The organism is Bradyrhizobium sp. WSM4872 (genome assembly GCF_055811715.1).
This window is the reverse complement of the sequence record NZ_JBVVPT010000004.1, coordinates 217326-274155: the sequence shown is the minus strand read 5'-3', so window position 1 is coordinate 274155 and position 56830 is coordinate 217326. Positions and strand designations below refer to the sequence as shown.

51 protein-coding genes (1 of these 51 running past the window's edge) are annotated in these 56830 nt (G+C 64.2%); 27 read left to right on the top strand and 24 right to left on the bottom strand.

Annotated features, from left to right (window positions below; translation table 11 throughout):
- Positions 1–61: 61 nt before the first annotated feature.
- Positions 62–862, bottom strand: coding sequence for a L,D-transpeptidase (locus AC0L3C_RS08780; protein WP_473265750.1), 801 nt, complete (start codon positions 860–862; stop codon positions 62–64).
- Between the two features lie 315 nt (positions 863–1177).
- Here AC0L3C_RS08780 and AC0L3C_RS08775 point away from each other — a divergent pair, with 315 nt between their 5' ends.
- Positions 1178–1957, top strand: coding sequence for a protein phosphatase CheZ (locus tag AC0L3C_RS08775; RefSeq protein WP_007614982.1), 780 nt, complete (start codon positions 1178–1180; stop codon positions 1955–1957).
- A gap of 83 nt (positions 1958–2040) precedes the next feature.
- Here the strand turns inward: AC0L3C_RS08775 and AC0L3C_RS08770 are convergent, their stop codons facing one another.
- Positions 2041–2562 carry a hypothetical protein gene (locus AC0L3C_RS08770; protein ID WP_007596953.1) on the bottom strand — a complete coding sequence of 174 codons (522 nt, stop codon included), beginning with the start codon at positions 2560–2562 and terminating at the stop codon, positions 2041–2043.
- Between the two features lie 313 nt (positions 2563–2875).
- Here AC0L3C_RS08770 and AC0L3C_RS08765 point away from each other — a divergent pair, with 313 nt between their 5' ends.
- The 3 genes from AC0L3C_RS08765 to AC0L3C_RS08755 all read left to right on the top strand — a co-directional run bounded on the left by AC0L3C_RS08765 (position 2876) and on the right by AC0L3C_RS08755 (position 6364).
- Positions 2876–3172, top strand: a complete 297-nt coding sequence (locus AC0L3C_RS08765; RefSeq protein ID WP_007596954.1) for a co-chaperone GroES — start codon at positions 2876–2878, stop codon at positions 3170–3172.
- Between the two features lie 146 nt (positions 3173–3318).
- A complete protein-coding gene (gene groL, locus AC0L3C_RS08760; protein ID WP_027520435.1) occupies positions 3319–4950 on the top strand; it encodes a chaperonin GroEL in 1632 nt (543 codons plus the stop codon).
- Positions 4951–5152: 202 nt separating this feature from the next.
- Positions 5153–6364, top strand: coding sequence for a hypothetical protein (locus AC0L3C_RS08755; protein WP_473278642.1), 1212 nt, complete (start codon positions 5153–5155; stop codon positions 6362–6364).
- A 153-nt stretch (positions 6365–6517) separates the two neighbouring features.
- On the opposite strand, the gene AC0L3C_RS08750 is transcribed toward AC0L3C_RS08755, so the two are convergent.
- Together AC0L3C_RS08750 and AC0L3C_RS08745 are read right to left on the bottom strand one after the other, a co-directional pair.
- Complete coding sequence (locus AC0L3C_RS08750) at positions 6518–6916, bottom strand: META domain-containing protein (protein ID WP_473407679.1); 399 nt, start codon at positions 6914–6916, stop codon at positions 6518–6520.
- A 138-nt stretch (positions 6917–7054) separates the two neighbouring features.
- Positions 7055–8719: an L-lactate permease gene (locus tag AC0L3C_RS08745; protein WP_473407678.1), complete on the bottom strand. Its 1665-nt coding sequence runs from the start codon at positions 8717–8719 to the stop codon at positions 7055–7057.
- Positions 8720–9032: 313 nt separating this feature from the next.
- On the opposite strand from AC0L3C_RS08745, the gene AC0L3C_RS08740 reads away from it, so the two are divergent.
- Positions 9033–10796 (top strand): ABC transporter ATP-binding protein/permease, encoded by a 1764-nt coding sequence (locus AC0L3C_RS08740; protein WP_473278644.1) that lies wholly within the window; start codon positions 9033–9035, stop codon positions 10794–10796.
- Between the two features lie 251 nt (positions 10797–11047).
- On the opposite strand, the gene AC0L3C_RS08735 is transcribed toward AC0L3C_RS08740, so the two are convergent.
- From AC0L3C_RS08735 to AC0L3C_RS08715, 5 genes are all read right to left on the bottom strand, one after another.
- Positions 11048–12061 carry a TorF family putative porin gene (locus AC0L3C_RS08735; protein ID WP_473407721.1) on the bottom strand — a complete coding sequence of 338 codons (1014 nt, stop codon included), beginning with the start codon at positions 12059–12061 and terminating at the stop codon, positions 11048–11050.
- 416 nt (positions 12062–12477) lie between these two features.
- Positions 12478–12837, bottom strand: a complete 360-nt coding sequence (locus tag AC0L3C_RS08730) for a histone (protein ID WP_473265745.1) — start codon at positions 12835–12837, stop codon at positions 12478–12480.
- A 99-nt stretch (positions 12838–12936) separates the two neighbouring features.
- Positions 12937–14259: a glycolate oxidase subunit GlcF gene (glcF, locus tag AC0L3C_RS08725; protein ID WP_473407677.1), complete on the bottom strand. Its 1323-nt coding sequence runs from the start codon at positions 14257–14259 to the stop codon at positions 12937–12939.
- Positions 14260–15495: an FAD-binding protein gene (locus tag AC0L3C_RS08720; protein ID WP_473407676.1), complete on the bottom strand. Its 1236-nt coding sequence runs from the start codon at positions 15493–15495 to the stop codon at positions 14260–14262.
- A gap of 62 nt (positions 15496–15557) precedes the next feature.
- Positions 15558–17051, bottom strand: coding sequence for an FAD-linked oxidase C-terminal domain-containing protein (locus tag AC0L3C_RS08715; protein WP_473407675.1), 1494 nt, complete (start codon positions 17049–17051; stop codon positions 15558–15560).
- A 273-nt stretch (positions 17052–17324) separates the two neighbouring features.
- On the opposite strand from AC0L3C_RS08715, the gene cycA reads away from it, so the two are divergent.
- Positions 17325–17720 carry a cytochrome c-550 CycA gene (gene cycA, locus AC0L3C_RS08710; protein WP_473407674.1) on the top strand — a complete coding sequence of 132 codons (396 nt, stop codon included), beginning with the start codon at positions 17325–17327 and terminating at the stop codon, positions 17718–17720.
- 116 nt (positions 17721–17836) lie between these two features.
- Here cycA and AC0L3C_RS08705 read toward each other — a convergent pair whose 3' ends face one another.
- Positions 17837–18793: an alpha/beta fold hydrolase gene (locus tag AC0L3C_RS08705; RefSeq protein ID WP_473265740.1), complete on the bottom strand. Its 957-nt coding sequence runs from the start codon at positions 18791–18793 to the stop codon at positions 17837–17839.
- A 325-nt stretch (positions 18794–19118) separates the two neighbouring features.
- Here AC0L3C_RS08705 and AC0L3C_RS08700 point away from each other — a divergent pair, with 325 nt between their 5' ends.
- The gene (locus AC0L3C_RS08700) at positions 19119–19301 is read left to right on the top strand and encodes a hypothetical protein (protein ID WP_007596968.1); all 183 of its coding nucleotides are present in this window, start codon (positions 19119–19121) and stop codon (positions 19299–19301) included.
- 12 nt (positions 19302–19313) lie between these two features.
- Here the strand turns inward: AC0L3C_RS08700 and AC0L3C_RS08695 are convergent, their stop codons facing one another.
- The 3 genes from AC0L3C_RS08695 to ykgO form a co-directional block, all read right to left on the bottom strand.
- Positions 19314–19574, bottom strand: coding sequence for a hypothetical protein (locus AC0L3C_RS08695; protein WP_007596971.1), 261 nt, complete (start codon positions 19572–19574; stop codon positions 19314–19316).
- Between the two features lie 124 nt (positions 19575–19698).
- Entirely contained in the window at positions 19699–20340 is a 642-nt protein-coding gene (locus AC0L3C_RS08690; RefSeq protein ID WP_473265738.1) for a tetratricopeptide repeat protein, read from the bottom strand.
- Positions 20341–20447: 107 nt separating this feature from the next.
- Positions 20448–20573 (bottom strand): type B 50S ribosomal protein L36, encoded by a 126-nt coding sequence (ykgO, locus tag AC0L3C_RS08685; RefSeq protein ID WP_006611362.1) that lies wholly within the window; start codon positions 20571–20573, stop codon positions 20448–20450.
- 323 nt (positions 20574–20896) lie between these two features.
- On the opposite strand from ykgO, the gene AC0L3C_RS08680 reads away from it, so the two are divergent.
- The gene (locus AC0L3C_RS08680) at positions 20897–21781 is read left to right on the top strand and encodes an amidohydrolase family protein (RefSeq protein ID WP_473265737.1); all 885 of its coding nucleotides are present in this window, start codon (positions 20897–20899) and stop codon (positions 21779–21781) included.
- Positions 21782–21895: 114 nt separating this feature from the next.
- On the opposite strand, the gene AC0L3C_RS08675 is transcribed toward AC0L3C_RS08680, so the two are convergent.
- On the bottom strand, positions 21896–22243 hold the full coding sequence (locus AC0L3C_RS08675) for a MerR family transcriptional regulator (protein WP_473265736.1): 348 nt from the start codon (positions 22241–22243) through the stop codon (positions 21896–21898).
- A gap of 84 nt (positions 22244–22327) precedes the next feature.
- On the opposite strand from AC0L3C_RS08675, the gene AC0L3C_RS08670 reads away from it, so the two are divergent.
- The 4 genes from AC0L3C_RS08670 to AC0L3C_RS08655 all read left to right on the top strand — a co-directional run bounded on the left by AC0L3C_RS08670 (position 22328) and on the right by AC0L3C_RS08655 (position 25567).
- Entirely contained in the window at positions 22328–23338 is a 1011-nt protein-coding gene (locus tag AC0L3C_RS08670) for a zinc-dependent alcohol dehydrogenase family protein (RefSeq protein ID WP_473278653.1), read from the top strand.
- Between the two features lie 93 nt (positions 23339–23431).
- Positions 23432–24163 (top strand): haloacid dehalogenase type II, encoded by a 732-nt coding sequence (locus AC0L3C_RS08665; protein ID WP_473407673.1) that lies wholly within the window; start codon positions 23432–23434, stop codon positions 24161–24163.
- A 41-nt stretch (positions 24164–24204) separates the two neighbouring features.
- Positions 24205–24672: a YbaK/EbsC family protein gene (locus tag AC0L3C_RS08660; RefSeq protein WP_473407672.1), complete on the top strand. Its 468-nt coding sequence runs from the start codon at positions 24205–24207 to the stop codon at positions 24670–24672.
- 55 nt (positions 24673–24727) lie between these two features.
- Positions 24728–25567 carry an adenylate/guanylate cyclase domain-containing protein gene (locus AC0L3C_RS08655; protein WP_473265732.1) on the top strand — a complete coding sequence of 280 codons (840 nt, stop codon included), beginning with the start codon at positions 24728–24730 and terminating at the stop codon, positions 25565–25567.
- 68 nt (positions 25568–25635) lie between these two features.
- Here the strand turns inward: AC0L3C_RS08655 and AC0L3C_RS08650 are convergent, their stop codons facing one another.
- Positions 25636–25992, bottom strand: coding sequence for a hypothetical protein (locus AC0L3C_RS08650; protein WP_473265731.1), 357 nt, complete (start codon positions 25990–25992; stop codon positions 25636–25638).
- A 95-nt stretch (positions 25993–26087) separates the two neighbouring features.
- Positions 26088–27071, bottom strand: a complete 984-nt coding sequence (locus AC0L3C_RS08645; RefSeq protein WP_473407671.1) for a tripartite tricarboxylate transporter substrate binding protein — start codon at positions 27069–27071, stop codon at positions 26088–26090.
- Positions 27072–27222: 151 nt separating this feature from the next.
- On the opposite strand from AC0L3C_RS08645, the gene AC0L3C_RS08640 reads away from it, so the two are divergent.
- On the top strand, positions 27223–27480 hold the full coding sequence (locus AC0L3C_RS08640; protein WP_473265729.1) for a hypothetical protein: 258 nt from the start codon (positions 27223–27225) through the stop codon (positions 27478–27480).
- Positions 27481–27553: 73 nt separating this feature from the next.
- Here the strand turns inward: AC0L3C_RS08640 and AC0L3C_RS08635 are convergent, their stop codons facing one another.
- Positions 27554–28489, bottom strand: a complete 936-nt coding sequence (locus tag AC0L3C_RS08635) for a LysR family transcriptional regulator (RefSeq protein ID WP_473278658.1) — start codon at positions 28487–28489, stop codon at positions 27554–27556.
- 117 nt (positions 28490–28606) lie between these two features.
- Here AC0L3C_RS08635 and AC0L3C_RS08630 point away from each other — a divergent pair, with 117 nt between their 5' ends.
- The 3 genes from AC0L3C_RS08630 (at position 28607) to wrbA (ending at position 30835) form a co-directional block, all read left to right on the top strand.
- Entirely contained in the window at positions 28607–29359 is a 753-nt protein-coding gene (locus AC0L3C_RS08630; RefSeq protein ID WP_473407670.1) for an SDR family NAD(P)-dependent oxidoreductase, read from the top strand.
- Positions 29360–29395: 36 nt separating this feature from the next.
- Positions 29396–30094 carry a pirin family protein gene (locus AC0L3C_RS08625; RefSeq protein WP_473278660.1) on the top strand — a complete coding sequence of 233 codons (699 nt, stop codon included), beginning with the start codon at positions 29396–29398 and terminating at the stop codon, positions 30092–30094.
- Between the two features lie 141 nt (positions 30095–30235).
- Positions 30236–30835: an NAD(P)H:quinone oxidoreductase gene (wrbA, locus tag AC0L3C_RS08620; RefSeq protein WP_473265725.1), complete on the top strand. Its 600-nt coding sequence runs from the start codon at positions 30236–30238 to the stop codon at positions 30833–30835.
- Between the two features lie 28 nt (positions 30836–30863).
- Here wrbA and AC0L3C_RS08615 read toward each other — a convergent pair whose 3' ends face one another.
- From AC0L3C_RS08615 to AC0L3C_RS08605, 3 genes are all read right to left on the bottom strand, one after another.
- Positions 30864–32009: a GNAT family N-acetyltransferase gene (locus AC0L3C_RS08615; protein ID WP_473407669.1), complete on the bottom strand. Its 1146-nt coding sequence runs from the start codon at positions 32007–32009 to the stop codon at positions 30864–30866.
- Between the two features lie 65 nt (positions 32010–32074).
- Entirely contained in the window at positions 32075–33481 is a 1407-nt protein-coding gene (locus AC0L3C_RS08610) for an O-antigen ligase family protein (RefSeq protein ID WP_473407668.1), read from the bottom strand.
- Positions 33482–33522: 41 nt separating this feature from the next.
- Positions 33523–34590 (bottom strand): glycosyltransferase, encoded by a 1068-nt coding sequence (locus tag AC0L3C_RS08605; protein ID WP_473407667.1) that lies wholly within the window; start codon positions 34588–34590, stop codon positions 33523–33525.
- 247 nt (positions 34591–34837) lie between these two features.
- Here AC0L3C_RS08605 and AC0L3C_RS08600 point away from each other — a divergent pair, with 247 nt between their 5' ends.
- Entirely contained in the window at positions 34838–35824 is a 987-nt protein-coding gene (locus tag AC0L3C_RS08600) for a glycosyltransferase (protein ID WP_473407666.1), read from the top strand.
- Between the two features lie 15 nt (positions 35825–35839).
- Here AC0L3C_RS08600 and AC0L3C_RS08595 read toward each other — a convergent pair whose 3' ends face one another.
- A complete protein-coding gene (locus tag AC0L3C_RS08595) occupies positions 35840–36868 on the bottom strand; it encodes a glycosyltransferase family 2 protein (RefSeq protein ID WP_473265720.1) in 1029 nt (342 codons plus the stop codon).
- Positions 36869–37266: 398 nt separating this feature from the next.
- Between AC0L3C_RS08595 and AC0L3C_RS08590 the strand changes: the two genes are divergently transcribed.
- The 4 genes from AC0L3C_RS08590 to AC0L3C_RS08575 all read left to right on the top strand — a co-directional run bounded on the left by AC0L3C_RS08590 (position 37267) and on the right by AC0L3C_RS08575 (position 42154).
- Complete coding sequence (locus AC0L3C_RS08590) at positions 37267–38067, top strand: class I SAM-dependent methyltransferase (protein WP_473278668.1); 801 nt, start codon at positions 37267–37269, stop codon at positions 38065–38067.
- 291 nt (positions 38068–38358) lie between these two features.
- Positions 38359–40728 (top strand): exopolysaccharide transport family protein, encoded by a 2370-nt coding sequence (locus tag AC0L3C_RS08585; RefSeq protein ID WP_473407665.1) that lies wholly within the window; start codon positions 38359–38361, stop codon positions 40726–40728.
- Complete coding sequence (locus AC0L3C_RS08580; RefSeq protein WP_473265717.1) at positions 40721–41527, top strand: WecB/TagA/CpsF family glycosyltransferase; 807 nt, start codon at positions 40721–40723, stop codon at positions 41525–41527. Before AC0L3C_RS08585 ends, AC0L3C_RS08580 begins: the two co-directional genes overlap by 8 nt.
- Positions 41528–41812: 285 nt before the next feature.
- Complete coding sequence (locus AC0L3C_RS08575; RefSeq protein ID WP_473407664.1) at positions 41813–42154, top strand: hypothetical protein; 342 nt, start codon at positions 41813–41815, stop codon at positions 42152–42154.
- Here AC0L3C_RS08575 and AC0L3C_RS08570 read toward each other — a convergent pair.
- Entirely contained in the window at positions 42128–46243 is a 4116-nt protein-coding gene (locus tag AC0L3C_RS08570; protein ID WP_473407663.1) for a GAF domain-containing protein, read from the bottom strand. The two genes, AC0L3C_RS08575 and AC0L3C_RS08570, sit on opposite strands and share 27 nt — an antisense overlap.
- 294 nt (positions 46244–46537) lie before the next feature.
- Between AC0L3C_RS08570 and AC0L3C_RS08565 the strand changes: the two genes are divergently transcribed.
- From AC0L3C_RS08565 to AC0L3C_RS08555, 3 genes are read left to right on the top strand one after another with little or no spacing between them, the layout of a single operon-like run.
- Complete coding sequence (locus tag AC0L3C_RS08565) at positions 46538–47590, top strand: Ldh family oxidoreductase (RefSeq protein WP_473407662.1); 1053 nt, start codon at positions 46538–46540, stop codon at positions 47588–47590.
- Between the two features lie 36 nt (positions 47591–47626).
- Positions 47627–48994: an LLM class flavin-dependent oxidoreductase gene (locus AC0L3C_RS08560; protein WP_473407661.1), complete on the top strand. Its 1368-nt coding sequence runs from the start codon at positions 47627–47629 to the stop codon at positions 48992–48994.
- Between the two features lie 15 nt (positions 48995–49009).
- A complete protein-coding gene (locus AC0L3C_RS08555) occupies positions 49010–49795 on the top strand; it encodes a fumarylacetoacetate hydrolase family protein (protein WP_473407660.1) in 786 nt (261 codons plus the stop codon).
- Between the two features lie 154 nt (positions 49796–49949).
- Here the strand turns inward: AC0L3C_RS08555 and AC0L3C_RS08550 are convergent, their stop codons facing one another.
- Positions 49950–50405 (bottom strand): Lrp/AsnC family transcriptional regulator, encoded by a 456-nt coding sequence (locus AC0L3C_RS08550; RefSeq protein ID WP_473407659.1) that lies wholly within the window; start codon positions 50403–50405, stop codon positions 49950–49952.
- Between the two features lie 153 nt (positions 50406–50558).
- On the opposite strand from AC0L3C_RS08550, the gene AC0L3C_RS08545 reads away from it, so the two are divergent.
- A complete protein-coding gene (locus tag AC0L3C_RS08545) occupies positions 50559–54008 on the top strand; it encodes an indolepyruvate ferredoxin oxidoreductase family protein (protein WP_473407658.1) in 3450 nt (1149 codons plus the stop codon).
- A gap of 74 nt (positions 54009–54082) precedes the next feature.
- A complete protein-coding gene (gene iaaH / locus AC0L3C_RS08540) occupies positions 54083–55507 on the top strand; it encodes an indoleacetamide hydrolase (protein WP_473407657.1) in 1425 nt (474 codons plus the stop codon).
- Here the strand turns inward: iaaH and AC0L3C_RS08535 are convergent.
- Complete coding sequence (locus tag AC0L3C_RS08535) at positions 55502–56413, bottom strand: LysR family transcriptional regulator (RefSeq protein ID WP_473265706.1); 912 nt, start codon at positions 56411–56413, stop codon at positions 55502–55504. The genes iaaH and AC0L3C_RS08535 overlap by 6 nt on opposite strands.
- Positions 56414–56689: 276 nt before the next feature.
- On the opposite strand from AC0L3C_RS08535, the gene AC0L3C_RS08530 reads away from it, so the two are divergent.
- Positions 56690–56830, top strand: partial view of an HlyD family secretion protein gene (locus tag AC0L3C_RS08530; RefSeq protein ID WP_473407656.1) — the 5' portion only. The gene runs 1041 nt beyond the window's last position; the window shows 141 of its 1182 coding nt (coding positions 1–141); the start codon lies at positions 56690–56692; its stop codon lies off the right edge, out of view.

The following is a 56830-nucleotide window of genomic DNA, read 5'->3' as shown; positions in this document are numbered from 1 at the left end:
TTGCTCCAAACGAGAACGGCCGCCGATGAGGCGGCCGTTTTTGGTTCCGAGCACTATGCGCCTACATCACGACGACCTTGGTGCCGACGTTGACGCGGCCATAGAGGTCGATGACGTCTTCGTTGCGCATGCGGATGCAGCCCGAGGAGACGTTGGTGCCGATGGTCCAGGGCTCGTTCGAGCCATGGATACGGTAGAGCGTCGAACCGAGATACATCGCGCGCGCGCCGAGCGGATTTTCCGGGCCGCCTTCCATGTGCCGGGGCAGGTCGGGGCGGCGCGCGATCATTTCCGCCGGCGGCGTCCAGGCCGGCCATTCGCGCTTGGCCGTGATCGACTTCACGCCGGACCAGGTGAAGCCGGGACGGCCGACGCCGATGCCGTAGCGCATTGCCCGACCGTTGCCCTCGACGAGATAGAGGAACTTGTTCGGCGTATCGACCACGATCGTGCCGGCGCTTTCATTGCCGCTATAGTCAACGAGTTGTTTCTCGAATCTCGGGTCGAACTGGCGCTGCCGCGGATCGACCGCCTCCTGCTGGAGACCTGCGCCCTGCATCTGCGGCTCGCCCATCGGCGGCAGGCGACGCTGGTCGTAGTAACCAGGCTGCTGCTGATACACCGGCTGCTGCGGAGCGTAGGCCGGACCGCGACCTGGCCCGTCGCCGAACATGAACTCGATGAAGCCGCCGCCCATGTTCGAATTGGAGGCGACGCGAACCGGCGCAGGCGGCACTTGCGGCTGATAGAGCACCGCGGGCGGATCGTTCGGCACGCTATTGTCGAAGGCGCTGGCGCCGTTGGCGCCGGCAATGAAGGTGCAAGCGCTACCAAGCAGCGCGACAGACATTTTCTTGAACATCGACGTACTCTGTACTGTTTCGTCTAGATCACATGCGTCGTGGCGAGGTGATGGCTGATCCGCACCCGCGACGTGGTCAATAAAGAGCAAAAGCCGTTTTGTTTGGTAAACGGAAACGCCATTTCGATTCACCACGTCGTCGGCGGCGGCGCAATTTGGCGATCAGCGTTTATTTTCGATGAACGCCGTGCACGCATGGTTAATCGCTCGTTTGCAGGCCGTCGCGCACAACCGCCACGACAGTTCCGGCTGTGAACTTCGTGTTAAATCGCTTCTGTCTACAAAGACGCGTGAGTGAGGTGGGGGGAGTTCTTGATGGCTATTCACCGCAAACGTTTTCGTGTCGAGGAGGCTATTGTCGGCGAGATGCCCAGCCCCGAAATGATTGAGGAGGCTGCGCCGATGCATAGCGAGATCATGGCCGAGTTGCGTGCGATCCGTGCACAGATGGCGAAGGGCACCGCGCCCTTGTCCGGCAGCGCCGCCATGGCCGCGATCGACGCCTCCACCGCCCACGAGCTCTCCGAAGCCCGTACCATGCTCGACACTTACCGGGCGCAGATCGAGCAGTGCGAGAAGCTGAAGGTCGAGCTCGACCTCATCCACGACGCCATCGACCGTACCAAGCGCGAGATCGCGACACTGCACGGCAAGAGCTTCGACGGCGGCGAAATGGCCAAGGTCAATGGCGAGCTCGGCGCGGTCGTCGGCGGCACCGAACAGGCGACCCAGCAGATCCTCGAAGCTGCCGAGTCGATCGACCAGGCGGCTAGCGCGATGGCCAAGGTGCAATCGGCCGATCAGCAGAAGCGGCTCGCCGACGATATCCAGGAACGCGTCATCTCGATCTTCGAAGCCTGCAACTTCCAGGACCTGACCGGCCAGCGCATCAGCAAGGTCATGAGCACGATGAAGTTCATCGAGCAGCACATCAATTCCATGATGGAGATCTGGGGCGGCGTCGACGCGATCAAGTCTCATGTCGTGCCGCAGGTCGACACCCGCAGCGATGACGACAAGCTTCTCAACGGCCCGAAGCTCGCCGGCGACGTCGGCCACGCCTCGCAGGACGACATCGACGCGCTGTTCGACTGAGCGGACGCGGCACCCTGAATAACAAAAACGCCGGCGCAAGCCGGCGTTTTCTGTTTTTGGACGTCTTTGGGAGAGCGGGCCGCCTACGCCCTCGGCGCGCAGCGGACGTAGACCATGTTGCCGTAGCGGGTGGCGGCGTCCTTATCGATGAAGCGGGTGATGAGGACGCGGCCGTCGAAGGAGACGATCTCGCGGTCCTGCTCGCCGGGCGTCGGACCCGCCGGCCCGATATAGTTCTTGCCGCTGGGCGAACCCTTCAGCCGCAGCTCCTGCGGTGTTGCCTGGTCCGCCAGATGCATGATCACGCCGCCGGAGGAGCCGGCGGTGATCACGTAAGGATTTTTGCATTGGGCCCGGGCGGCAGCCTCGGTACGGGCGCGGTCGGCCGGGTTCTGGAACGAGGCGAGGCCCCAGCGCCCGACGATCTCGTCGGCGCGGATCGACGCGGGCATTTCCGGACCGGTGCCGGGCTCGGCCTCGGGGGGCGGTGAGGACGAAGAAAAGGACGGCAGGCTCATGCCGCCCCCGCAGGCGCCAAGCAGCAGCGCCAGGCAAGAAGCCGCCGCCAGATTGGCGACCGTGCGCGCGTGAGCTGAACTGATCATGGCATTCCCCCGGACAAAACCATGGCCGCACCCCTTCCGCAGCCAAGCGCAAAACCGCTGCCGGAGCAATGACGTCCTTTAATACGCCGGCGCCCCGAACAAGTTTCCAATGTCACCATCCTATATCCGTCTCACCAATCGCTTAACCACCTTTGCTTGACAGGATCGCGGCCAAGCCATATTCCCGGACGCACCATTAGCACTCTGAAAGATGGATTGCTAACGCGCGCCGATCGATCCTCGGGAAGGGTGGACGGAAGCGCCGCCCGCCCACTTCCTCTCCTTCCGAAGCGAGCCTCCAAAGGGAAACGTCATGACTAAATCCAAATTTCGTCCGCTGCATGACCGTGTCGTGGTCAAACGTATCGACGCCGAGTCAAAGACCAAGGGCGGCATCATCATTCCGGACACAGCCAAGGAAAAGCCGTCCCAGGGCGAAGTGGTCGCCGTCGGCCCCGGTGGCCGCGACGAGGCCGGCAAGCTGATCCCGATCGACCTCAAGGTCGGCGACCGTGTGCTGTTTGGCAAGTGGTCGGGCACCGAGGTCAAGATCGACAACGATGAGCTCCTGATCATGAAGGAGTCGGACATCATGGGTGTGATGGCCTAAGGCCAGACGCCTGAACGGCCGCTGAATGCATGCCCGGGTCATTCGATCCGGGCATGCATCATTCCGCCGGGTTCGATCGCGGACCCCGGAATGAGGCAACCCAATAAGCAAGACACATCACGAAAAAAGAAGAGGAATTGCAGACCATGGCTGCCAAAGACGTCAAATTTTCCGGAGACGCGCGCGATCGCATGCTGCGCGGCGTCGATATTCTCGCCAACGCCGTCAAGGTGACGCTCGGCCCCAAGGGCCGCAACGTGCTCATCGAGAAGTCGTTCGGCGCGCCCCGCATCACCAAGGACGGCGTCACCGTCGCCAAGGAGATCGAGCTCGAGGACAAGTTCGAGAACATGGGCGCCCAGATGGTGCGTGAGGTCGCCTCCAAGACCAACGATCTCGCAGGCGACGGCACCACCACCGCGACCGTGCTGGCCCAGTCCATCGTACGCGAAGGCGCCAAGTCGGTTGCCGCCGGCATGAACCCGATGGACCTCAAGCGCGGCATCGACATCGCGGTCGCGGCCGTCGTCAAGGACATCGAGAAGCGCGCCAAGCCGGTCGCCGCCTCCTCCGAGGTCGCCCAGGTCGGCACCATCTCGGCCAACGGCGATGCCGCCATCGGAAAGATGATCGCGCAGGCGATGCAGAAGGTCGGCAACGAGGGCGTCATCACCGTCGAGGAGAACAAGTCGCTCGACACCGAGGTGGACATCGTCGAGGGCATGAAGTTCGACCGCGGCTATCTCAGCCCCTACTTCGTCACCAACCCCGAGAAGATGACCGCCGAGCTCGAGGACGCCTACATCCTCTTGCACGAGAAGAAGCTGTCCGGCCTGCAGGCCATGCTCCCGGTGCTTGAAGCCGTGGTGCAGTCGGGCAAGCCGCTCGTCATCATCGCCGAGGACGTCGAGGGCGAGGCACTGGCCACCCTGGTCGTCAACCGCCTCCGTGGCGGCCTGAAGGTCGCCGCCGTCAAGGCGCCGGGCTTCGGCGACCGCCGCAAGGCCATGCTCGAGGACCTCGCGATCCTCACCGGCGGCCAGCTGATCTCCGAAGACCTCGGCATGAAGCTCGAGAACGTCACGGTGAAGATGCTTGGACGCGCGGGCAAGGTGGTGATCGACAAGGAGAACACCACGATCGTCAAGGGCGCCGGCAAGAAGCCGGAGATCGAGGCCCGCGTCGGCCAGATCAAGGCCCAGATCGAGGAGACCACCTCGGATTACGACCGTGAGAAGCTCCAGGAGCGCCTCGCCAAGCTCGCAGGCGGCGTCGCGGTGATCCGCGTCGGCGGCGCCACCGAGATCGAGGTCAAGGAGAAGAAGGACCGCGTCGAGGACGCGCTCAACGCCACCCGCGCCGCGGTGCAGGAAGGCATCGTCCCCGGCGGCGGGGTCGCGCTGCTCCGCGCCAAGAAGGCGGTCGGCCGTCTCACCAACGCCAATGCCGACGTCCAGGCCGGCATCAACATCGTGCTGAAGGCGCTGGAAGCCCCGATTCGCCAGATCTCCGAGAACGCGGGCGTGGAAGGCTCGATCGTCGTCGGCAAGATCCTGGAGAACAAGTCCGAGACCTTCGGCTTCGACGCCCAGACCGAGGAGTATGTCGACATGGTCGAGAAGGGCATCATCGACCCCGCCAAGGTGGTGCGCACCGCGCTCCAGGACGCCGCCTCGATCGCCGGCCTGCTGGTGACCACCGAGGCCATGGTCGCCGAGTCGCCGAAGAAGGACGCCGCGCCCGGCATGCCGGCCGGTGGCGGCATGGGCGGCTTCTAAGGCCGATCCCTAGCCCACAGTGTTGCGAAGGCCGCCTCCGGGCGGCCTTCTTTTTTGGCGATCATGCCCCGTGCTTTCCAATTCAACCGGCGGCCAAAACCCACTACGGTGACGCCCGATTCGAATTGTTTGGGCCTGATCTCAACGGAAAACCGCTTCACACTTTTCCGGATCATGCCCCATTGCCTCAGGGATTTCCTAGATGCGCGCGCTTGTGTTTTGCTCCACGGCCGTTCTGGCGGCTCTGCTTGCAGTTTCGCCTGAGGTCGCATCCGCCCAGATGAAGCTGGCGCCGAAGGCCACGGCGCCCGGCGGCGTCGAGACGCGCTATTTCACCTCGATCGACGGGTTGATGGACGGTAATGCCGACGTGATCCTGAAGGAGACACGCCAGGGCAAGACCGTCACCGCAGCCGTGCTCGACGTCTGTTATCCCGTCGCGAAGAATTCCGACCGCAAGGACCGCTTCGTCGTCAATCTCCAGGTCGCGGGCCAGAACCTGACGGGTACGACGCAGAGCCTCGGCGCGAAGGCGCCGGTCACCGTCAAGCTGCTGCGCAAACAGGCCGGAGACACGTTCGAATTCCGCGGCCAGATCAGCATTGGCCAGGCCGTGACCGAGGTCACCTCGCCCGACAATTCCGATCTCAGCGAGAAGGAATTCCTCGACAACCAGACCTCCGACGACGGCATCACGCCGCAGCCGAAGGATTTCACCGACGTCTCGCCGGAAGCGATCGCGGTCAAGGTCAAGCTGGATGCCGCGACCGAGTTCCTGAAGAGCCTGAAGGGCCAGGACGTCGAGGTGACGCTGGCGAGCCTCACCGTCGGCTGCGACGCGCTGCGCGCGGGCGAGCAGACCATCAACATGTCGGTCGATCCGGAGCGCGCCGGCGCGCTGCTGGCAAAATTCAAGGCGATGCCCGGCGTCACCGCCGCGGGCTGGACCGCGGGCATGACGGAGATGGACCGCACCATCCGCATTCCCGCCGCCGACTGGCGCGACGGCGACAAGATCAACCGCGACAAGCTCGCGGCCGCGGTGGCTGGCGTGCTGAGCAGGACGCTGGCGGCAAAGCCGGTCTCGCAAAGCTTCAACCCGGCGACCGGCAAGCTCAAGCTGGTGTTCAAGCGGCCGAACCAGGACTTTCCCGCGCTCGAGCTCACCGACACGATCGAGGTCGCGGGCCTCGTCTCGCCCGACAAGCCCGGCACGACCGACAAGCTCATGCTCTGGGTCGGGAATCCCGTGACCACGACCACCGACGAGAGCAGCGGTGCCAAGCTCAATCTCTCGGACGAAGCGACCGCCGACGAGGAAGGCGATCAGCCCGACGACAACGGTTCGGTCGAGGCGCTCGCCAAGGAGCTGAAAGGCCAGCGCTGGGACGCCGACAAGTCGGTGTGGAAGTAGACCCTCGTGCCCCGGACGCAGCGCAGCACGTCATTGATGCGCTGCTGAGCCGGGGCCCAGAAGCCGCGCACGAAATCGACGACAGATACCGGGGTCCCGGCTCTGCGCAGCAGCGTTGCACGCTGCAGCACGTCCGGGACACGAGAGCGAGACCTAATTCCCGTTGACGCGGAAGCGCAGCGGCTTGGGGCCGACGAGCGTCAGCACGTCGCCCTGGCGCTTCCAGGTCTCGACGCTGCCCAGCGCTGCAACGAGATCGTCGTCGGCCTGGGCCCTTGCCGGCGGACAGGAGCGGTCCTGGATCTGGCCGGGGACGAAGATCACGGTGTTGCCGGCGACCGAGAACTGGCCCTTGCCGCCCTTGCACCAGAGCTCCAGCACCACCTCGCCATTGTCGCCGATCTCGATGTTCGGGATCCGTTTCGAGCCCGGCTGCGGCAGCGCCTCCAGCGTCATCTCGGTGCCGAACGGAAAACCGTCCTCCGCACGCGCGAGCGTGGACATCGCGAGCATTGCAACCGCCGCACACATCATCTGCCTGAACGAAACCATGAGACCTCTCGACCGACCTGACTTGCGGCACCTTCTATAAGACGGTGGCGCCGTTGAGAAGGTTCGCCCATGCGCCACGCAAAAATCCCCGCGAGGACCAACCTCGCGGGGATTTGGGTTGAAGCCGGGCGTGGCCTGCTACTTCAGCACCATCGCCGTGAACGGATAGACATAGGCCTGCAGCGTCACGAGCACACCGACGAGGCAGGCCAGCACGATCGAGTGCCAGAACACGAAGCGCAGGATCGTGCCCTCATGGCCGTACCAGTTGGTCGCGGTCGAGGCGACCACGATGGACTGCGCGTCGATCATCTTGCCCATCACGCCGCCGGACGAGTTGGCCGCACCCATCAGGATCGGCGACAGGCCGAGTTGCTCGGAGGTGATCTTCTGAAGATTTCCGAACAGCACGTTGGAGGCGGTGTCCGATCCCGTCAGCGCCACGCCCAACCAGCCGAGCAGCGTGCCGAAGAAGGGATAGAGCACGCCGGTTGCGGCGAAGGCGAGGCCGAGCGTCGCGTCGACGCCAGAGAGCCGCGTCAGCGTGCCGATCGCGAGCATCGCCGAGATCGTGATCAGCGAGATTGCGCACAGCCGCATGGTGCGGCCGTACTGGATCACGAGCTTGCCGGGCCCGACGCCCATCAGGAAGCCGGAGATGATCGCGGCAATCAGCATGCCTGTGCCGGTGAACGAGAGATAGGTGAAGCCGAACACGGCGCTCTCTTTCGTCGGCCCTGGCGCGACCGGCGGCATCTTGTTGATCATCTGATGCAGCTCGGGAACGGGATAGCTCCAGGTGAAGATCGAGTTCGCCCAGGTCTTGAATCCACCATTGCCCCAGATCAGCATCACGATACAAACGATGATCCACGGCAGCAGCGCGCTGAACAGCTCGCTCTGCGTCAGCGGCGTCTTGTCCATCGGTTTTGCCGCGGCCATGGTGGCGGCCGATTCATCGCGCCCGCGCAGCGCCGGGGACAGCCAGAGCTGCCTGGGCTGCCAGACCTTCAGGAACAGGATCAGCGCGCCCATCGAGATCAGCGAGGCCCCGATGTCGACGATCCAGGGATTGATGAAGTTCGAGATTAAGAATTGCGGGACCGCGAACGACACGCCGGTGACCAGGATTGCCGGCCAGACGTCCTTCATGCCCTTCCAGCCCGCGAACGCCCACACCACCCAGAACGGCACGATCAGCGAGAAGAACGGCAATTGCCGGCCGACCATCGCGCCGAGGATGTAGGGATCAAGCCCGGTGACCGAGGCAAGGCCCTGGATCGGCGTGCCCAGCGCCCCATAGGCGACCGGCGCGGTGTTGGCGATCAGCGACAGGCCGCTTGCTGCAAGCGGCGAGAAGCCGAGGCCGATCAGGACGGCGCCCGTGATCGCGACCGGCGTGCCGAAGCCCGAGGCGCCCTCGAAGAACGCACCGAACGAGAACGCGATCAGCAGCAATTGCAGCCGCCGGTCCTCAGTGACGCCGCCGACCGCGCGCTTGAGCAATTCGAAGCGTCCGGTGCTCACCGTCACCTGGTAGAGAAAGATGACGTTGAGAACAATCCAGCCGATCGGGAAGAACCCGGTGACGATGCCCAGCACCGAGGCGCGGATCGACATGTTCGCCGGCATGGTAAAGACGAAGATCGTGATCAAATTGGCCACGATCACGGCGATGACCGCCGCGATATGAGCCCGGACGCGGCCGCTCGCGATCAGGACCAGCAATGTGACGACAGGGACCGCCGCCGCGATCGTCGACAGCACAGGGCTGTGCAACGGGTCATAAACTTGATTCCACATGATCTTCCTCCCCCACGCATGTGTGCTGCAGGCGGCCCGCGTGGACAGCCGATCCTGCTTGACGCTGAAGCGATAACCCCCGAGCTGGACGCGAATTCCTCGCGAATGCAGCGGTTCCCGTCCGCTCACAAGCTCGCGAAATCCCGGAGGCCCCCACCCCGCGCCGATGCGCCCCATGCTAGGGTTGCAAGCTGCGACAAGCCAACGCAAATTGCAGCACTTGCGACTTTAGTCTAAGCGCGCCGATTTCCGCCGTCGTCCCAGGTCTTTGGCCCTTGGCAGTTGTGCACATCCCCTCAGGAGACAGAGCTCTGTGAAGAACATCAGCGCCACGCTCGCGATCGTCTGGCGAATCGCCGCCCCGTATTTCCGGTCCGAGGACAAATGGGCTGGCCGCGGCCTGCTCGCCGCTGTCATCGCGATGGAGCTGGCACTGGTCGCGATCGACGTCCTGGTCAATCAATGGCAGAACCGGTTCTACAGCTCGCTGCAGGCAAGTGATTGGGATAGTTTCGTCAGGGAGATCTGGATCTTCATCGGCCTCGCCTCCGCCTTCATCGCGCTGGCGGTCTATAAGCTGTACCTGAACCAGTGGCTCCAGATCCGCTGGCGGCAATGGCTGACCCGGCACTACCTCGGCGAATGGCTGCAAGGCGCCACCCATTACCGCATGCAGCTCAAGGGCGATGCGGCGGACAACCCGGACCAGCGCATCACCGAGGACGTCAAGAATTTCGTCGAGCAGACCCTGACTATCGGGCTCGGCCTGCTCTCGTCGATCGTGACGCTGTTCTCCTTCGTAATCATCCTCTGGGGCCTCTCCAACGCCGCGCCGCTGCACCTGTTCGGCGCCGATCTCATGATCCCCGGCTATCTGTGCTGGGGCGCGCTGGTCTACGCGATCTTCGGTACAGCGCTGACGCACTGGATCGGCGCCCCGCTGGTCAACCTCAATTTCGAGCAGCAGCGCTTCGAGGCCGACTTCCGCTTCAACCTCGTCCGCGTCCGCGAGAATTCCGAGCAGATCGCGCTGCTCAAGGGCGAAGGCGCCGAGCGCGGCCGGCTGCTGGAGCGCTTCGGCTTCGTGATCGGCAATTGGTACGCCATCATGAGCCGTACCAAGCGCCTCACCGCGTTCACCGCGAGCTATCAGCAGGCCGCCGTGATCTTTCCCTACGTGCTGGTGGCGCCGGCCTTCTTCGCCAAGAAGATCCAGCTTGGCGACATGATGCAGACCGCCTCGGCCTTCTCGAGCGTACAGGGCGCATTGTCGTTCTTCGTCACGGCGTACCGATCGCTGGCGGAATGGCGCTCGATCGTCGCGCGCCTCGACGGCTTCGAGATGTCGGTTGATGCGGCCGCGCACCTGCCGCCGCACGAGCCTGCGATTGCCCTCAAGGCCGCCGGCGGCAATCGCAATATCGCCCTCGAACAGCTCTGCGTGAACCTGCCGAGCGGCACGCCGCTGGTCGCAGCCGACGCCTTCTCCGTCCAGACGCCCGAGCGCGTGCTGGTGACCGGACCGTCGGGCTCCGGGAAGTCGACGCTGTTCCGGGCCATCGCCGGCATCTGGCCGTTCGGCACCGGCAGCATCTTCGTCCCGGAAAAAGCGAAGCTGATGATGCTGCCCCAGCGCCCCTATTTCCCGGTGGGCGTGCTGCGCGACGCGGTGGTCTATCCGGCCGCGCCGGGCGCGTTCGAAACCTCACGTGTCAGGGATGCGCTGATCGCGGTCGGGCTGCCCGACCTCGCCGAGCGGCTCGAGGAGGACGGTCATTGGAACCGGATGCTGTCGCTCGGCGAGCAGCAGCGCCTGGGGCTCGCCCGCGCGCTGCTGCATGCGCCGGACTATCTGTTCCTGGACGAGGCCACGGCCTCGCTGGACGAGCCGTCCGAGGCCCGCCTGTACCGGCTGCTGGCGGAGAAGCTGCCACAGGCCACCCTCGTCTCGATCGGCCACCGCTCGACGCTGGAAGCCTTCCATACCCGCAAGGTGACGATGGTGAAGCACGGCTCGATCCACGTCCTCGGCGACGGTGGTGTGCCGGTCGAGAAGGAGCCGAGCGCGGCACGCTGAGAACGCTCGACCAAGCCCTGAGGCTAATGGCCCTTCGTTGCGGCCCTCCTTCGAGACGCCCGCCTTTGACGGGCCCTCAGGATGAGGTCTGTCCTCGCGGTGAAATCTGTGAGCCCTCCTGGTGAGGAGCAGGAGCCCGCCGGAGGCGGGCGTCTCGAACCATGCGGGCCCCCGGCCTGTGCGCCAAAGTCCCAAAGCATAAGGGCGGCAGGTTGCCCTGCCGCCCTCATCAAGTCGCTTCGGGAAGAAGCTTACTTCAGGTTGCTCATCGCGGTCAGGTCGAAGGACAGCTTGGCAATGCCGGCCGCGCCGCACCAATTGGAGCTAGCACCGCCCGGATTGATCGGGGTAACGCTAGTGGTGCCGGTGGCATTGAACGCGCTGGTGAAAGCGTTGCAATCACCCTTGCTCAGGTCGGTGTCGGAGTAACGCAGATCCAGCGTCATCACTTTATAGGTGAATCCGATGCCGATGTTCCAGGTGTTATAGCTGGGCTCGGGAATGCCTGCCGTGTAGTTCGGGAAGCCAGCAAGCTGAGCCACGCCATAGAAGGAATCCGAAGTTCCGAACCACTGGCGGCCGAACTCACCCGAAACGTACATTCCGACGCCGCTCGAACCAAATGTCGTGCTCGGCGCGATCCACTTGCCGGTGATCGACAGGTAGTTGCCCCAAGCGCCGGTATTGAGGAAATTCGGCGAATAGAATTCGTTGAGGCCGAACGAGAAGCTGTCGTTCACGGTGTAGGTCACCTTGCCATAGACCTCGTAGAAGCTCGCATCCCTCTTCGCGACGTTGAAGTTGGTCAGTGTATTGGCGATACACTCAGCGTTCAGCGCGTTTCCTGCGGTGTCGGTGACAGCGCCGCCGCCATAGTAGCAGGTGCCGCCCGGATACAGATAACCCCAAACACCAACGTCGAAAGCGAAGGCACCGAAGGTCGGACGAATACCGCCGTAAATGTCAATCTCAGCGGCCGCACGATTGGGAAAGGAGATGCTCTCTCCGGCCACACCGGCGTACAGCTGCAGGTCCTTGGTGACGTTGTAGCGCGGCTCAAAATAGGCTGCGACTGACGCCTTGTGGTTCGACTGGGTGATACCGCGGAAGATGTAATCGTTCATGATGGCGCCGCCGAAGGCGATATCCCAGGGATCAAACGCAACCACCGGCGGGGCTTTCTTAGCCTTCACCGCCATGTCTGCCGCGAAAGCCGAGCCCGTCACCATTGCCAGCGCCGTTGCCAACAAAGCCACTTTTTTCATTTCGATCCCCATCACCAGTTCTAAGACCCCAGCCGGATCCCGGAAGCCCCCCGGAACGCACGACCTGATTGCAAATTTCGTAACTGCGGCAATCTGGATGGGGTGAGGCAAACCGTGAAGCAAAAAACACGGGCATCTGCCGACTTTTTGGGCGTTCTGACGATTCCACGGAAGGTTGTCAGCCTGTGTGTCTTCTCGAACACATTATTTGCATTCCAAAGTGCACTGGGAGGCCCGGGTTAGTACGGGTCCTGCGGTACCGTGCTGCCCGCGCCACGAATCAGGCTGCCTCCGGACAAGACCATCCTCCGCGCGCCGTCGCGCGATGCAAAAAGGCCGCAGCATCACCGCTGCGGCCTTCCTGTTGTCGATCGTGGTCGTCGGATGGGGGTCCAGCCCTTGGCCCGACCTTGGGCCTAACCCTGTCCCTCGGCCGGCGTCGAGTCCGCAGAAGACGAAGGCATCGCCCAGCTTGTCTCGGCGGCGGGCTCAGGAGCCGGAGCTGCCGGCGTTGACGGCTTCGGCGCGGGAGCTGCCTTCGCCTTCTTCGGCGCCGCTTTCTTCGCAGTCTTCTTGGCGGCCTTTTTGGGCGCAGCCTGCTTAGCGGCCTTCTTGGCCGCCTTCTTCGGCGCGGCCTTCTTCGCAGATTTCTTTGTAGCCTTCTTGGCAGACTTCTTCGCGGACTTCTTGGCTGCCTTCTTTGCGGTCTTCTTCGCCGCTACCGCCTTCTTGGCCTTTTTAGCCTTCTTGCTTTTTTTCTTCTTCGCTTTCGCCATCGTGGTCCTCCTGTTGCCGCCGAACAATGGTCGATCGGGTGTCGTCAGCCGCCACCTCCGGACGAAAGCTCAGCCCTCGAAAGCTCAGTCTTCGAAAGCTCAGTCTTGCGCGTTCAACGCCGGCCGCGACCCGCCCGTAGCCCAATCGAGAAGCTCAATCGTGTGTACGACCGGAACTGACGTGCCACTGGCAATCTGCACCATGCAGCCGATATTGCCTGCGGCAATCATGTCCGGCTTGACGCTCGCGATGTTGGCGACCTTGCGATCGCGCAACCGGCCCGCAAGCTCGGGCTGGAGAATGTTGTAAGTCCCCGCCGAACCGCAACACAAATGGCTCTCCGGCACATCTTTCACCACGAATCCATTATTGGAAAGCAATTCTTTCGGAAGGCCCGTGATTTTCTGCCCGTGCTGCAACGAACACGCAGAGTGATAGGCGACGACGATGTTGTCCTGGCGCGCGGTGGCCGCGAGTCCAAGGCCGGCGACGTATTCAGTGATGTCCTTGGCGAGCGCAGAGACCTTCGCCGCATCGGCGGCAAACGCAGCGTCCTCGCGCAAAAGATAGCCGTAGTCCTTGATCACGGTGCCGCAGCCTGACGCCGTCACCAGGATCGCGTCGAGCCCCTCGCCGGCCGCTTCCGCGCACCACGCCGCGACATTGGCGCGAGCCCGCGCCAATGCGTCCTGGTCGTTGCCGAGGTGATGGGTCAGCGCGCCGCAGCACTGCTCGTCCCTGACAAGGACGACCTCGATGCCGTGGCGCGTGAGGAGACTGATGGCGGCCTGGTTGATGCGCGGCGCAAGAACCTGCTGAGCGCAGCCCTGGAGCAGCGCGACCCGGCCGCGCTTCTTGCCGAGAGCCGCGAACACACTCCCGGCGGCGGGCCCCCGCGGCGGCAGCCGGCTCGGCGCCAGCGCCAGCATCGCCTTGAGGCGCAGGATCATGCCGGGCGTCGCCGATGGCCGGGGCGTCGGCAGCAACGCCGCCAGCGGGCGGGCCAGCCGTGCCAGCACCATGCTGGCGCGGAAGCGCTGCGGGTCCGGCAGGACGAAGGCCAGCACCCGGCGCAGCAGCCGCTCGACCAGCGGCCGCTCGTAACGCTGCTCGATCCTGACCCGGGCCTGATCGACCAGATGCATGTAATTCACCCCCGAGGGGCAGGTCGTCATGCAGGCCAGGCACGACAGGCAGCGGTCGACATGTTTGACCACTTCGGCGGTCGGCGTCTGATCCTTCTCCAGCATCTCCTTGATCAGATAGATGCGGCCGCGCGGGCTATCGAGCTCGTCGCCAAGCAGCACATAGGTCGGACAGGTTGCGGTGCAGAAGCCGCAATGGACGCAGGCGCGCAGGATCTTGTCGGCTTCCGCGATGTCGGGATCGGCGAGCTGCGCGAGTGAGAATTCGGTCTTCATTCAGCAAGCGCCCCGCGTCAGCCGGCCCCGGTTGAGGATGGTCTTCGGATCGAAGCTGGCGCGGACCCGCTCGCTCAAGGCGGCAAGACCAGGGGCTTGCGGGTGGAATACATCGATCGTGCGCCTGATGTCCTCGGCCGCCCGGATCAGCGTAGCGTGCCCGCCGGCCGCATTTGCACGTTCGCGCACGGCCGGGCCATGCGCGTCCGGCTTCGGGGGCAACGCCGCCCAGATCAGTCCACCACCCCAATCGTAGATCAATTCGCCGCCGGTCTCGCGCGCCAGCAGCGTCCCGAGCGCCGCGCCCGACGCCGGCGGACAGACGATCCGCCAGACCGGCCAGGCCCCCAGCGCGCCGTCAGCCGCGAACGGCAGGACGTCGCGGATCGTGGTCCACAGCGCCGCTGACACCGTGTCCTCGACGAGAGTTGCGGTTCCGAACGGCGCCAGCAATTCGCGCAGCGAGCCGGCACGGTGGGCGGCCGAGGCGGTAATGCCCTCGAGCCGCAGCATGGTCAGCGCCTCGCTTTGGCCTGCGATATCGCCGAGGCCTTCGATCCTGGTCCGGAACGCCGATGTCGGCAGGTGCGCGGCCCCGGAGACGTCGAAGGGCGAGCCGAGCGCCGCCGTCATCGCCTGGTTGGCGGCGGCATCGTCGAGCCCGCGCAGCAACAGCGTCCGCTCGGCCTCGGGCTTCGGCATCACCTTCAGCGTGACCTCGGTCATGACCGACAGCGTGCCCCAGGAACCGGCGAGAAGCTTGCAGAGGTCATAGCCGGTGACGTTCTTCACCACCTTGCCGCCGGTCTTGAAGCTGTCGCCAAAACCGGAGACGGCATGCGCCCCGAGCAGATGGTCGCGCGCCCCACCCGACTTGATCCGGCGCGGACCGGCCAGTCCAGCCGCGATCATGCCGCCGATGGTGCCTGATACCGGCGTGCCGAGCAGCGGCGCGGTGTTCATCGGCTCGAAGGCGAATTGCTGGTTTTTGGCATCGATCAGCGACAGCACGTCGGCCAACGGCGCGCCGGCCTGGAGCGTGACAATGAGTTCGTTGGGCTCGTAGGCGGTGATGGCATTCAGCGCGGAGACGTCGAGCACGGCATTGGTCGCCATCGCATGGCCGATGCTACGCTTGGAGCCATGGCCGATGATCTCGAGCGGCTGCTCATTGGCAATCGCCGCGCGCACCACCTCTTCGACGTCTTTGGCGTCTCGTACCTTGAGCGTATCCACGACTGAGGCGGTAGCGAAATTTGCAGCGAAAATCAAATCTGGCGCGTTGCAGCGAGGCGACGTTAAAATCGCGGGATGTCGGGAAACGCCAGCTTCCCAGCATGGACGTGCATGCGGCCGAGCTCGGCGCAGCGGTGCAGGGTCGGAAACACCTTTCCGGGATTGAGCAGGCCCTGCGCGTCGAAGGCGCATTTCAGGCGCTGCTGCTGGCTGAGGTCGATCTCGCTGAACATCTCCGGCATCAGATCGCGCTTCTCGATGCCGACGCCGTGCTCGCCGGTGAGCACGCCGCCGAACTCGACGCAGGCGCGCAGGATGTCGGCGCCGAAGGCTTCGGCGCGCTCGATCTCGCCGGGCTTGTTGGCGTCGTAGAGGATCAACGGATGCAGATTGCCGTCGCCGGCATGGAACACGTTGGCGCAACCGAGCTGGTATTTTTCCGAGAGCTCGCGGATGCGCGCCAGCGCCTTCGGCAGCGCACCGCGCGGGATGGTGCCGTCCATGCAGAGATAGTCCGGCGAGATGCGGCCGACGGCGGGGAACGCAGCCTTGCGCCCCGCCCAGAACAAATTGCGCTCGGCCTCCGAGGTCGAGATCTGGCAGGTGGTCGAGCCGCAAGCGTTCGCAATCGCCTCGACCCGCGTGATCAGCTCGTCGACCTCGATCTTGGGACCGTCGAGCTCGATGATGAGGAGCGCCTCGACATCGAGCGGATAGCCGGCATGGACGAAGGCCTCCGCGGCGTGGATCGCGGGCTTGTCCATCATCTCCATGCCGCCGGGAATGATGCCGGCGCCGATGATGCGCGCCACGCATTCGCCGGCCGCCTCGACTTGCGCGAATCCGACCATCAGCGCGCGCGCCGTCTCCGGCTTTTGCAGGATGCGCACCGTGATCTCGGTGATGACGCCGAGCAGGCCTTCCGAGCCGGTGATGACGCCCATCAGGTCGTAGCCTGAGTTCTCCGCCGATTTTCCGCCGATGCGCAGGATCTCGCCGCTCATCAGCACGATCTCGCAGCCGAGCACGTTGTTGGTGGTCATGCCGTATTTCAGGCAGTGCACGCCGCCGGAATTCTCCGCGACATTGCCGCCGATCGAGCAGGCGATCTGCGAGGACGGATCCGGCGCGTAGTAGAATCCGGCATGGGCGACGGCCTGGCTGATCGCGAGGTTGGTGACGCCGGGTTCGGTGACGACGGCGCGGTTGTCGAAATCGATCTCGCGGATGCGCTTGAACTTGCCGAGTCCCAGGAGCACGCCGTCTTCCAGCGGCAGCGCGCCGCCGGACAACGAGGTGCCGGAGCCGCGCGGCACCACTTTGATGCCCTGCCCTGCACAATATTTCAGGACGAGCGAAACCTGCTCGGTCGTGTCGGGCAGCACCACGACCATCGGCGGCTGCCGATAGGCCGTCAGTCCGTCGGATTCATAGGCCCGCATCTCGGCAGGCGTATCGATCACGCCTTCGCCCGGCACGATTGCGCGCAATGCAGCCACGATCTCGGCGCGACGCGCGAGCACGGCCTGGTCGCTCGCGGGCATCATGATGGCCATATCACATCCTTCATGGCGTATCCTTCCGGCTGAGGCCGCAGGATCGAATTGTCGCGGCAAATCAACCATGTCCGCGGTGGTTTGGGTAGGCCATCCGAAAGTCGGATCGACGATCTTGCGCGAGTTCGCTCTGGGACAAGTAGGAAATCGTGAAACCTGTCATGGTTTGGCGGCTTGTCCAAGCCGGGCAGGCCTGCCAAAACCGGCAGGTCCGACCATTGCCGATCAGGCAAGCAACTGACCAGCCCCCAGGGAAGAGACGAAGAGCACCCGATGACAAAACTGATTTTTGGCGCATTGACCATCCTCACCGCGATTGCCACAGCACCCGCCGCGATGGCGCAGGACGTCGCGGCCGGCAAGTCGTCGTTCAACAAATGCCTGGCCTGTCACGCGATCGGCGAAGGCGCCAAGAACAAGGTCGGCCCCGAGCTCAACGGCCTCGACGGCCGCAAGTCCGGCACCGCGCCGGACTACAATTATTCCGACGCCAACAAGAATTCCGGCATCACCTGGAACGAGGCCCAGTTCAAGGAATACATCAAGGACCCCAAGGCCAAGATCCCCGGCACCAAGATGGCATTCGCCGGCATCAAGAACGAGAACGAGATCAACAATCTCTGGGCCTACGTGTCGCAGTTCGACAAGGACGGGAAGGTCAAGCAGTAAGCGCGTGTGAGGCGGTCGCCGGAGCTTCGGTTCATTGAATCAGAACCGAAGCTCCAGGTTCTTGTTTTGACGCGTTTTCTTCACGCGAACCGGCAGCCACTTCGCTCGAAAACGCTCTAATCGGCGACCGCCTGCGCCGATACGATTTTCCCGATCATCGTCTCGATCTCCGCCTTCACGAGATCGGGCACCGCGTTCTGCACCATGTGGCCGAGATCAGGCAGCACGATCAGCTTCGCATTCTGCACGGTGGCGGCGAACGGGCGCGCGTGAATGTCGGTCTTTACCGTCTTGTCGGGTTCGCCGGCGATGATCGTGACCGGCGCCGATATCTCGCCGTAGCGCGCAACCTGCGCGGCGACCGCTTCCTTCAGCGTCACCAGATCATAGGCATTGGCGATGAACTCGCGCGGGCGCAGCAGCAGCGGCGTCGCGGAGTCCTGCACGAAACCGTCTGGCATCATTTGCGGCAGGAAGACGTTGCGCGCGCCGGGCTCGCTCAGGAAGTAGCCCAGCGGCAGGGTTATGGTGTAGGCGAGCAGCGGGCCGATCACGGGCGTTGCGATGACCTCGTTGTAGCGGCCGACGCCGCCGCGCCAGGGATGGGTGACGGGCGCGAGCATCACAAGGCCCGCGACGCGGCCGGGATGATCGAGCGCCAGCCGTGCGCCGAGCGCACCGCTCCAGGAATGCACCACGAAGACCGCGCGATCGATCCCGAGCTTGCCGAGCGCCTCATCGATCATCCGCACCTGGACCTCCGGGGTCGAATCCTGCCGCCGCGCCCGCGTGCTCCAGCCGTGACCGGGACGGTCGATCAGGATCACGCGATGATTCCTGGCGAGGAGATCGCCGAGCGGCCGCCGCATCGCTTCGAGATTGGAGCTCGCGCCGTGCAGCATCACGATCGGCAGGCCCGAATCGCGCGGGCCGATATCGACGAGGTGAAGCACGGCGCCATCGACCTCGATCATCCGGCCCTGCGGTGGAAAGGCGCGTTGCACGGCGAGGACGCCGGCCTGCGTGACCAGCGCCAGCACAACCAGCGCGGTCACGACTGACATCACGATCATGGATGGAATCCGGGCGATCCAGGGCACAGGGCAGTTACGTGGCTTGCGGGCGGCAGTTTCGCCCGGGGAGCCCCCGCGCTCCACTTGAAATGCCGGGGCTGTGGATATGTGCATAATTCAAGCGGGAAAAACGCAACGAAATCAATACTGGCCCGGGAGCACGCAAGCCTCGAAACAGCTTCATGCCTTCGTCATCGCAGCTTCCTTATAATCGCCACGGTCGGTTCCGCCATTTAGACGCGGGTGGGCGCCGATCGTGCTCGCAGCCCTCGGGGATGCGGGAAAGACCGGCAGGATTTATCCTGATTTGAACCGGAGAATTGCGATGAGCCTGAGATCCAAAGACACTGCGATCGACGAGATCGTGGCAAGCTGCCACGGCGACCTGCGCGGTGCCGTGCGCGCGCTGCTGCTGATCAACGAGCACCTCGAGACGGAGCTTGCAAAGGCTTATGCCGCCGCAGTCGATCGCGGCCTCGCCGAGCGCGAAGGCAGCGTTTTGCACTAGGTTGCTGTCGACCTAGTTCGTGCTGTCCTCGTCCTTTTCCTCGTCAGGCGTGGGTGCGGGACAGGCGCGGATGGTCGAACGGGCGAGCTTGGCGTCGGCCTTCGATTTGTAAGGACCGTCACCGAACCAGACGTCGCCGATGATCACGGGATTGCTGGTCACGATGTTGCATTTTCCGGTGGCGCGATTGCCGACCACCCAGAACAGTCCGTCGGCGAGGCTCGCCGTGCCCGACGCGAGCAGCAATGTACCTGCAAAGATCAAACGCTTCATGGCTGTGCTCCCGCGATGAAGGTAGGCCTGCGGCGGGGCCACCCACACCCCTCGTGACGCGGCGCGTGTGATCGTGGTTAATCGGCTAGCGCCGCATTCGCTCGAGCAATGATCGACTTGTCCGCTAAATATCGCGGCCTTCGACCTTCTCGGTCAGCGCCTTGACCTGATCGGGGATCTTCTCGAGGTGCGGGTTGACGGCGAGCGCCTTGCGGTAGGCCTCAAGTGCGCGCTTTTCGTCGCCGACCTCCTGCATGATCATGCCGAGGCCTGCGAGCGCGCCGAAATGGCGGGGCTCGCGGATCAACACCTCGCGAATGTCGGCGAGCGAGCGGCCATAATCGTTCTGCATGTAGTAAAGCGTGGCGCGACGATTCCAGGCTTCGATGTAGTCGGGCCTGAGCTTGACGACTGAATCCAGCAGCTTGATCGCAACCTCGATCTTCTTTGCGTCGACCGCGGTCTTGGCCCGCGCCATCAAAAGCGCCGCGGTGTCGCTCGGGGTCTGGATCCAGATCGCCCAGATCCGCGCCTCGACATGCTTGGCGCTGGCCTCGTCGGGCGCAGCTTTCAGCGCGCCGAACAGGAAATCGAGATTCTTGGTGCGATCGACCTTGGGCAGCTTGGCCGGCGCTTCCGGAAGTTTCTTCTGCTTGCCGGGCGGGGTCGGCGGATCAATCTGCTGTGCCAGCGCCGGAGCGAGTCCGGCGGCTCCCAGCACAAGGGCCAGACACAGGGTGCGCGCGACGGAGAATCTCACTGCCATGGTCGAAGTCTAAACGCGCAAAGCCGCCCTTGCAAAGCAAAGGCGGCGTCAAACTCGTGTGAGACCGTGGTCTTGCGGGGCGCGCGCGGGCGTCCGGCAGGGCGAAATCAGCCCTGACGCGCCTTGAAGCGGCGCTGCACCTTGTTGATCACATAGACCCGGCCCTTGCGGCGGACCAGGCGGTTGGCGCGATGGCGACCGCGCAGCGATTTCAGCGAGTTACGGACCTTCATGGCAGAATCCTGAACGTTCGAAAGGCCGTGTTCGGCACTACCGTTTCGGCACGCGCGAATGAGGCAAAATGAGATTTTCCCGCTGGCGGACCGACCGCCCGGGACGGGGCGGTTCTTAAGGCATGGGAGGACCGGATGTCAATGTTAACTGGCCCGATCCCACCCAGCAAATTCAGGAAAACAACCCCATGCAAAGTAGAAGCGGCCGGATCGGCCCAATCAGCATCTCGGACGGTGCCTGCCCCACAACGCCTTGTCCCACAACGCCTTGCCAAGTTCGTTATATCATATAATCAATTCGGCAACCCGTCGGGAGGAAACCCATGCCGAAGCTGAAGCTGCCCAATATCGACGACGTCGTCGCCATCGACATCCATACCCACGCCGAGGAGCCCTGCGGCACCCATCCCGACGACGGCTATGACGACTTCCAGGCGCAGATGGCGGACTATTTCAAGTCGCCGCACAAGCATCCGCCGACCGTGCCGGAGACCGCGGCCTACTACCGATCCAAGAAAATCGCCGCGGTGATCTTCCCGGTCGACGCCGAGCGCGAGACCGGCTTCCGCCGCTACAAGAATGAGGAGATGCTGGAGATCGCCTCCGACCATCTCGACGTCCTCATCCCCTTCGTCTCGATCGACCCGCACAAGGGAAAGCTCGGTGTGCGCGAGGCGCGCAAGCTGATCGAAGAATACGGCGTGCGCGGCTTCAAATTCCACCCAACCATGCAGGGCTTCTACGCCAACGACCGCATGGCCTATCCGCTCTATGAAGAGATCAACAATGGTGGCGCGATCGCGCTGTTCCACACCGGCCAGACCGGCGTCGGCTCGGGCATGCCCGGCGGCATGGGGATGCGGCTGAAATATTCCAACCCGATGTACATGGACGACGTCGCGGCGGATTTCCCCGACCTCAAGATCATCCTCGCCCATCCCTCCTTCCCCTGGCAGGAAGAAGCGCTGTCGGTCGCGACCCACAAGCCGAACGTCTACATCGACCTCTCGGGCTGGTCGCCGAAATATTTCCCGCCGATCCTGGTGCGCTACATCAACTCGATCCTGCAGGACAAGATGCTGTTCGGCTCGGACTGGCCGGTGATCACGCCCGACCGCTGGCTGTCGGATTTCGCCAAGATCGAGATCCGCGACGAGATCCGGCCGAAGGTGTTGAAGGCGAACGCGCGGAAGCTGCTGGGGATCTAGGCGCGTACTCGTCAGCGCATCGAGGGCTTCGACGCTGCTATCGAAGCCCTCACACTCAAACCCTCAAGGCCCAAGACTTTGGCGCGGTGAATCCGATGGCCGCGTTGCGTGCGATCAATTCACGCTTGCCAGATAGCCCGCTAAAATTGTCCGGCTTTCGCTGAGCGTCTCAATACGTTCATCGATCAGGCCGACCTGCTGAGCGAGTATTTTTCGCAGCTCGTTGCACGGCGTGAAAGCCGGATCGTTGTTCCGCACGCACGGGAGCAACCGCTTGATGGTTTCGAGCGTCATCCCCGCGGCGCCGAGCATCTTGATCCGCCGTACGGCTTCCTCTTCGGCCAGGCCATAGTCGCGATAGCCGGAGTTCGTCCGCAGCGGCGCGAGCAGTCCTTCGCCTTCGTAGTAGCGCAGCATCCGGACGCTGACCCCCGTCCGCCGGGAGAGTTCGCCGATTTTCATCTGAAGCCTCTTGACCCTGACAGCACTGTCAGACCTTACAGAATTTGCTCGTCCAAGTGAATGCCACTTGTGAAGGGAGCAACGATGAAAGCCTACCATTTGAACGGCCAAGCTGGTGCTGGCCACCTTGCGCGCGCCGAAATCAGCAAACCCGAACCCGCCAATGGCGAGGTCCGCATTCGGGTCGAAGCGGCAAGTCTGAATTACCGCGACCTCCTGATCCTCGACCGTGCAGGCCGAGGCGAGCTCAACGGCCGCGTGCCACTCTCCGACGGCGCGGGTGTCGTTGACGCCGTCGGCGCCGACGTCGCGCAATGGCAACTCGGAGACCGCGTCGCTGCATCGTTCTTCCGCGATTGGATCTCGGGGCCGTTCAACTCCAGCTATATTCCGTCATCCCTCGGTGGCAACACGATGGACGGAATGCTGGCTGAGTATGTCGTGCTGCCGGCGACCGCGCTGGTGTCCGTGCCAGCGCATCTGTCCGCGGTGGAGGCAGCGACCCTGCCCTGTGCCGGCGTCACGGCTTTCCACGGCCTGATCGCGCGCGGCGGGATGCGCAAAGGCGACACGCTGTTGGTCCAGGGAACAGGCGGCGTCGCGCTGTTCGGGCTTCAATTCGCAGCGGCGCTGGGGGCGCGTGCGATCGTGATATCCTCCTCGGATGAAAAACTCGCCCGCGCCAAGGCGCTGGGCGGCTCGATCCTCATCAACTATCGCGACACGCCTGACTGGGATGTGGGCCTGATGAAGGCGACGAATGGCGCCGGGGCCAGTCATATCCTCGAACTCGGCGGTCCCGGCACCTATGACCGATCGCTGCGATCGGTCGCTTCGGGTGGCAAGATCGTTCAGATCGGGGTTTTGACGGGGTTCGGCCCCAAGCCCGACCTCGCGCGCCTTCAGTGGGAGAATGCCGACATCATCGGTGTTACCGTCGGATCGGCCGAACACTTTGTCGCGATGAATCGCTTCCTGACCGAGCATGCGATCCACCCGATCGTCGATCGGGTCTACGATTTCGACGACGTTCTCGAAGCATATGCGCACCTCCGGACCGGCTCACACTTTGGCAAGGTCGTGATCGGGCTTTAGAAATCAGGGGCCCAGTTCGCGTTTCCGTGTTGGATCGATACCGTAGCGCCTTGTATAGTCCATGCGCCCGCAGCAATCCCGGGGACAGGTCAATTGAGTCTCAAAGCCGTTGTCTTCGACGCCTACGGAACGCTCTACGACATCCAGTCGGTCGCGGAGATCACCGAGGATGCGTTTCCCGGCTACGGTGAGATCATCACGCAGATCTGGCGGATCAAGCAGCTCGAATACACCTGGTTGCGCTCGCTGATGCGGCGCTACCAGGACTTTGCAGCCATCACGCGCGACTCGCTAGCCTATACGCTGCGCGTGCTCGGGCTCGCTTACGAGAACGAGGCATTCGAGCGCGTGATCGAGAAATATCTGCATCTCGATCTCTATCCGGATGCGACGGCAGCACTCACGGCTCTAAAACCGCGAAAACTCGCGATCCTCTCCAACGGCAGTCCGGACATGCTGAATGCGCTCGTGCGCAACTCCGGCCTCGACGCCCTGCTCGACGCCACGATCAGCGTCGACGCGAAGAAGATCTTCAAGCCGAGCCCGGAGGCCTATGAGCTGATCGGCGAGGTGCTCGGCACCGCGCCTGACGAGGTGCTGTTCGTCTCCTCCAATCCCTGGGATGTCGCGGGCGCGAAAGCGTTCGGACTGAACGTTGCCTGGATCGAACGGGTCACGCCCGAAGCGATGGCGCTGGCTTGCGTCGAGAACGAACTCGTGGCACCGCTGACGATGTTCAAGGCGATCCGCACCCAGATGGACGAGCTCGGCTTTGCGCCGGATCATCGTGTCCGGGCGCTCTCGGAGCTGCCAGGGATTGCCTAGGCATCGCCGCCCGCCCATGAGTCTGGAATGAGCCGACCTGAATGAGCCTTCAATCCGTTCGCGATTTCTTCGCCGAAAAAGCCCCCGACATATCAGTCATCGAATCCCCGATCAGCTCCGCGACCGTGCCGTTGGCCGCCGAGGCTTATGGCGTCGAGCCCGGACGCATCGCCAAGACGCTGTCGTTGCGGATCGGCGAACGCGTGATCCTGATCGTCGCGGCCGGCACCTCGCGCATGGACAACAAGAAGGTGAAGGCGGCGTTCGGCGGCAAGCCGAAGATGCTGGGACTGGAAGAGGTCGCCGAGATCACCGGCCACGAAGTCGGCGGCGTCTGCCCGTTCGGATTGAAGGCACCGCTGCCGGTCTATTGCGACGTCTCGCTGAAAGCGTTCGATGTGGTGGTGCCGGCCGCCGGCTCGACCCACAGTGCGGTACGCATCACGCCGGAACGGATGGCCGAGCTGACCGCAGCGGAATGGGTCGATGTCTACGAAGTCAGGCCGTAAGGCAGCTGCGGGATGCCTGATGCATTTGCCGGTCAGGGAGGCTAATGTACAGACCATGCCCGACGATAAGGTCAAACGGCGGCTGACCACCGTGCTATGCGCCGATGTGCACGGCTATTCTCGTCTCATGGAAGCAGACGAGGCGGGAACGCTGGAGACGCTCCGCCGCTACCGCACGGCCATTGCGCGATTGGTGGAGCGCCATGACGGCCGGATCGTGAATACCTGGGGCGATGCTGTCATCGCCGAATTCGCTAGCGTCGTCGAAGCCGTGCAGTGTGCGGTCGAGATTCAGCAGGAAATTTCCAACCAGGATTCGGCCCCACCTCCCCCGATGCGGTTTCGCATCGGCATCAATCTCGGCGATGTGATGGTGGATGGTTCCGACCTCTACGGAGACGGGGTCAATATCGCGGCGCGTCTGCAAGAACTTGCCGAACCCGGTGGCATCGTGATCTCCAGCTCCGCCTATGATCAGGTGCACAACAAATTGTCTGTTGGCTTCGACTGCCTCGGCCAGCGTCCAATGAAAAACATTGCTCCCGTGACCAGCTATCGTGTGACCATGAGCGGCCAAACCGCTCAAGCACGGAGCTTTCCGCCTGGCGAACGCCCGACGTCTCAGACCGCAATGGCGGGGTCGCAAACTGACGCCGCGCGCCGCGACAGATCCGAGTCATCCAATTGGATGGGCTTCGTTTCAGACGGGCTGGCGAAGCTGCCCCGCCCGATTGCGGGGGCCCTCACGGTGTCGGCCTTTCTGATTCTGATCAATATTTTCACCGGCATGCACAAGATCTGGTTCCATTGGCCGGTGGCAGCTTTGCTCTTCGGCGCCATCATGCGGACGGCGCTCCGGGATCGACCTGAGTCGGGCGGCAAGGGCGAGCGCTGAACGAGGCGGCACGGCCGCATCTTCGCGCCCACTGCTGTGCGCGCGCCCGGATCATGCCTTGGGCAGCACTAATCGTCGCTATCGTCATAAGGCCGCGGCTGCGCCTGCGGAGGTGGTGGCGGCACATTGTTGTATCGCGGCGCCGGCGCCACGCGATTGCCCGGAACCTGCTGCTGCGGCGGCATCTGATTGTTGGACTGGAACACCGCGCGACAACCGCTGGAGAGCTGGGGCGTGTTCTGCCGCAAGCAGGCGGTAATGCGACTCACATCGGGGATCTGGTCGCTGCACAGCCGCCACACATCCGGCGTGCAGGCCATCTGCTGCTCCATGGTTCCGCGATACTCTTCAGCGGATGCAGCGCTTTGCGCGGCGATGCCGCCGATCGCAAGCGCTACACCCAGCGCAATCCGCTCTGTTCGCATGTCCGATTCCTTCGCGAGTCTCTCGAACTCTGTTCAATCAATGAGACGCGGAGAGGTTCTGGACCAACAAAAAAATGTGAAAACGGGCTAGGAACCTATTCGACCTTGCCGATCTTCTTGACAGCCGCAATCAGCCGCGCGCTGTCGACCGCCACGAACTCGGCGAACGCCGGCGCGTCCTGATAGGCGACGAGACTGCCCGACGTTTCGAAGGCCTTGAGCACGTCCGGGCTCGTCATCACCTGCGCCATCGCCTCGCGCAGGCGAGTCGCGATCGGCGCAGGAAGATCATTCTGTGCAAAGAGTCCGGCCCAGATGTACATCTCGACGTCCTTGTAGCCGAGCTCCTGGAACGTCGGAACGTCGGGGAAGCTCGCGATCCGCTTGGCGCCGCAATTGCCGAGCACGCGCAGCTTGCCGTCGTCCACTTGCGGCTTCAGCGTCCCCGGTGCGGCGGCGATCGCCTGCACGGTGCCGCTGAGCAGCGCGGTGAGCGCCGGTCCGGCGCCGCGAAACGGCACATGCAGCAGCTTGATATCGGCGCTGCTCGCAAACATCTCCATCGCCACATGCAGCGTGCCGTAAGGCCCCGACGAGCCATAGGTGATCTGGCCCGAGCGTTTCTTCGCATCCTCGACGAAATCCTGCGCCGTCTTCCACGGCGCCGAAGCCGGCACCGCGAGCAGCGTGGGATCGGCCAGCACCCGCGCGATCGGCATGAACTGTGAGACCTCGTAGGCCACCGGACGCTCGAACAGCCGGTCGGCCTCGGGCAGCACCGCGAGCGAGGACAGCGTCATCAGCAGCGTATAGCCATCGGGCTCGGCGCGTGCCGCCGCGGCATTGCCGACCGATCCGCCGCCACCGCCGGCGCGGTTGTCGACGATGACCGCCTTGCCGAGGATTCGCTCCAGCGCCTGTGCGACGGGACGCGCCGCAAGATCCGCCTGGCCCCCGGCCGGAAACGGCACGATCATGGTGACGTTGCGCGCGGGATAGGCTTGCGCGAAAGCCACGCTCGACAACACAGGCAACAACGGCAATGCGGCAGCGGCGCGCAGGACATCGCGTCGATCCATGGCAGATTCCCCCCTGTTTTCTTGTGTCGCCAGCCTAGCGCGACCGTCCGCAAGAACAAGCGGTGCAGCGGGATTTACCAGGTATTATCCATGTTCCGCCCGGTCAGGAACGCCCTCTGGACTCTACCGTTGCCCCCCAGGGAGTGGAGCGATGAATAGACTTCAGACCATTGACGTGGCGCTGGACGAGATGCTGGTGAATCTCGCCGCCATCGTCTTGCGGCTTTCGAAGCCGGACGTGACGCGAACCCCGGAAGCGCGACGCGCCCTGGCGCGATCTGTGCACCAATACGCGGTTTGCGCGAGGCGCTCGCACGATCCGCGTGTCCATGAATTGAAGTCGCAACTGGAAGAGACGTTGAAACCGAGCTTGCGAATTGTCGTGCGTAATGGTGAGAAGGTGTCTTAGTCCAAACCCGTCATTGCAAGCGAAGCGAAGCAATCCAGAGATCGCTGAAGCCGCTCGTTCTACGATGACTTTGCTACGACGGCTTTGCCTTTCCGCGCACCCGCCGCTTGCACGTACCCGGCAGCTTCGCTGCGAGAAAATCGCCGAGCGCCTCGACGCGTGCGGGGCGCGGGCCGCCAGGTGGCGTCACCAGATGCACGGCGCCTTCGGCCTGCTTCCAGTCCTTCAGGATCACTTCGACCTCGCCGGAGGAGATGGCGTCACCGACGATGAATTCGGGGAGATCCGCGATACCGAGCCCGGCGATCAGCGCCGGCATCACCGCTTCGCCGTTGTTGACACGGAGCTGGCCGCCGGGGCGTACACTGGCCTGCTCACCGGCCGCGTTGGTGTAGTGCCAGACATTGGGCGTCGAGAGATAAGCGTAGCTGAAGCATTTGTGCTCGGCCAGATGCATCGGATGCGTCGGCCGTCCGTATTGTCTAAGATAGGACGGCGCGGCCACCGTGAAACGCGGCATGGTGAAGAGCCGCCGCGCGATCAGCGAGGAATCCGGCAGCCGCGCGATCCGCACCGCCATGTCAAAGCCTTCGCCGATCAAATCGATGGTGGCATCGCTCAGGTGCAGATCGACCGAGACCTCCGGATAGGCCTCGAAGAACTCCGGCAGCAACGGCGCCACCGCCTTGATCCCGAACGACATGGGCACGGCGAGCCGCACCAGGCCCCGCGGCGCGACCGACTGCGCCAGCGCCTCGTTCTCCGCCGCCTCGCCGTCGGACAGGAGGCGGGTCGCACGCTCGGCGAGCTTATGCCCGGCATCGGTCAGCGCGAGCCGGCGTGAGGTGCGGTTGAACAGCCGGGCGCCGAGCCGCTCTTCGAGGCGCGTGACCGCCTTGGACACCGTCGCCTTGGACATCGCGAGCTCGCCCGCGGCCCCCGCAAACGACCGTAATTCCACGACTTTTGCGAAAATTGCGAGCGCCTCGAAATCGGGGAGCTTGGCCATGAAAGCGGATCCAATTGGGCTGCTTAAGGAAACAATGTGTTTCGACAGTTTCTATTTCTATACCACAGGCGGAGGCTTATCCAAGGGTCATCAGAAATTCAGGACTGGAGAAATCCAATGACCAAGAAGCTCTCAGGCAAGGTTGCCCTCGTCACCGGCGGCTCGCGCGGCATCGGCGCGGCCTCTGCCCGCGCACTCGCCGATGAAGGGGCGGATGTCGCGATCAGCTACGTTGCCTCTCCCGAAAAGGCGGAAGCGGTCGTCACCGAGTTGAAGGCCCGGGGCGTCAAGGCGCGCGCCTTCAAGGCCGACCAGGCCTCGGCAAAGGACGTGACGCAGCTGGTCAACGATGTCGCAAAGGAGTTCGGCCATCTCGACATCCTCGTCAACAATGCCGGCGTTGCGAGCGGCGCCGCGATCGACGACGCCGATGCCGATACCGAAGCGCTTGCCCGCCAGGATGCCGTCAACGTGCATGGCGTGATCGCCGCGATCCGCGCCGCTTCGCATTTGATGGGCGAAGGCGGCCGCATCGTCACCGTCGGCTCGATGCTCGCCGACCGCGCCTCGTTCCCGGGTCTCGCCGACTACGTCGCCACCAAGGCGGCCGTAGTCGGCTACACCAAGGGCGCCGCACGTGACCTCGGCCCGCGCGGCATCACCGTGAACGTGGTGCAGCCCGGCTCAATCGACACCGACATGAACCCGAAGGACGGCGGCGAGTTCGCCGAGACCCAGCGCCAGCAGCACGCGTTGCAGCGCTTCGGCCGCCCCGAGGAAGTCGCCGCCGGAATCGTCTTCCTCGCAAGCCCGGAAGCATCCTTCGTCACCGGCACGGTGCTCAACGTCGACGGCGGTTTTGGCGCCTGATCAAGGCGCCACCCGCCAAAACAAGGAATTACGCAGATGATCGAACTCAGACCCTTCGCAAAGCTCGGCGGCGCCGATCACGGCTGGCTCAACGCCAAGCATCATTTCTCCTTCGCAAGCCATTATGACCCCGACAACATGGGTCACGGCGCCTTGCGGGTGTGGAACGACGACGAGATCGCGCCGAACACCGGCTTTCCCGCCCATCCCCACGCCAACATGGAAATCATCACCTATGTGCGCGAGGGCGCGATCACCCATCAGGACAGCCTCGGCAACGAAGGCCGCACCGAAGCGGGGGACGTGCAGGTGATGAGCGCCGGCAGCGGCATCCGCCACTCCGAGTATAATCTCGAGCCGACCAGGACACGCATCTTCCAGATCTGGATTGAGCCGACCGCGCGCGGGGGGCAGCCGACCTGGGGCTCGAAGCCTTTTCCGAAAGGAGATCGCTCGGGCAAGCTCGTCACCATCGCGAGCGGCTTCGAGCATGATACGGACGCGCTGCCGATCCGCGCCGATGCGCGGGTGCTCGCCACCACGCTGAAGGCCGGTGAGAGCGCGGAATACGTGCCGCACAAGTCGCGGCACCTTTATCTGGTGCCCGCGGCGGGGTCAGTCGAGATCAATGGCGTGCGCGTCAACGCCCGCGACGGCGCCGCGATCCGCGACGAGGACAGGCTGAAGATCACGGCACTGGAAGATTCCGAGATCGTGCTCGTCGACGCGGCCTAACGGCTCTCTCCGTCATGGCCGGGCTTGTCCCGGCCATCCACGCCCTTCCACGAGGATCCAAGAACGTGGATGCCCGGGACAAGCCCCGGGCATGACGACCTGAACAAGATTAATCATCCGACTCACCCAACGGAGACCATCATGACCAAAGTTCTCGTCCTGTATTATTCCGCCTATGGCCACATCGAAGCGATGGCCAACGCCGTCGCCGAAGGCGCGCGCGAAGCCGGCGCCACCGTCGACATCAAGCGCGTGCCCGAACTGGTGCCGGCCGAGGTCGCGAAAGCCTCCTATTACAAGCTCGACCAGGCCGCCCCCGTCGCCAAGATCGAGGACCTCGCCAATTACGACGCGATCATCGTCGGCACCGGCACCCGCTTCGGCCGCATGGCCTCGCAGATGGCGAACTTCCTCGACCAGGCCGGCGGCCTCTGGGCCAAGGGCGCGCTGCACGGCAAGGTCGGCGGCGCCTTCACATCGACCGCGACCCAGCATGGCGGCCAGGAGACGACGCTGTTCTCGATCATCACCAACCTCTTGCATTTCGGCATGGTCGTGGTCGGCCTGAACTACGGCTTTGCCGGCCAGATGAAGCTCGACGAGGTCACCGGCGGCGCACCTTACGGCGCCACCACCATCACCGGCGGCGACGGCAGCCGGCAGCCCAGTGCCAACGAGCTCGCCGGCGCGCGCTATCAGGGCCGCCAGATCGCGGAAACAGCCAGGAAGCTGCACGGCTAAGCTACATGGCTGATGCGAGGGTCGCCCGTCAGCGCGTCCCCTTGCCCATCGCCTGCGCCGCAAAGGCGGCAAGCCTGGGGTGACGGCGCAGGCCCTGCGCGGCGTGGTCACGCCACGCGAAGGGCATACCGCGCCAGGACAGCGCGACGCTGACATCGGTCAGCGGCACCGGTTCGGCGCCGAAGCGGCGCTTGTAGTCCTGGTTGCCGATGCTGAGGTCGAAACGGCGCACGCCGTCCGCATGCAGCGCCGCCATGGTGCGCTCGGTCACGAGCAGCCCCGGCGAGCAGCTCGACCATGAATCGCCGGCGTGGCTGATGCGCAGGAGAAAATAGGTCGCACCGAACCTGACGCCGAGCGTGGTGGCAACGACGGCCTCGTCGCAGACCAGCGCCGAGATGACGGCGTAACCGTTCGCGACGCCCCGACGCGCGACCTCGCGATAGAACTGCGCATGGGTTTCGTCGTTGAGGACGAAGCGCGAGCCGAGCTTTCGCATGCGCGCCTGCTGCTGGACATCCATCACGTCCAGCAGCTCGCGCGCACGCGCGACGTCGGTGGCGATCTCGAATCGCGCGCCGGCGTGACGGCTGAAGACGCGCCAGCAGCGTGGCATCTGCATGCGCTTGATCGAGGCCTGGTAAGCTTCATAGTCGTCGCCGGTCAGCACGAGGTTGCCGTTGAGCGAGCAGGATCCGATCCGGCCGAGCGACACCAGCGGGTTCGGGTTGCCGCCGATCTGGGCCGGCATCTTCTTCAGTCGGAGCAGATCGAAACGGTCCGGCAATGCGCGCAATGCGTCGATCAGCGCCTTGCCGATCGCATCCGTCGCCGCCGCGTCCAACGCGGTATCGAGCGCCAGGATCGGCGCGTTGTTGTCGGAAACGCCGAGATCGGCGAATTCGACGATGCGGATGCCGCGCCTGAGATGGCTGATCATCGGCACGATTGCGATGTCCCTGCCCCTCGTGGCATCTGAGATCAATGCAATCAGCGGCGAGAGATCGTGGAACGCCTCGTACCAGGCGCCGAGCCAGTAGCCATGCTGGAATGCAGTGCGATGGCCTGCGTTCAAGCGGGATGCGGCCCGCTGCCAGTCACGCAGGAAATCGACCGCGATTCCCGACGTACTGGACACAAGACCATCTGGTTGCTCGACGCTGAGGATCGTCATCCGCGGGACATACGATTACTGGGTGTTTCCAGATAGATTATGTTTTGTCGCGGCCACAAGTGACCTCACCGCTTATCGTTAAGCCGAAGCCACTGCGGCCGCAGCGGCTGCGACGAGCCCTCAGGCTCCGGTTCCACTTCCGCCACGCATTGGAACCTGGCCAGGAAGTGCAGGCCGGCCACGGCAACGGCGAACATGAACCAGATCGGATTCTGCCGTTCGAGCAGGAAGGTCTCGGTGGCCCCGTAGTACAGGCCGAACAACCACACGGTCAGGAACAGCTTTGCCAACGCACCGCTGCGGTTGTGAGTTCGGGCCGTCTGGAAATTGCCGAGCGGCGCGAGCACCAAGACGAGCATCACCAGCAACAGCCCCGGCAGGCCGATGGTGACCGCGAGGTCGAGATAGCTGTTGTGGCTATGCGCCGCGCTCGTCGCCCATTCGGCGCCCTGGGCGGTCTGCCGCGCGGTCACGTCGTCCCAGAACGCGGCGTAGCCGTGACCGATGATCGGCTTCTCGGCGACGGCTGCGAGCGCGAACTCCCAGATGGCGGAACGGCCGGTGAAGGTGGGATCGAGCGGAAGCAGCCGCGTCATTGCCCCGAGCGCCGGGCTCAGGACGCTGCCGACCGTCAACAGGTTCATCACGATCAGCGGCACGAAGCAGATCATCCGCTTCAGCCACAGGCTCGGCGTGACGCAGACCAGCGAGGCGAGCGCGTAGATCGCAAGACACAGCACCGACGACGTCTTGCCGCCGGTGAAGATCAGGAAGAGTCCGGCCAGCGCGGCGATGGCCGGGCCCATCACGAACGAGCCGATGGCGGACAGATAGATGCCGACATAGATCAGGATGGTCATCACGGGCGAAGCGATGTTCTTGTGGCCGAAGCTGCCGCGCCAGTCGCCGGCCAGCTGCGGCTCGGTGAGGTCGAGTGCGGTGTGCATCGAGTATTGCGGCGCCACGAAGACGCCGAGATAGCAAAGTGCGAGCAATACGAGCGCGGCGCCGCCAAGACACAGATTGAAGCTACGCTGCGTCGGCGGCAACAACGGCAACAGCACCGCGAGCGACATCACGCTGGCTGCGAGCACGAAGCGCTGCATCGAGACTCCGCGATTCTCGGAGAAGACGATGTTGATCAACAGCCAGCCGACCAGGCAGAGATGCAGCGGCGTCACCAGGGTCTTCAGCGCGGGCGCATCCGTCGCGGCGACGAACAATACAGCGACCGCGGCCAGCAGGCCCCAGGCGACATAGGTGAGCGCCATTCGTCCGCCGACTACGGTGGTGACATCCTCGTTGCGCAGGTCCGGAAACGGATCGAGCGTCACCAGCACGAGGAGCAGGGCTGCGACTGCGACGAGGCAGCGCGCCGCCCGCACGGCGTCGACCCTCGCAAGCCCATCGCGCAGGACGCCGCCGAACGATCGGGCCTCGACGTCGGTTATGTCAGTGGCGCTGCGATCCATGGCTCGAAACTGGTGGTGAAGCCGGGGGGAAGCTTCAAGTCTTAGCCGATCCCTGTTAAGCATTCGTCAACCAGTCCAGCGGGGCTCTGCGGCACCGCCTGCTGCCGCACGATGCTCCGCGCGATCTCGTAATATTGTAGGGCACGCTGCTCCAGCGTGAGATTGTCGAGCACGAAACCGCGCGGATCGAACGTGTCGGCGGCGCACCCGGCCCAGAAATCATCCCAGCCCGCCTGGAACCCGGCGATGTCGACGAACTTGGCGCCGCAACGATCGTCCCAGTACGGCACCGACGACACCGGCGCAAACTGGACGCGATGCGGGTAGTAGTCGGGATCTCGCCACGGGCCGCCGGGATCCCAGGCCAGCACCGGCACGCCGCAAGACAATGCCTGCTGGTAGGCAATGCCCTGGCTCTCGTTCTGGCACAGGAAGATCATCGCACGCGATTGCGCGAGCGCGGCCCGATAGTCTTCCTCCTTGTAGCTGCCGTAACGCAGTTCCGTGAACGAGCGGCCTTCCCTCGTGAGCCGGGCGCGGACGGGTTCGATCAGCTCCGCCGCATGGCGATCGCGGTCCCAGTGCACCTTGTCGTAGATCAGGACATCGACGCTCTTTTGCGACGTCGGCGATGGTGCCCAGAGATCCGTGTCGATGCCGATCGGCCAGGCCTCCGTGTCGGGCCAATGCGGCCGATACATGTCGGCGTACCACGGGCCGGGCACCACGACCTTCTTGACCGGCAGGCGCTTGAACAGGTCGGGATCGTCGAGCGGATGATTGTGGGCGGCGACGCCGAGCAGGATCGGATTTTTCCAGGCGAACTTGTCGAGCAGGAAGGTGCGGCCGATGATGCAGGCGAGTTCGCCCGGATGCCGCGCGATGTAGCCATAGTCGTTGACGCGATAGCGGATACCGAGCCGATCGAGTCCCGCACAGAGATTGAGGAACACGCGGAGCTGCCCGCTCATGCGCGGCTCGCCGAGCAGCATGCGACGCGCCATGCGCCGCAGATGCCGATCGCCGGGAAACCAGCGATCGTCCTTGTCCTCGTAGAACAGGTTGAGGACCATGTCGTCGGGATCGTAGTCGAATGTCTTTGCGGGCACTGGGGTCCATCCGCGGCGGCCTGATGCGCATTCTCGCATGGGACCGGCTGTCGCACTCTTCCAAATTTGCCACAGGCTTAATGCCGGCGGCTTAACGCTAATTGACGAAACCAGCACTGCGGCAGCCTTCATGGCGACGCTTTTTTCCCAATGCGAGTATCATTCGCGACGGCCAAGGTTGCGATCGATCGCATTGCCAACTCGCAAGAGCGCCCTGGTTAACAGACGGTTAAAGGCGAGTCGTATCTTGATCACCGCGGAAGAAATTCTCGAATTGCCGGCGACATCGCGCGTCGCTCCGGCGGCGCGCGTCCCGCTGCAGGTCGGCTCAACCACATCGGTGTCCGTCGTCATTCCCGCCAAGAACGTTGCGGCCTATGTCGGTGAAACCCTCGCCAGCGCACTGGCGCAGGCCGAGGTCAGCGAAGTGATCGTCGTGGACGACGGCTCGACCGACGAGACCACCGCCATCGTCCGCGCCATTCGTGACCCTCGACTGCGCCTGATGACCAACGGCGCCGCTGGCGTATCGGCAGCGCGCAATCTCGGCGCCCACCATGCGAGCAGCCAATGGCTGCTCTTCCTCGATGCCGACGATCGCCTGCGGCCCGGCGCGGTCGCGGCGCTGCTGGCGGCTGCGCGTGGCGCGCCGCGCGCGGTTCTCGTCTACGGCGACTACAACACGATCGACAGCGAGGGACGGCAGATCGGCCGTCGGGATCTGCTGAAAGGACGCCGCAAACCATCCGGCGACGTGCTGGCGCGGCTCGCGGCCGGCAACTTCATCGTCAATGGCGGCATTGCGCTCGCACGTGCAGAGGCTTTCCGCGCCATCGGTGGCTTCGACGTCTCGCTCAGATATTGCGAGGACTGGCACTGCTGGTGCCGTCTTGCGGCGATCGGCGAATTCGAATTTGCGCCAAACCTTCTGCTCGACTACCGCCTGCACACGGCCAACACCATGAACGCGGCGGTGCGGACGCCACAGGATTTCTTTCCGGCGATCGCGCGGGTGTTCGATGACGGGCTGATCATGGCGCGACTGCCCGCGGGCATGGCAGCCGGGCTGCGCCAAGCCGCCGAGGTTCATCTCATCACGTATTCGGCGATGCAAGCGGTCCGCTTCGGCAGATATCGCCAGGCCTTCGCCTATCTGGGAATGGTCGGGCGCCGCTCGCTCAAATCGCTGCCGCGCTCCGCCGTTAGGGTCGCCCTCGCCTGTTTTGGTATTTAGCCCGCCGCCTCGGCGTCAGGACACGATCTTCGAGGCCTTATAGGGTTTCGGCTCGATACCGAACGCGGCGAGCGCCGAGCCGAGCGCGACCATCACGGGATGCATCGCGACGACGGCTTTCGACGATTTCAGCAGAGCGGCCGCGCGCACTAGCGCTAACGGCAACCTCCCGAGCATCTGCGCAAACACCCACACTCGCGCCGCTGCGCCGTGCGCGGACTTGGACTGCACACGATAGTTGATGGCACCGATGCGCAGGCCTCGCTTCGCGATCCAGCCGAAACGAGTGCGGCTTTGCGGCACCGTCTCGGTGATGACAGCCTCCGCCGTCCAGTGGAACGTCATGCCGGCATTGCGGCAGCGCACGAAGAAATCGCAGTCGCCGCCCCCGAGGAAGTTGAAGCGCGGGTCGAAGGCGGGACGGGCGAACCTCTCGAACGCCGCACGCGTGATCAGGCAATTGCCGCAGCCGTAGATCAGGGGCACAGCGCCGCTGTAATCATAGGCGGGACAGAAAACGGGGTGGCGCGAAAGCCAGGGCATGCTGCGGTCCTCGAAGACCGGCAGCACCGGCCCGCCGACCAGAGCGGCGCCGGTCGCCTCCGCGGTGCGGACCATCAGCTCGAGCCAATCGGGCGAAGCGATCTCGTCGTCGTCGATCATCAGGAACCGGGTCGCGGCGGGAAACAGCGCCAGCGCCGTCTCGAAGGCAGCGTTGATCGCCTGAACGTTGCCTTGCCGTTTCTCGACCAGGCAGACACCCTGAAGCCTGCCGTCGGCGAGATATTCCGCGGCCACCGGCGCGCTTTCGCGCCGGACCGCATCGTTCTCGACCATGACGACGGCGAACGAGCGCGGGGTGCGTTGGCTGGCGAGCGAGTCCAGCGTCAACCGCAGATGCTGCGGGCGGCGGAAGCAGGGGATGCAGACGACGATACCAACCGACAGGTCGATAATCCGCGAGCTGGCCGCGATCTCCCGGTTGGGATCGCGCACGGCATCCGAAATACGCGTGGCGGACAGGTCTGTCGGAATCAATGTCATGACGTTCTAGATGTCCGAGATAGATTGAAAAAGCCCTGCTTCGATCCCGGGGATCAGCGCCGTCCCGCGACGGCACATCGCCGCGGGACGAATCCGTCCCAAAATGAACGACCGGTTTGAGCCTCGCGACGGCGCCACGCCGCCGATGTTCGGCCATCCATATGTTCAACCGCTTTCGCGGTGCTTCTGCTGCGAAACCTTGCGCGCGTGACACTGCAATTCGCGGTCCACCGCGCCGATGGCGGCTGGCGCGGACGATGCCGTAGTTAACGCACATGCCCATTAACCCGATCGTAAGCACCGTGACGGGTGAAGCGTCGCGGCATCGGATTTGCTCTACGGCTACACGAGATTTTTCCTGTAAATTTAAGTCGAACAAGCGCGGTCAGAAAAAAAATATGAACAAGCCAGCCACGATCGATTTCGCGACAGCCACGGCGGTCCAGATTCCCGCGGCCATCGCCCACACTCAGGCGCTACACGATCTCGTCCCCGGTGAAGCCCGCGACAGTCTGCTCGCCGTCCACGACGTACTGCGCCGCGAACTGCCGCAGGGCCAGCTCGCCACCTATGAAGCCGGAGGCGGCTCGTGCAGCGTCCTGCCGCCGGAATTGCTGAGTCGAAGCAAGGTCACCGTCGTCGACATCGACGAGGACCAGGTTCGCAACAACAGCTACGCGGACGAAGCGATCCTCGGCGACGTCCAGACCTACCGCTTCGGGCGCGAGACCTTCGATCTGGTGATCTGCTACAACGTGATCGAACATCTTCCCAACGTCGACGCCGCACTCCTGAATTTCCGCGATGCGCTCAAGCGCGGCGGGATGATCCTGATCGGCGCGCCCAATCCGCGCTCGTTGTCCGGGGTCGTCACCAAATACTCGCCGCACTGGTTCCACGTCTGGTTCTACCGGCACATCCGAGGCATCAAGGACGCCGGCTTGCCGGGCGAGCCGCCGTTCCCGACCTTCTTCCATCCCCTGGTGTCGCTGCCGAGGCTCGAAGTGTTCGCCGCCGCCAATGGCCTCGAGATGATCTACCGCCGTGAGGTCGAGAGCCCGCGCTATCCCGAGATGCGCCGGCGCAAGCCGCTGTTCGCAGCCATGGTCGACGCCGGCGCCGCCGTGCTGAACGCCGTGCTCCCGCGCGGGACCGACGTCCGCCGCGGCGATTATCACGTCATCCTGCGGAAAAGCTGACGGCCATGGTGCGCGCGCGGCCGATCGCAAGACCAGCGAACCCTCGCGGCCACGACGCACGCGGTAACGAACCGTTAATCTCTGAAGGACCCCGCCATCGCACGCGTCACGACGACGCGTCGAAGAGTGGCATGTGCTTAAACGCTTTGTTTGCCATTTCGGTGAATAGTCCCTCAATGAGTATGGTTAATTTTCCCTGTTGCGTTGAGTGGGCACCTATATCCGAGGTGCGTGGCGTAGAGCGAAGAGTACCCCCTCAGCACGCGGCACTTGGAATGAAAGCTGGGGATCATGCTTGACTATAACCAGCCGATAGACCGGGCCAGACCGGAGGCCTCGCAGCAGCGGCCTCTGGCCGGTTTCAACGTGCTGGAGCTCGTCAATCTGCTCTGGCGGCGGAAGATCGCGATTGCCGTCGCCGCGCTGCTCGGTGCAACGGTCGCCGTCACCGTGGGCAAAAGCCTGACGCCCCGCTACACCGCCACCGCACAGCTCTATGTCGACCCACGCGAGCTTCAGCTCGTCGATCGCGAGCTGACGCCCCGCGCGCAGGACGTGTCCGGCATGTCGATGGTGGTCGAGAGCCAGGCGCGCCTGATCACCTCCAACAGCGTGCTGCTCCAGGTGATCCAGCAGGCCGACCTGGACAAGGATCCCGAATTCGGCGGCGGCGCCGACGGCAAAGGTGTGATGGCGTCGCTGCTCGGCCTGATCGGCCTTCAGCCCCACTCGCCCTCCGCCACGGAAAAGAAGGAAGTGCAGCTCGCTGCCCTCGAGGCGCTGAACCGGCACATCACGATCCGCAAGACCGAGAAGAGCTTCATCGTCGACATCGAGGTCTGGTCGACCGATCCGGCGAAAGCGGCGATGCTCGCCAACACGCTGACCAGCGCCTACCTCGCGGAATCCCGCAACTCGCAGGCTTCCGCCGCGCGGCGCGCCACGAACGATCTCTCCGGCCGCCTGAAGGAGCTGCGCGAACGGCTGCGCAACGCCGAGACCGTGCTCGCGACCTACAAGGCCCAGAACAATTTCGTCGGCACGCAGGATGCGCTGATCAGCGACCAGCAGCTTTCCGCCAGCAACCAGCGGCTTTCCGCCGCGCGCGCCGCGACGATGGATGCGCAGGCGCGCCTCGACCAGATCGAGGCGAGCCGACGCACCACGGCAGATGCAGGCGCGAACTCGGAGGCGCTGCAATCGCCGACCATCGCCAACCTGCGCGCGCAATATGCCGACGCGCGCAAGAAATATGCGGAGCAGGCCGGCGAACTCGGCCCGCGTCATCCGGCGCTGCGCCAGACCGAGAAGCAGGTCGAGGATCTCAAGCGCACCATCAACGAAGAGATCGACCGCTTCGCCCAGTCCGCCAAGAACGATTTGACGCGCGCCCGCGACTTTGAAGCCTCGCTCAGCCGGGCGCTGGAGGCACAGAAGCGGCAGAGCGTCCAGCTCAGCCAGGCCGCCGTGCGCTTGCGCGAGCTCGAGCGCGAAGCCGATGCCAGCCGTGACGTCTATCAATCCTTCCTCAAGCGTTCGCGCGAGACCGAGGAGCAGGAGACGCTGAACACCTCGGCGGCCCGAATCATCGGCGAGGCGACGGTGCCGCAGCGGCGCTCGTTCCCGCCGGCGATGAGCCTGTTCGCCATGATCGGCTTCATCTTCGGCGCAATCGCTGCATCGAGCTGGTTCGTCGCGGCCGAACTGCTGCTCGCCGGTGCGGTCGCGACGGCGCCGGCCCGTGCCAATCGCACTCCGTTGCCGCAAGATCCGCGAACTCCAGAGCCTTCGCGGGCGCCGGAGACCGCCCGGCCTCAGTCAGTTTCGCGAGCCCCGGAAGTCGCGGAGGCACTGCCGGAACTCGCCGCCCCGCCGCTGCAACCTTCGATGGTCGAGAAGCCCCTGATCGAAAAGCCGCTGATCGCGCGCCTCCAGGAGGCCGACGTCATCCATACGCTCGGTGCCATTCTCGCCACCGGCGGCGGCATCGACCTCACCCGGCTGGGCTGGCCAACGCTGCGCCCCGGCTTTCCACTGACGACGCTGCTCAACGCCTGGCGCGACATGCGCGCTACGGCGGCCCGGCGCGCCGGCGGCAAGACAATGCCGGTCATCGCACTCGTCGGTGCCAGTGAGACCACCGGGCGCAGCGTGACCGCGCTGAATTTCGCGCTCGCGGCCGCGCGCGACGGCGCCCGGGTGCTGATGATCGATGCCGACCATCAAGCGCACCCGCTCTCGAACAAGGTCAGCCGTCCCGGCAAAAGCGAGCCGAGCAGGGTCGGATGGCTTTCGATCGGCAGCAAGGCCGCGCGCGAGATCAAGACGCTCAACAGCATCTCGGTATTGCCGGCCGCCGAACGCGACGCAAGCAAGGCCACCGACGCCATCCGCAAGGCCATCGAGCAGGCGCGCTCCGCCGGCGGCTATGACCTCGTGATCCTCGACGGCCCCGCGGCACCACTCACGGCCGGCAGCCGTAAGCTGCTCGATGATGCCGACGCGCTGGTGGCGGTGCTGCCGACCAGCCTCGACATCAACGACGGCCTGGAAGAGATATTGAGCACGCTAGGCCGCGCCGAGCGCAAGCTCGTCGGCGTCGTGCTCGACGAACTCACCCCTATGGCCCAAGCTCGCCAACGAGGCAGACAATATGCTTGAGCGCCGCATCAATCTCGATGGCCGGGCCGCAACCGCCGACGTGCCGCGGATCACCATCGGCGGCCTTCGCATGGCCGCGCTCGACCTGGAAGCGACCGCAGATTTCATGATCGAGGCGACCGATCCGCGCCATCGCATCGGCCGTCCGCTGCACCTGACCTCGGCCAATGGCGAGGTGCTGGCGCGGTGCTCGACCGAACCGGAAACCGAGCGCCTGTTCCGCGGCGCCGACCTCATCAACGCCGATGGCCAGCCGCTGGTGGCGGCATCCAGGCTGCAATCCTGGTTCCCGCTGCCCGAGCGCGTCGCCACGACGGACCTGTTTCACGTCGTCGCGCGCAAGGCTGAAGCGGTCGGCCGCACCTTCTACATGTTCGGCGCCAGCGAGGACGAGAACGCCGCTGCGGTCGAGAACGTCCGAAAGATGTATCCAAACCTCAAGATCGTCGGCCACAGCCACGGTTATCTCCGTGGCGAGGCGCTGCGCGCGAAGGTCGACGAGATCAACGCGCTAGCGCCGGACTATCTCTGGGTTGCGCTGGGCGTGCCAAACGAGCAGGCGTTCGTCGAGGAATTCACCCCGCATCTCACCAATGTCGGCGTCATCAAGACATCCGGGGGCCTGTTCAACTTCTTGTCGGGCAGCCGCACCCGCGCGCCGCGATGGATGCAGAAGATCGGGCTGGAATGGGCCTGGCGCACCTTGCTCGAGCCCCGCCGCCTGTTCTGGCGCTATTTGACCACCAACCCCCGCGCGATCTATCTGCTGTTCAGCCGCAACCGGCCCTTCAATCGCTGATTAGACAAAGACATGACCGCCGCCGGTCATCAGCCTCGCCTGCGCTATTTCAACGCCAGCGGCGCCGGTATTGCGCCTTGCGGGTCGGGCTCATAAGCGGCTAAAGAGACTGTCACAGTCGCGCGTCGGCAACTTTCCCGGCCGCCGTATGTTTTTGTATGGCCGCCGACACAAGCGGCACAATCGGCTCAGCCAATAGCGCGAGCCAGCTTTTCACAGCGAAGGCCACAATCGAGTCCGCGCATCGGCCTGCTTTCAGGCGCGACCCAAGGGAGCACGGAACGAATGCATCAGGCCGCAAGCCTGCAATTCGAGCGCATGATGAACGAGCTCATCCTCTGGCATGCCGTGCCGGAGGACGAACGATCGCCGGCGCCGGCCTGGTGGTGGGGTCCGGCGATGGCGGTATTCGACACGCACGAGCCGATGCGACAGGCCTGGTGTCGTGAGCTCGGCGTTGACGACGGCTCGAGCTTTGCCGAAGGAGCGCATGTCCTTATTGCGCTCTTCGCCGAACAAACCTCACTTCCGTGGCCGGATAATTTTCCACGCAAGGCGGAGATCAGGGACGAGGACGTCCGCGAGCTCCACCCGCAGCCATCAGACGACAGCGCTTTTCAACCGTAGCGCCGCGGCCTCGGTCGCGGCATGGTCCGGCTCCGGCTGGAGCGGCGGCGCAACGGGCAGCTCCATCGGCCGCAGCAGCTCGGCCATCTGCCGCGCCGGCACCGGCTTGGAGATCAGGAAGCCCTGCATCTCGTCGCAGCCATGGGTGCGCAGGAATGCCTCCTGTTCGGCGTTCTCGACGCCTTCCGCCACCACGGTCATGCCGAGCGCCTTGCCCATGCTGATGATCGCCTGCGCGATCGCCTGATCCTCCGCGTCCTGCGGCAAATCGCGCACGAAGGAGCGGTCGATCTTGATGGTGTCGATCGGGAAATGCTTCATCAGCGACATCGACGAATAGCCGGTGCCGAAATCGTCGATCGCCAAGCGAATGCCGCGGCTCTGGATGGCGTCGAGCACCTTGATCGCACGTCCGACATTGCGCATCATCATGCTCTCGGTGACTTCGAGCTGGAGCAGCACCGGCGACATGCCGCTGGCGGCGAGCGCTTCGTCGACGTCCTGCAAGAGATGCTCGTCGACGAACTGGCGCGGCGACAGGTTCACCGCCATGGATACCGGCAAGAGGCCGCGTCGCTGCCAGGCCATGGCTTGCGCGCAGGCCTCCTTCATCACCCAGCGGCCGATCGGCACGATCAGTCCGGTTTCCTCCGCGAGCGGGATAAACTGTGCCGGCGAGATATTGCCGAGATCGGGATGCGCCCAGCGCAATAGCGCTTCCACGCCGGTGATCTGGCCAGTCACCATGTCCACCTTGGGCTGGTAGTTCAAAGTAAACTGATCCCGCTCCAGCGCCCGGCGCAGCGCGCTCTCCAGCGACAGCCGCTCGATCGACTGCGTGTTCACTTCCTTGGAGAAGAAGCGATAGCCGTTCTTGCCGTCCTCCTTGGCGAGATACATCGCCATGTCGGCGTTCTTGGTCAGCGTCAGCGCGTCGGCACCATTGGCCGGATACATCGCGATGCCGATGGAGGCGGTGGTGTGGCACTCGTGGCCGGCCAGCTCCATCGGCTTCGCGAGCACGCTGAGCAGTTCCGTCGCGATGCGCTGGACGTCGTCGATCTCGCCGCACTGGTCGAGGATCACCACGAACTCGTCGCCTCCGAGGCGCGCCACCACGTCGCTCGCCCGCAGAGCGCTGCGCAATCGATCGGCGACTTCGAGCAGGAGCAAATCGCCCGCCTCGTGGCCGAGCGAATCGTTGATGACCTTGAACCGGTCGAGATCGATGAACAGCACCGCGAAACGATGGTCATGGCGCTCCGCTGCATCGATTGCCGCGCGCAACACGGCATTGAAGGTCTCGCGGTTGGGCAGGTTGGTCAGGCTGTCATAGGAGGCGAGATACTCGATCCGTTCGTCAGCCTTGTTCTTCGCGTCGGCGCGATCGAAATTCTCCATCGCGAAGGAAACGTTTTCGGCGAGACGCCGCAGCAGTTCGACGAACTCGTCGGTGAAGGCGGCAGGCTCCGCCGACAAGTAGATCATGACGCCAACTGCCTGGTCGTGGGCGACCAGCGGGAATGCCGCGCCCGAGCGCGCGCCGTCGCCGCGGACGATGGCATGGAAGGCGCGGACGCGATCGTCATTGAGATAATCGTTGCTGATGCAAGGCTGGCGCGTGCGGAACGCCGTGCCGCTCATCCCACGACCTTCCGGGCAATCGGGGTCGATGGAGAGGCGGACGGTGCGCGTGGTGCCGGCCGCGGGTCCGGCGCTGGCGACGATTTCCAGCTGGTCGCTATCGGCGCTCGCGAGCGCGATTGTGGTCGAGGTGAATTTTGCGCCATTCGAAGCGGCAAGGCAGACGAGGTCGAACAGTTCGGCGCGCGACTTCGCCCGCATGATCGCCTCGTTGGTGGCGCTCAGCGACGCAAACATCCGCGTCAGGCGTTCCTTCTGCGCCTCGGTGCGGGCCTTCTCCTCGGCACGATCGAAATTGTCGAGGGCGAAAGAGACGTTTTCAGCCAGACGTCCGAGCAGTTCGACCAAATCGGGTGTGAACGTATTCTCTTCCGGTGCGAGGAAGAGCAGGATGCCAATCGGCTCCTGGCCGCCCCGCAGCAGCGGGAAGCTGGCAGCAGCCCGGGTTCCATCCTCGATCGCCTTGGAATGCCAGTACACCGATCGCGGATCGTTCAGATAATCGTTGATGACACTGGCCCGGCGGGTCCGCAGCGACATCCCTATGATTCCCTGGCCTTCAGGATGGCCGGCGGAAACAAGGCAGGTGCGTCCCACCATTCGTTCCTGCAGGCGTCCCTTCACGGCGACCACCCGGACAAGTTCACGTGTGTCGTCCAAAGTGGCGATTGTCGCGGAGGCGAACACCCCGCCGAGCACGGCGGCCTGGCACGCGACTTCGAACAGCTCCTCGCGCGTCTTGGCGCGCATGATAGCTTCATTGGTGGCGCTCAGCGCCTCGAACATGCCACTCAGGCGATCACGCTGCTTGTCGGCCCGCGCTTTTTCGTCGGCCCGATCGAAATTCTCCAGCGCGAAGGCGACGTTGGCCTGGAGCTTGCGCAGGAGCTCGACAAACTCGTCCGTGAAAGTGCCGCGCTCGCGCGAGTTGAACAGGAATACGCCCTCGACTCTGTCACCATTGAACAGCGGCAGCGCGGTTGACGACGCGATGCCGTTGCGACGCGCGCTGGCGTGCCAGGGCTCGAGGCGTACGTCCGCCAGGATGTCGTTGCTGATACAAGGCTGCCGCGTCCGGAATGCAGTGCCGGTCAGCCCACGTCCCTCCGGCACCTTGTCGCTGACCGGCAATCTGAAGGTTCGCACCTCAGCGGCGTTCGGTCCAAAGGATGCGACAATGCGAAGCAGTCCCGCGTCGCGGTCGAGCAACGCGATCGAGGTCGAGGCGAACTTCGCGCCCTGCACCGTGGCTTCGCAAACCAGATCAAACAGTTCGCTGCGGGACCGCGCCCGCAGAATGGCTTCGTTGGTCGCGCTTAGCGCCGCGTACATGCGTGCCAGCCGTTCCTCCTCCAGCGCGATCTGGGCCTTTTCCTTATCGCGGTCAAAGTTCTCGAGCGCAAAGCATACGGTTTCGGTCATGCGCAGCAATAGTGCGACGATGCCTTCGTCTTTCGCCCAGGCTTTGCTCACGAAGAAAAACAGCACGCCGATGCTGGTGCCACGCTTGATGAGGGGAGCAGCCACGCAGGCGACGGCGCCGGCATTGACGTTGGTCTGCTCCCAGGTCGTCCCCTTGGTACGATTGAGGAGGTCGTCCTCGACAATCGCTTTCTGGCTCCGGAACACCTCACCGGAGATGCCCTTGCCGTAGGGGCTCTCCGGATCAATCGAGTAACGCGACTGTCTGATCAGATCCAGATTTTGTCCGGTCGCGGCCACCGGCGTCAGCCATTCGGAATCCGGCTCGCGCAGCAGAACGAAAGTCGCAAATGATTTGCCGCTATACACAGCGGCGTCGCAGACTCGCTGGTATAGGTCCTGCTCAGTGCTGGCGTGCAGGATTGCTTCATTCGTCGCAGTGAGGGCGCCGAACATGCGATTGAGCCGCCGCACTGCCCGCTCGCCATCCAGGCGCGCCGTCTCGCGCGCCAAATTCTCCAGCGCATGCGAGATATTGCTCGACATCCGCTCGAACAGCGAGACCATCGCCTCGTCGAGCGTGCCTGCCCCCGAGCGCGTCACATACAACACGCCGATACTGCGACCGCCACAGATCAGGGGAAGCGCCGCCGCTGCGCCGACACCCGCCCCGGCGGCGCCCTCGCGCCACGCGAGCGAGCGAGGATCGTTCAGGTAATCGTTGCTGATGCAGATCCCCTGGCTGCGAAAGGCCTCGCCGCCGACGCCCGATCCCTCCGGCGTGCCGGCCTCCGTGGTGATCTTGATCGCACGCAGCCGCGCAACGTCGTCGCCGCAGCCGGCAGCAAACCGCAGCCGCCGGCCATCCGGCTCCGCCAGGAACACGGCGACGGCCATGAAGTCCCCACTCGAAAACCCGGCGTCGCAGACCTTCTGGTACAGCTCGTCCGGCGACTTCGCGTAAAGGATGGCTTCGTTGATGTCGCTCAACGCTGCCAATGTGCGCGCGAGGGTCGTCTGCACGATCTCAACTCCCCGGCATTTCTGCCATTTTCTCCCGGATAGCTTTATGAAGGCGACGGCCTAAATGGTGGTTATTGGTTCCCGCAAACCGTCGATCAAAGTGAACGAGCCGCAAACAGCTGTCGCGAAACTGTCAAAAGCCGCTGTACCGGATGCCGGTTCGGCCAAAGACGCGCTCCCTTTACGAATTTGCAGCCCTGTGTTGGTTTACCGGAGATTGATATCGCATCTGTGCTTTGAGACGATGGCTTCCAACAAGCACAGCCCGCCAAGGGCGAGACCTGAGGAAACGCCATGCCGATCGTCCAGGCCGACCGCCTCACGCGCATCAGCGCCGCGCTGCTTCGGGCTGCCGGGGCTTCCGAGGAAGAGGCCGACGCGGTCGCACACGGCTGCGTCAACGCCAATCTCGCCGGCCACGATTCCCACGGCGTCATCGCCGTTCCCACCTATATCGACAGGATCAAGGCCGGCCACATCGTGCCCGGCGCCAAATGGAGCATCGTCCGGGAATCACCGACGACGACCGTGATCGACGGCCGGTGGGGTTTCGGCTTCCACGTCAACGCCAAGGCGATGGCGTTGACGATCGAGAAAGCGAAGACGGCGAATGTCGCGGCCTGCACCGTGTTCCGGCAGAGCCATGTCGGCCGCCTCGCCGCCTATCCGCTGATGGCAATGCGCGAAGGCATGATCGGGATCGCGACGGCGGATTCCGGCCGCTCGCCGAAGCACGTGGCGCCGTTCGGCGGCAAGGAGGCACGGCTCGGCACCAATCCGATCTCGATCGCGGTGCCGTCCGACCTCGATGCGCCGTTCTATCTGGACATGGCGACCTCGGCGGTCGCGGCCGGCAAGATCCAGCTCGCTGTCGCCCGGGGCGAGGAGATTCCAAGGGGATGGATCATTGATGCCGAAGGACGACATACCACCGATCCGACCCAATACCGCAAGGGCGGCGCGCTGCTGCCGCTCGGCGGAACCGAGGGCTACAAGGGCAGCGGCCTCGCCGCCATGGTCGAGGTCCTGTGCGGCCTGCTCGCCGGCCTCGGTTTCGGCGTCGAGCCCACGGGCCGGCACAATGACGGCTGCTTTATGGCCGTGTTCAACGTCGCCGCGTTTCGCCCGCTGCAGGAGTTCAAGCGCGAGGTCGCCGAGTTCGCACGCTATCTCAAATCGACCCCGCCCTCCGAAGGCAGCAAGGGCGTGTTCTATCCCGGTGAGATCGAGGGCGTGCGCGAGCAGCAGCGCCTGCGCGAGGGCATCGAGATCGAGGATGCGACCTGGGAAAAGCTGCGCGCGCTGGCGCGCGAGTACAGGCTCGATACGGTCCTCGACCTGGCCTGACGGATTTCGGCCTGACGCAATTCGGAGAACAGCAGCATGACGCGGCAGATGATACTGGTCGGCTTCCTTCAGGCCCAGAACTGCACGAATTTACCGAGCTCGTGGCGACATCCGGACTCGCGCGACGATTCGATGTCGGCAGACTATTATCAGGAGATCGCCAAAATCCTCGAAGCCGGCAAGTTCCACATGGCCTTCTTCGACGACCGGCTGGCGATGCCGGACCGCTACGGCAACGATCACGCCCACACGGTCGAATACGGCATCCGTTGCGTGAAGATGGACCCGCTAATCGTGCTGACGACGATGGGCATGGTGACAGAGAAGCTCGGGTTGGGGGCGACCGGCTCGACGACTTATTTCGAACCCTTCGACATCGCCCGCCGCTTCGCAACGCTCGACCTGATGTCGGGCGGTCGTGCCGGCTGGAACGTCGTCACCTCGCTCAATGACGGCGAGGCACACAACATGGGGCGGGACTCTCATCCCGAACATGATTCCCGCTACGACCGCGCCGACGAATTCATGGAGATCGTGCTTGGCCACTGGGATACCTGGGAAGACGGCGCGCTCATCATGGACAAAAAGAGCGGCCGCTTCGCCGATCCAGCCAAGGTGAAGCGGCTCGATCACAAGGGCCCGTTCTACAAGTCGCGCGGTCCCTTCACGGTGCCGCGCTCCGACCAGGGTCACCCCGTGATCATCCAGGCCGGCGCGTCCGGCCGCGGCCAGCGCTTTGCAGGACGATGGGGTGAGGTGATCTTCACCGCTGCCCGCAACCTCGCCGCCGCCAAGGACGGCTATGCGTCCGTGCGTAACGAGGCCGCGAAAGCCGGCCGCGATCCGGAGGCGATGTTCCTGTGCAACCTGACGACACCAGTCTGCGCCGCGACCCAAGCCGAGGCCGAAGACAAGATGGCGCTGATCAACAAGCTACCGCTGCAGATCGACGCGCTGTCGCTGCTGGCCGAAGCGCTCAACTACGACTTCGCCTCCAAGGATCTCGACGAGCCGCTGACGACTGAAGAGCTAAAGAGCATGCAGGGCATTCTGGGCATCCGCGACGGCGTGCTCAAGAACTCCGGCAAGAGCAATCCGAGCGCGCGCGACTTCGTCACCTTCTCCGGCCGCGGTCAGGTCCAGGATGCCATGGTCGGCGGCCCCAAGGAGATCGCGGACAAGCTCGAAGAAATGTTCGTCGAGCGCGGCTGCGACGGGTTCGTCATCGCCGCGACCTATGTGCCCGGCTCCTATGCTGATTTCGTGCAGCATGTCGTGCCGGAATTGCAGCGGCGCGGACTGTTCCAGAAGGAGTATCGCGGCATGACGCTGCGGGAAAATCTTGGGCTGAAGCGGCCGGCTGCCGGCGACTGGAAAGTGCAGCCGCGCGATGCCGCAGAATAACAACGGAGACACGGCATGCGCTGGCTGAAATTCACCGCCGCGGACAAGACGTCCTGGGGAATCGTCGAGGGTGACCGGGTGATTGCGGTCGACGGCGATCCCTTCGGCGAATGGCAGCGGACCTCGCGCACGCATCCGCTGTCGCAGGTTAGAATCGAGCTTCCGCTGATTCCGCGCACCTTCTACTGCGTCGGCCTGAACTATCTCAAGCACCTGAAGGAGGCCGCCGACAAACGCGGCGAAGTGCCGGCAGTGCCGGACAGACCAGAGATCGGCTATCGCGCCCAGAATGCGCTGATCGCACATGACGAGGAGGTCATGATCCCGTCCTTCGCGACGGACAAGATCCACTACGAAGGCGAGCTCGTCGTCGTCATCGGCAAGAAGGTCAGGCACCTGACCAAACAGAATGCGATGGATTGCGTGTTCGGCTACACCATCGGCAACGACGTCAGCGAGCGCAGCTGGCAGAAGGCCGACCGCAGCCTGTGGCGCTCGAAGAACGCCGACACGTTCAAGCCGATGGGCCCGTGGATCGAGACCGAAGCCGACCTCGACAGGATGGAAACGATCGTCCGGGTCAACGGCAAGGAAACCAACCGATTCCGCACCAACGACATGATCTTCGGCGTGATGCCGTTCCTGGTCGAGCTGTCCAAATACTTTACGTTATGGCCCGGCGACGTGATCTGGATGGGAACGGATGGTGCCTCGCCTGACATCGAGCACGGCGATGTCGTGGAGATCGACATCACCGGCATCGGCACGCTGCGGAACAGGTTCGTGCGGGAGGAGCGGTAGCCCACGTTGCACCAACCGTGTCGTCCCGGCGAAGGCCGGGACCCATGCGCCGCAGCAGATGTTTTGATTAGGACTCGTCGTTACGGCTTCGCAAGGCAATTGGCATTCGTGGTTATGGGTCCCGGCCTTCGCCGGGACGACGAAGCGCTGCCTCTCAAAACGGCAGGGCCACGCCCGTCTTGATCTCTTTCAGCACCACGTTGCTTCTCACATAGCGAATGCCGGGAATGCGGAACATGAATTCGTCGAGGAATCTGTTGTAGGCCGCCATGTCCTGCACGACGACGCGCAAATGGTAATCGGCATCGCCCGTGGTCGCAAAGCACTCCAGCACCTCACGCCGCGTGGTTACCCGCGCGACGAACTCGTCGACGAATTTTGCGTCGTGCCGTTCCAGCGAGACGTGGAGGATCGCGGACATCGCAAAGCCGACCTGCTCGCGCGCGACGAGGGCCGCATAGCCCTGGATGGCACCGCTCTCCTCCAGCGCGCGCACCCGGCGCCAGCACGCCGACGTCGACATGCCAACGGCGTCGGCGAGCTGCTGGTTGGTGGCGCGGCCATCCTTTTGAAGGAAGGCGAGAATCCGCGCGTCCTGGTCTTCAATCATGGATACCGCCAAATTGGATTAATCTACCTTCGTATAGATCATTTTGGATAACTCTACCACAATAGGCGTGATGTTCGGAAAGAAAGGTAAGACCTACCAGTCGCCCAGGCCTATCCTTCTCCCATCCGGCAAGGATGCCGTGGGGAGGTCCGCATGGACGCCATTCCGTCGCTCGACGCCTACGAGCTTTCCGACCGCTACGATCGCGAAGTGGGCCGCGTCTTCCTCACGGGCACGCAGGCCATCGTCCGCATTGCGCTCGACCAAGTGCGGCGCGATCGTGCCGCAGGGCTGAACACGGCGGGCTTCATCTCGGGCTATCGCGGCTCGCCGCTCGGCGGCATCGATCTCGAACTGTGGCGCATCCAGGAACGGCTGAAGCGGGACCGCATCGAATTCCTCCCCGCAGTGAACGAAGATCTTGCCGCGACTGCGGTGCTCGGCTCGCAACAGGTCGAGACGCAAGCCGACCGCGAGGTCGATGGCGTGTTCGGGCTCTGGTATGGCAAGGGTCCCGGCGTCGATCGCTCCGGCGATGCGCTGAAACACGGCAACGCCTACGGCTCCTCGCCGCATGGCGGCGTGCTGGTGGTCGCCGGCGACGACCATGGCTGCGTCTCGTCCTCGATGCCGCACCAGTCCGACGTCGCTTTCATGAGCTGGTTCATGCCGACGCTCCACCCCGCAAGCGTCAGCGAATATCTCGAATTCGGCGAATATGGCTACGCGCTGAGCCGCTTCACCGGCATGTGGGTCGGTTTCAAGGCGATCTCGGAGATCGTGGAATCCGGCGCTTCCGTCGCGCTGCGCCCGCCGCGCGCCTTCCACACGCCGGACTTCACGCCGCCGCCCGGCGGCCTGCACTATCGCTGGCCCGACCTGCCCGGCCCGCAGATCGAGGAGCGGCTGGAGGCGAAGAAGCACGCGGTCTACGCCTTCGCAAAGGCCAATCCGATCGACCGTCACATCTACGACATCCCGGGCGCCACCTACGGCATCGTCACCACAGGCAAGGCGCATCTCGATCTGATGGAAGCCTTGCGGCTGATGGGCCTGGACGAAGCAGCCTGCCGCAGCATCGGCATCGACATCTACAAGGTCGGCATGGTCTGGCCGCTGGCGCTGCATGACGCGATGGCGTTCGTGAAGGGCAAGCGCGAGATCCTCGTGGTCGAGGAGAAGCGCGGCATCATCGAAAGCCAGTTCAAGGAATATTTTTACGATTATCCGGGCGAAAAACCCGAGCGCATGGTCGGAAAGCACGACGAAACCGGCGCGCGGCTGATCTCCTGGATCGGCGAATTGTCGCCACGAGCGCTCGCTGGGGTGCTCGCACGCCGGCTCGATCCGATGTTCCCGGCCCTCAATCTCGCCGCGCGCGCAGCCGGCTTGATGCCTGAGGCCGCGCGCACGATCAACGTCAGCGGTGCGACACGCACGCCCTATTTCTGCTCGGGATGCCCGCACAATACATCGACAAAGGTGCCCGAGGGATCGAAGGCGCTAGCCGGCATTGGCTGCCATTTCATGGCGAGCTGGATGGACCGCGAGACCTCGTCGCTGATCCAGATGGGCGGCGAAGGCGTGAACTGGGCCGCCTCGTCGCGATTCACCGGAAGCAAGCACGTCTTCCAGAATCTCGGCGAAGGCACCTACTATCACTCCGGTTCGATGGCGATCCGGCAGGCGATCGCGGCCAAAGCCAACATCACCTACAAGATCCTGTTCAACGATGCCGTCGCGATGACCGGCGGCCAACCCGTCGACGGCCCGATCAGCGTCCACGCCATCGCGCACAGCGTCCGCGCCGAGGGCGTTGCGCGCATCGCCCTGGTGTCGGACGATCCAGCGCAATTTTCGCCCGGCGACTTGCCGGTCGGCGTCAGTATCCATCCCCGCGAGGAGATGGACGCCGTGCAGCGCGAGCTGCGCGAAATCTCGGGCGTCTCGGTGCTGATCTATCAACAGACCTGCGCGACAGAGAAACGGCGTCGCCGCAAGCGTGGACAGATGGCCGACCCCAAACGCTTCGCCTATATCAACGATCTCGTCTGCGAAGGCTGCGGCGACTGCTCGGTCGAATCCAACTGCCTCAGCGTCGAGCCCAAGGAAACACCCTTCGGCCGGAAGCGGCGGATCAATCTCTCGTCCTGCAACAAGGACTTTTCCTGCCTCAACGGGTTTTGCCCGAGCTTCGTCACCGTTGAGGACGCGACGCGCCGGAAGAAGGGCGCAAGCCGGACCGACGCGGTCGGCCACGCGGCCACGCTCCCACTGCCCGCGCCCGCACCGCTCGACCGTCCCTATGATCTGCTCGTCACCGGCGTCGGCGGCACCGGCGTGATCACGGTCGGCGCGCTGATCGGCATGGCGGCGCATCTCGAACAAAACGGCGTCTCGGTGCTGGATTTTACCGGCTTTGCGCAGAAATTCGGGCCGGTGCTGAGCTACATCCGGTTGGCTGCATCCCCCGACGCATTGCATCAGGTCCGCATCGACCAGGGCGCGGCCGATGCGCTGATCGGCTGCGACCTCGTCGTCAGCTCCTCGCCAAAGGCGTCCGGCACCTATCGGAAAGGCACGCGCGCCGCAGTCAACACCGCAGAGATGCCGACCGGCGACGTCGTCCGCTTCCGCGACGCAGATCTCGCCTCACCCGCCCGCCTGCGGGCGATCGGCCAGGTGATCGGCGACGGCAATCTCGACACCATCGACGCCAACGCGCTGGCCGAGCGCCTGCTCGGCGATGCCGTCTATGCCAACATCGTCATGCTGGGCTTTGCCTGGCAGCACGGGCTGCTGCCGGTCTCGCTGTCGGCGCTGTTGCGCGCGATCGAGCTCAACGGCGTCGCGGTCGAAAGCAACAAGCAGGCTTTCGCCTGGGGCCGGATTGCAGCGGCCGATCGTGACTTTCTGCCGAAGACGGACGAGGCGCCGAAAGCCGAGACGCTCGACCAGATCATCACCCGCCGCGCCGACTTCCTCACCGCCTATCAGAACGAGGCCTATGCGGCGCGCTATCGCTCGGCGATCGAGAAAGTCCGGCGCGTTGAGGCTCCGCTGAGCAGCGAGGCGCTGACCGAGACGGTTGCGCGCGCCCTGTTCAAGCTGATGGCCTACAAGGATGAGTACGAGGTGGCGCGCCTGCACATGCAGAGCGGCTTCCTCGACGAGCTCAAGCGCGAGTTCGAGGACGGCTTCAGCGTCCAATACCATCTCGCTCCGCCCCTCCTGCCGTCCGAGCGCGACGCCCGCGGCCGGCCGCGCAAGCGCGCCTTCGGCCAGTGGATCCAGCTGCCGCTCGCCGCGCTCGCGCGACTGAAAGGGTTGCGCGGGACAGTATTCGATCCGTTCGGCTACACCGTCGAACGCCGCACCGAGCGAGACCTGATCGCCTGGTATGAGGGCGTGATCGAACGGATGCTCGGCGAACTCGATGCGGCGCGCCTGCCCGATCTCGTTGTGATCGCCAAGGCGCCGATGGAGATCCGCGGTTACGGCCCGGTGAAGGACATCGCGATGGCAAAGGTGAAGCCGGCGGTCGAGCGGCTTCTCGCCGATGTGATCGCGGCATCGCAGGCAAAGTTGCGCGCCCACGGTTGACGTCATGCCGGAGAGGCTTCAGCTTCCCGAATTCGAGGGCTCCATGATGGAGCCGGGCAAGGGGGTGACGCATCATGGATTTCGATCAGTTGACCCTGACCCAGGCCGCCGCCGACCTCCGCGCCGGCAAGGTGACGAGCACCGCACTCACGACTGAAGCTCTTGCCCGTGCCAAAGCCAATGCCGACCTCAACGCCTTCGTCACCCTGGACGAGGCCGGCGCTCTGAAGGCCGCGGCCGCATTCGACGCGACGGGCGACCGGACAAATCCGCTCGGCGGCGTGCCCATCGTGATCAAAGACAATATCGAGGTCGCCGGGCTGCCCTGTAGCGCGGGCACGCCGGCCCTGAAGGACTACGTTCCCACGGCCGACGCGCCGGTTGCGGCAAAACTGCGGGCCGCAGGTGCGGTCATCATCGGCAAGACCAGCATGCACGAGCTCGCCTTCGGCATCTCCGGCTACAACACCGCATTCAAGACTGGTGCCGAGTTCGGCGTGCGCAACGCCTATGACCGCGCCCTGATCGCCGGCGGTTCTTCCTCCGGGACCGGTACCGCGATCGGCGCGCGGATCGTGGCAGGCGGGCTCGGCACCGATACCGGTGGATCGGTCCGCGTGCCCGCTGCGCTGAACGGCTGCGCCTCGCTGCGTCCGACGATCGGCCGCTATCCGCAAGACGGCATCGCGCCGCTCTCGCACACCCGCGACACCGCGGGTCCCATGGCCGCCACCATGGCGGATGTCGCGCTGCTCGACCGCGTCATTACGGGCGGCGATACTATCGCGCCGGCCGATCTGAACCAGGTGCGGATCGGCATCGTGAAAGCCATACTGACCAATCTCGACGCCGACACCGACGCCGCATTCGAGGCGGCCGTCACGAAAATGAAGGCGCAGGGCGTCACTGTCGTCGAAATCGAGATGCCGCAGCTCGCCGAACTCAACGGCCAGGTGAGCTTTCCCGTCGTGCTGTATGAGGCCTATGACGACATGGTCGCGTATCTCAGACACACCGGTACCGGCCTCAGCATCGCGGCGCTGGCAGCGGAGATATCCAGCGCAGACGTGAAGGGCACCTACGATGGGCTGGTGATCCCGCGCAAACTGCCCGCCCCCGATGGCACGCTGGTTGACGCCAAGCCGATCTACGACGCCGCGATCAACACAGCGCGCCCCGCGCTTCAGGCGCTCTACAGCAGGACTTTCGCCGACAACCGGCTCGATGCCATCGCCTTCCCGACCACGCCGCGCGTCGCCATTGCCTCCAATCCCGATTCCAGCAGCCTGGAGAATTTCGGCCTGTTCATCCAGAACACCGATCCCGGCAGCAATGCCGGCATTCCCGGCATCCAGATTCCGATCACGCTCGGCGCCACCAGCAAACTGCCTGTCGGCCTCGAGATGGACGGCCCGGCCGGAAGCGATCGCCGGCTGCTTGCGATCGGCTTGGCGCTCGACATCGTGTTCGGACGACTGCCGCCGCCGCGCCCGTCATGAATACGGATTGATCAGCTTCTGCTGCTCGGCACTGTGATGCACCAGCATGTCGATGAAGGTCCTGACCTTGGCCGACAGATGATGGCGGTGTGGATACACGGCATTCATCGACATCTCGACTGGACGATATTCGGGCAAGAGGCGCACCAGCCGACCGGCCTCGAGATCGTCGCGGATCAGAAATCCGGCCATCAGGCAGACGGCAGCGCCTTCCAGCGCCACCTTTCGCAAGGCCTCACCGCTGTTGGTGATGAAGCTACCGGAGATGCGCACCGATGCCGGCGCGCCCTTGCGATCGAAGAAGCGCCAATCGTCACCGAAGGGATAATTCAAATGGCGTCCGCAATTGTGCGTGGTGAGCTCACCGAGCTTCTGCACGCGACCGTGCTTGTCGAGATAGTCGTGCGAGCAGCACAGCACGTGACGCCAGGTGGCAAGGCTGCGGACGATCAGGCTCGAATCCGGTGGCGAGGTCATGCGCAGAGCAACGTCATAGCCTTCTTCGATGAGGTCGATGTCGGCCTCGCCCATGCGCAGATCGATCTTGAGCTCCGGATAGGCCGACAGGAGTTTCGCCACCACCGGCGCGACGAACGGCACCATGTGCGTGGCGACGTGGATCCGTAGCGTGCCGCGGGGCACCGACTGCAATTCGCTCGCGATATCGTCGGCCTGTTTGAGCTCGGCAAGTATCTGGATGCAGCGGTCGTAATAGGCCTTGCCGATGTCGGTGAGGCTGACCTTGCGCGTGGTGCGCTGAAGCAGCCTCACCCCGAGCCGGTCTTCCAGCGCCTGGACGTGATTGCTCACCATGGTGGTCGACATGTTGAGCTTGCGGGCTGCTGCAGAGAAGCCGCCGGTCTCGACCACCCGGCTGAAGACTTCGAGGCTCGTCAATCGGTCCATGCTGGATGATTATCCGCTCTTGATCGACAATCGCAAGGAATTCTGTCCGATTATCCGTCAGGCCATCTCCTGCGCGACATAGCGGACGCGTTAGCCGCAATCCCTCAACAGAAGCGGCAATCACTCTGGGGCAGTCGAACCTCCGGCTCCGTAAACCTTACGCGAAGGCGAGATGGCCGGACTATCCACTCTCAGCGGATAATCCTTCCGGCATTTCGCCGATTATCGATCGAGCGAAGAAGACCGATAGTCTCAGCCAGCCGATAGGAGACTGCCATGTCCGAGATGCCCCGCACCGAAAACTTCCAGCAAGCGACTGAGATAACTCAAGCTTCTCTCACGGCGCCGGTGCGTGGTCCGGCCCGGAATATGGTCCGGCGGGCGGCGTTGGCGCTGGCGTTCCTCGCGGGCACGGTA

Bases quoted from the DNA above. Each gene is read 5' to 3' on its own strand.
- cycA (WP_473407674.1), top strand. From the start codon at position 17,325: ATGACAAAACTGATTTTTGGCGCATTGACCATCCTCACCGCGATTGCC.
- AC0L3C_RS08575 (WP_473407664.1), top strand. From the start codon at position 41,813: ATGCATCAGGCCGCAAGCCTGCAATTCGAGCGCATGATGAACGAGCTC.
- AC0L3C_RS08670 (WP_473278653.1), top strand. From the start codon at position 22,328: ATGAAAGCCTACCATTTGAACGGCCAAGCTGGTGCTGGCCACCTTGCG.
- AC0L3C_RS08705 (WP_473265740.1), bottom strand. From the start codon at position 18,793: ATGATCGTGATGTCAGTCGTGACCGCGCTGGTTGTGCTGGCGCTGGTC.
- glcF (WP_473407677.1), bottom strand. From the start codon at position 14,259: ATGAAGACCGAATTCTCACTCGCGCAGCTCGCCGATCCCGACATCGCG.
- AC0L3C_RS08550 (WP_473407659.1), bottom strand. From the start codon at position 50,405: ATGATTGAAGACCAGGACGCGCGGATTCTCGCCTTCCTTCAAAAGGAT.
- AC0L3C_RS08635 (WP_473278658.1), bottom strand. From the start codon at position 28,489: ATGGCCAAGCTCCCCGATTTCGAGGCGCTCGCAATTTTCGCAAAAGTC.
- iaaH (WP_473407657.1), top strand. From the start codon at position 54,083: ATGGATTTCGATCAGTTGACCCTGACCCAGGCCGCCGCCGACCTCCGC.
- AC0L3C_RS08565 (WP_473407662.1), top strand. From the start codon at position 46,538: ATGCCGATCGTCCAGGCCGACCGCCTCACGCGCATCAGCGCCGCGCTG.
- AC0L3C_RS08555 (WP_473407660.1), top strand. From the start codon at position 49,010: ATGCGCTGGCTGAAATTCACCGCCGCGGACAAGACGTCCTGGGGAATC.
- AC0L3C_RS08585 (WP_473407665.1), top strand. From the start codon at position 38,359: ATGCTTGACTATAACCAGCCGATAGACCGGGCCAGACCGGAGGCCTCG.
- ykgO (WP_006611362.1), bottom strand. From the start codon at position 20,573: ATGAAGGTCCGTAACTCGCTGAAATCGCTGCGCGGTCGCCATCGCGCC.
- AC0L3C_RS08735 (WP_473407721.1), bottom strand. From the start codon at position 12,061: ATGAAAAAAGTGGCTTTGTTGGCAACGGCGCTGGCAATGGTGACGGGC.
- AC0L3C_RS08545 (WP_473407658.1), top strand. From the start codon at position 50,559: ATGGACGCCATTCCGTCGCTCGACGCCTACGAGCTTTCCGACCGCTAC.
- AC0L3C_RS08580 (WP_473265717.1), top strand. From the start codon at position 40,721: ATGCTTGAGCGCCGCATCAATCTCGATGGCCGGGCCGCAACCGCCGAC.
- AC0L3C_RS08750 (WP_473407679.1), bottom strand. From the start codon at position 6,916: ATGGTTTCGTTCAGGCAGATGATGTGTGCGGCGGTTGCAATGCTCGCG.
- AC0L3C_RS08675 (WP_473265736.1), bottom strand. From the start codon at position 22,243: ATGAAAATCGGCGAACTCTCCCGGCGGACGGGGGTCAGCGTCCGGATG.
- AC0L3C_RS08595 (WP_473265720.1), bottom strand. From the start codon at position 36,868: ATGACATTGATTCCGACAGACCTGTCCGCCACGCGTATTTCGGATGCC.
- AC0L3C_RS08715 (WP_473407675.1), bottom strand. From the start codon at position 17,051: ATGGCCATCATGATGCCCGCGAGCGACCAGGCCGTGCTCGCGCGTCGC.
- AC0L3C_RS08680 (WP_473265737.1), top strand. From the start codon at position 20,897: ATGCCGAAGCTGAAGCTGCCCAATATCGACGACGTCGTCGCCATCGAC.
- AC0L3C_RS08650 (WP_473265731.1), bottom strand. From the start codon at position 25,992: ATGCGAACAGAGCGGATTGCGCTGGGTGTAGCGCTTGCGATCGGCGGC.
- AC0L3C_RS08560 (WP_473407661.1), top strand. From the start codon at position 47,627: ATGACGCGGCAGATGATACTGGTCGGCTTCCTTCAGGCCCAGAACTGC.
- AC0L3C_RS08645 (WP_473407671.1), bottom strand. From the start codon at position 27,071: ATGGATCGACGCGATGTCCTGCGCGCCGCTGCCGCATTGCCGTTGTTG.
- AC0L3C_RS08695 (WP_007596971.1), bottom strand. From the start codon at position 19,574: ATGAAGCGTTTGATCTTTGCAGGTACATTGCTGCTCGCGTCGGGCACG.
- AC0L3C_RS08755 (WP_473278642.1), top strand. From the start codon at position 5,153: ATGCGCGCGCTTGTGTTTTGCTCCACGGCCGTTCTGGCGGCTCTGCTT.
- AC0L3C_RS08775 (WP_007614982.1), top strand. From the start codon at position 1,178: ATGGCTATTCACCGCAAACGTTTTCGTGTCGAGGAGGCTATTGTCGGC.
- AC0L3C_RS08615 (WP_473407669.1), bottom strand. From the start codon at position 32,009: ATGACGATCCTCAGCGTCGAGCAACCAGATGGTCTTGTGTCCAGTACG.
- AC0L3C_RS08640 (WP_473265729.1), top strand. From the start codon at position 27,223: ATGAATAGACTTCAGACCATTGACGTGGCGCTGGACGAGATGCTGGTG.
- AC0L3C_RS08625 (WP_473278660.1), top strand. From the start codon at position 29,396: ATGATCGAACTCAGACCCTTCGCAAAGCTCGGCGGCGCCGATCACGGC.
- AC0L3C_RS08730 (WP_473265745.1), bottom strand. From the start codon at position 12,837: ATGGCGAAAGCGAAGAAGAAAAAAAGCAAGAAGGCTAAAAAGGCCAAG.
- AC0L3C_RS08765 (WP_007596954.1), top strand. From the start codon at position 2,876: ATGACTAAATCCAAATTTCGTCCGCTGCATGACCGTGTCGTGGTCAAA.
- AC0L3C_RS08745 (WP_473407678.1), bottom strand. From the start codon at position 8,719: ATGTGGAATCAAGTTTATGACCCGTTGCACAGCCCTGTGCTGTCGACG.
- AC0L3C_RS08590 (WP_473278668.1), top strand. From the start codon at position 37,267: ATGAACAAGCCAGCCACGATCGATTTCGCGACAGCCACGGCGGTCCAG.
- AC0L3C_RS08655 (WP_473265732.1), top strand. From the start codon at position 24,728: ATGCCCGACGATAAGGTCAAACGGCGGCTGACCACCGTGCTATGCGCC.
- AC0L3C_RS08630 (WP_473407670.1), top strand. From the start codon at position 28,607: ATGACCAAGAAGCTCTCAGGCAAGGTTGCCCTCGTCACCGGCGGCTCG.
- AC0L3C_RS08700 (WP_007596968.1), top strand. From the start codon at position 19,119: ATGAGCCTGAGATCCAAAGACACTGCGATCGACGAGATCGTGGCAAGC.
- AC0L3C_RS08660 (WP_473407672.1), top strand. From the start codon at position 24,205: ATGAGCCTTCAATCCGTTCGCGATTTCTTCGCCGAAAAAGCCCCCGAC.
- AC0L3C_RS08780 (WP_473265750.1), bottom strand. From the start codon at position 862: ATGTTCAAGAAAATGTCTGTCGCGCTGCTTGGTAGCGCTTGCACCTTC.
- AC0L3C_RS08770 (WP_007596953.1), bottom strand. From the start codon at position 2,562: ATGATCAGTTCAGCTCACGCGCGCACGGTCGCCAATCTGGCGGCGGCT.
- AC0L3C_RS08610 (WP_473407668.1), bottom strand. From the start codon at position 33,481: ATGGATCGCAGCGCCACTGACATAACCGACGTCGAGGCCCGATCGTTC.
- groL (WP_027520435.1), top strand. From the start codon at position 3,319: ATGGCTGCCAAAGACGTCAAATTTTCCGGAGACGCGCGCGATCGCATG.
- AC0L3C_RS08535 (WP_473265706.1), bottom strand. From the start codon at position 56,413: ATGGACCGATTGACGAGCCTCGAAGTCTTCAGCCGGGTGGTCGAGACC.
- AC0L3C_RS08690 (WP_473265738.1), bottom strand. From the start codon at position 20,340: ATGGCAGTGAGATTCTCCGTCGCGCGCACCCTGTGTCTGGCCCTTGTG.
- wrbA (WP_473265725.1), top strand. From the start codon at position 30,236: ATGACCAAAGTTCTCGTCCTGTATTATTCCGCCTATGGCCACATCGAA.